The following is a 54659-nucleotide window of genomic DNA, read 5'->3' as shown; positions in this document are numbered from 1 at the left end:
GATTTTTTGACGGCCGCATTATGGCCCGTATTGTCGGGGCGTGCGCGCCGTCACTTCGCCTTCTTCGTCGTCGTGGCGCTGACGATCCTGTCGCCCGGCTTGATTCCGAATTTGCTGGCGATGCCGGCATTGAGTTCGACGACGTATTTCACCTCGCCCATCGAATCGATGATGTCGCGCGAATAAGGCACTGCCTTTTCCTTGATGTGGCGGATCGTGCCGGTGTCGTCGGCAAAAAGCATGTCGAGCGGCAGGATGGTGTTTTCCATCCACATGGTGACGCGCCGCGGTTCGTCGAAATCGAAGATCATGCCGGCATCATCGGCCATCACTTTCCGAAACATCAATCCGTAGGCGCGCTGATCGGGGGTCGAGGCGATCTCGACGGTGAAATGCAGCACCTTGCCCGCAGCGGTCTGGATGAGCAGCGGCTCCTTGTCGAAGCCTACCTGCTCCTCGGCCAGAGCCGGCAGGGCAAGCATGAAAAAAAGCGCCAGGATGGCGCTTCTGATGGCATGAAGAACGACAAGACCGCGCATATCAGTGCGACCGGCTGGCCGGGCTCGGAACGTCAGGATGGATCTCTGCAGCCATCAGGCCCTTCTCGCCGTCACCGAAGCGGACGAGCACCACCTGGCCGGGGCGCAGCTCCGTCAGGCCGAAGCGGCGAAGCGTTTCCATGTGCACGAAGATATCTTCCGTGCCCTCGCCACGCGTCAGGAAGCCGAAGCCCTTGGTGCGGTTGAACCATTTGACCAGCGCCCGCTCGAGCCCGCTCGTCGCGGTGACCTGCACATGTGTGCGCACCGGCGGCAGTTGCGAGGGGTGAACCGCGGTCGACTGGTCCATCGAAAGGATCTTGAACGCTTGGTAGCCGCGCTCGCGGCGCTGGATGAGGGCGACGATGCGCGTTCCCTCGAGGATCGTCTGGTAACCGTCGCGCCGCAGGCAGGTCACGTGCAGGAGGACATCCTGTATGCCGTTGTCGGGCACGATGAAGCCGAAACCCTTGGCGACGTCAAACCACTTGACGACGCCGGTGATTTCAACAAGATCGACCGCCTCTCCCGATAGCTCGTCGAGGTCGGAGTATTCGTTCGATGAAATCCTATCAGCCATTGTCGCCAGCCCCTCGAATACGCGTCACACTGTTACGGTTAACTGATTCTTGAAATCAAGATTAACATCTTGGTAACGGATAAGCGCAAGTCCTAGTTTTCGGTTATTCCCAACTGCACATTTTCCAAAGATGACTTGCCCGAAGCTGACCTCAGCTCGCCGAAAAAGACCAGCCCCAATAAAGGAGTAGATAGAATGCGTTATCTTCACACAATGGTACGCGTCAAAGACCTGGACGCCTCGCTCGCTTTTTACACCACGCTGTTCGGGCTGGAGGAGATTCGCCGCCACGAAAACGAGAAGGGTCGCTTCACCCTGGTTTTCCTGGCGGCTCGCGACGATCTCGACCGTGCACGCAGCGAAAAGGCTCCCTGCCTCGAGCTTACCTACAACTGGGACACGGAAGATTATAGCGGAGGACGCAATTTCGGCCACCTCGCCTATGAGGTCGACGATATTTACGCAACCTGCCAGAATCTGATGGACAACGGCATCACCATCAACCGGCCGCCGCGCGACGGGAACATGGCCTTCGTCCGCTCGCCCGACGGCATCTCGATCGAAATCCTGCAGAAGGGCAGCCCGCTTGCCGCCGCCGAACCCTGGGCCTCGATGGGCAATACCGGCGCCTGGTAAGGCTTTTCGCCGCAAGGCTTTTGCGAAGCTTGCGGCTTTTGCGATTTCGGATCCGGCCGGCGCCTTGACGCTTGCCGCGATCCGGCCCCGCAGGCAATCTCCTGATGACTCGAAGCGGAAGATGGCGGTTTTCGCCCGTTTTCCGCATCAACTGGAGACTGTCGCTTGCGTAACATTGAGATGCGGATGCCCCTGACGGGCGCTTTGCTGATCGCCACTTCGGTGCTGGCGCTGTCCGGCTGTGCGTCAGACAAGAAGGCGCTCGACTCTGCGGCAGCGGTTCCAGCGGAGCAAGCCGCGGTACCGCAGCTTGCTCAGGCAGCGCCTGCAAAAAATGCCCCACGCTCAATGTACTCGGACCCCCGGCTCGTCAACGTCTCCGGCGCCCAAGCCGCGCCGCAGGTCGTCGCTGAGGGTCCGAATGCCGCCGTCCCGCCGGCCGATCCGGCGACGGCAGCACCTGCCAATATCGGCGGGCTCGTGCTGCAATCGACCAGGATCAACGCGCAGGCGATGAGCATCTTTTCGGATCATCAGCCGGCGCCGCAGAACAACGGCACGTCCACCGTCATTCAGCCGGAGGCCTATGCGCCGGTTCAAGGTGCAGTACCCGCAAGAAGCAGCGTCTACAGCCAGCCGCCTGCATCGGCACAACCGGCGGAGCCGGTGCTGCCCCAGCAATCCTCGCAGAATGGCAGCACCCAGCCTGCACCCGGTCAAACGGCGTCGTTGGCGACAGACGGCAGTCCGGCCACGACGATGAACGCGCTCTACAGCGCGCCGAAGCAGAACCTGCTCGGCAGCCTTTCCGGCCTTTTGCACAAGGCTGCCCTGCCCGGCATGACGCGCATCGCGCCGAACGGGCTGCATCTCCAGAACGACAAGGTCGAGGTCAGCTGCTTCAAGCCCGAGCTGCTGAGTGTGATCAAGACGGTCGAAAGCCATTTCGGCCGCCCTGTTATCGTCACTTCAGGTTATCGCGACGAAGAGCATAACCGCCTGGTCGGCGGCGCCGACGAATCGATGCACAAGAGCTGCGAGGCGGCCGACATCCAGATCGACGGCGTGACGAAATCGGATATCGCCGCCTATATTCGCTCGCTGCCGAACCGCGGCGGTGTCGGCACCTATTGCCACACGGATTCGGTCCATCTCGATACCGGCAAAACCCGCGACTGGAACTGGGGCTGCGGCGGCAAACGCGCGCCGACGGCGACCGCAAGAGCGATCTGACGACCGCGCATTTTTCGCATGACGGTACGAAAGCGCCGCCTCGTCTTGTTAAAGAAACAACTGGCAGCCTATTGATTCAGCTTTAATAATCAGCTCTTCGAACGCACTCGGATTTCCTGTCATTTTTTTGAAAGAAAACCGAATTGCCGCTTGCGGGATTCAAAACGCCTGACTATAAGGGCGCCACCACGAAGGAAGCGCCCTTCGTCTATCGGTTAGGACACCAGATTTTCATTCTGGGAAGAGGGGTTCGACTCCCCTAGGGCGTACCACTTTCTCTCCATATTGAAGCCGTCGCATCCGCTTGCAGAAGTCTGCGCGCGGTCCTATTTTAACGGAGCCGGCCTGCGCCCTTCGTCTATCGGTTAGGACGACAGATTCTCATTCTGTAAAGAGGGGTTCGACTCCCCTAGGGCGTACCAACATCGGACAAAAATGCCTGCGTTTGACCAAGCACTTGTTTGTCTACCCCTGCGACTCACCGGAGAAGTTGCGGAGACGATATCTCAGGGATTGCATTTAACGGTTATCCTTGGAGCTTGATCGCGCTGTTTTGGCTGCATCGCCTCCCCCCGCCACGTTTTTCCACAGGAGCAAAAAAATCGGCGAAAACGATGATTTTTTCGCGTCTTGGCGCTTGCGGCTTTTGAAGGTGCTGACTATAAGGGCGCCACCACGAAGGAAGCGCCCTTCGTCTATCGGTTAGGACACCAGATTTTCATTCTGGGAAGAGGGGTTCGACTCCCCTAGGGCGTACCAATTTCTTCCCTCCGAATTCCTCATCATCAGCTTTTTTGCGCGGCTGTTTTATTTTGCCGGCGCAGCATCGCAGACGCGCAGCTGGATGCGGCGGGCGCCTTGATAATGCTCGGCGCCCAGCGAACCCACCACGTGCAGGCTGGCGCCGCGTGAGTTGAGGAGAAGATTACCAAGTGGCGTATCGGCGGCGCGGAAGGCGATGCCGTCGAGCCGCGATCCGTCCATTGCCTCCATCGTCACCTTTACATGTTTCTCGCCGACCAAGCGCGCGTCGCGCACACGATGTGCCGGCACGGCAAAGAGCGGTTGTGCATGGCCGGAGCCATATGGGCCGGCGGCCTCCAGGCGGTCGATGAGTTCGAGCGTGGCGCCGCTGGCGCCGATCGCACCGTCGATCTTCAGCGTCTCGTTGGCGACGAGGTTCGCCACAGTCCTTGCCGACTTCTCGGTGAAGAAGGTCCTCAGCCTGCCGAGATCGGCGCGCTCGACCGTCAACCCGGCGGCCATGGCGTGGCCTCCGCCCTTGACGAGGATCCCCTCGTCGACGGCAGCCCGCACCATCCTGCCCATGTCGAAGCCGTTGATGGAGCGGCCCGAGCCGGTGCCGCGGCCGGAAGGATCGAATGCGATTGCAAAGGCGGGGCGTTTGAACTTTTCCTTCAGCCGCGCCGCGATCAGCCCGACGATGCCGGGATGCCATTTCTCATGGGCGGTGACGATGACGGAGGCGCCCTCGCCGTCGCCATATTCGGCGAGCGCCTCGGCTTCCGCCTCCTGCAGCATGATGGTCTCCATCGCCTGGCGCTCGCCGTTGAGCTCGTCGAGGCGCTGGGCGATCACGTCAGCCTCCCCGGCGTCGTCGAGCGTCAGCAGCCGGCTTCCGAGTGCCGCATCGCCGATCCGCCCGCCGGCATTGATGCGCGGGCCGATCAGGAAGCCGAAATGATAGGGTGTCACCGGGCCTGCGAGCCCGGCCTTGCGGAAGAGGGCTGCAAGCCCGGCATTGCTCTGGTGGCGGGCAGCGACCAGCCCCTTCACCACATAGGCGCGGTTGAGGCCCTTCAGCGGTACGACATCGCAGACCGTCGCCAGTGCGACGATATCCAGCCATTGCAAGAGGTCGAGCGCGAGGATGCGCTTGTTGCCGGCGGCGCGTAGCAGCCTCAGCGTCGCGACCAGCACCATGAAGACCACACCGGCGGCGCAAAGATGCCCCTGCCCCGAGAGATCGTCCTCGCGGTTCGGATTGACGAGCGCATGGCAGGGCGGCAGCTCATGTGTCACCTGGTGGTGATCGATGACGACGACATCGATGTTGCGGGCGGCGGCGGCGGCCAGCGCCTCGTGGCTGGTCGAGCCGCAATCGACAGTGACGATCAACCGGGCGCCGTTGTCGATCAACTGGTTGATCGCCGCCGGATTGGGGCCGTAACCTTCAAAGACGCGGTCGGGAATATAGATGTTCGCCTTGACGCCGAAATGGCTGAGGAAGCGAAACATTAGCGCCGAGGAGGCCGCGCCGTCGACGTCGTAGTCGCCGAAGATCGCAACGCTCTCGCCGCGCTCGATGGCGCTCAGGAGGCGGGTTGCCGCCTTTTCGCAATCGGTCAGCCTATGGGGATCGGGCATCAGGCTGCGGATCGTCGGATCGAGGAATTCGATCGCCTCGTCCACCGTCACGCCGCGCCCGGCCAGCACGCGAGCGATCAGATCCGGCAGGCCGTGGATCTGCGACATGGCGAGCGCCCGGTTCTGCCCGGCCTGGTCGAGCCGCGCGACCCAGCGATTGTCGAGCGCGGATTTCTCCACGCCGAGAAACGCGCGCTGTACCGGATCAACGAGATCTGCCATGCCACACTCCGCTGACTTCATCTGCTCTTTCTACAGAAGCAGCGGAGATAACATAGCGATGGATTTGCAGACACGGATTTTTACCAGAACACCGCCCAGACGATCACGGCGATGCCGCCCAGCTGCACCAGCATGACCGAAAACAGCGTTAGCAGAATGGCCCAGTTGCGGCCTTCTGTCTGCTCATCGTCGCCGTCAGGCTCATCAGGAGCCTCTTGACGAATTTCACGGTAGGTCGGCTTGAGCATTTCCTCAAGCATATCAGGACGGTCCGGCGGCACCTCGCCCGGGCAGCCATACCCTTTCCCGGCGTGGCTGTCCTTGCTCATGAAATTCTCCACGCAGACGACTCACCAATCTCCGGTTTAATTATATCAATATTTCGGTATTTGTTAATATAGACTTCCGTAAGGGGAGGTTGAAAAAATTACAGAAAAACCGCCCTGTCGAGACGGGGCGGTTCAACGGGTGTCCACACGATCGGGAGGGCTCAGCCGTCCTCTTTCGGCCGCTCGATTCGAATCACCTGCGGCTCGCCGAAGAGATAACCTTCCGACTTGATCGAGGCGACGGCCTTGCGCACCGACTCTTCCATCGTCGCATGGGTGACAAGAATGATCGTCTGGTGGTGCGACGGCGCCAGATGCTGCTTCGAGCGTTGGACGATCGATTCCAGCGAGATGTTGTTTTCGGCCATTCGGGTTGCGACGCTGGCAAAGACGCCGGTGCGGTCGAGCACGGTCAGGCGGATGAAATACCCGCCCTCGTGGCTCTGCATCCGCGCCTTGCGGTAGGGTTCCAGCGCCTTTGCGGGATGGCCGAGCACCGGCACGCGCTGGGCGCCCGGCTGGCTTTTGGCGATATCGGCAATGTCACCGAGCACAGACGAGGCTGTGGCATTGCCGCCGGCGCCGGGGCCGACCATCAGCAGTTCGCCGAGCACGTCGGATTCGATCGCCACCGCATTGGTGACGCCGTCGACCTGGGCAATGACCGAATCGACCGGCACCATGGTCGGGTGAACGCGTTGCTCGATGCCGGTATCGGTGCGCTGGGCAACGCCCAGCAGCTTGATGCGATAACCGAGCTCGGCGGCAGCGTGGATATCCTCGATCGAGATGTTGGTGATGCCTTCGAGATAGATGTCATCGGCGGCGATGCGATTGCCGAAGGCAAGCGTCGTCAGGATGGACAGCTTGTGGGCGGTGTCGTTGCCCTCGATGTCGAAGGCCGGATCGGCCTCGGCATAACCGAGGCGCTGCGCTTCCTTCAGGCACTCGGCGAAGGAAAGCCCCTCCTTCTCCATCTTGGTCAGGATGTAATTGCAGGTGCCGTTCATGATGCCATAGATGCGCGAGACGGAATTCCCGGTCAGCGATTCACGCAGCGCCTTGATGACGGGGATGCCGCCGGCGACTGCCGCCTCGAAATTCAGCAACGCGCCCTTCTCCTCGGCGATCGTTGCGAGCTCGACGCCGTGATAGGCAAGCAGCGCCTTATTGGCTGTCACCACATGGAGACCACGCTGGAGTGCGGCGCGCACGGAAACGTTGGCAGCCCCTTCGGCGCCGCCCATCAGCTCGACGAAGACGTCGATATCGCCCTTTTCAGCAAGCTCTTCCGGCCGGTCGAACCAGGTGACAGTGGCAAGATCGATGCCGCGGTCCCTCGCCCTGTCACGCGCGGAAACCGCGGTAATGGTGATCGGACGCCCGCAGGTGACGGCAAGCTCGTTGCTCTTCTGCTGGATGATGCGGACTAGCGCGGCGCCGACGGTGCCCAAGCCCGCAATGCCGATTTTGAGGGCATCTGCCATAGATTTATCCTGAAATATCTGTGTGGCGGCAGCCGCGGGACGCGGCTGCCTTAGAGTTGGATTAGCGGTGCGCGTTCAGCGAAATGACGTTGTGCATCGTTTCGTCTGCCGTCGACATGAACTTCTTGATGTTGCGCGCAGCCTGGCGGATGCGGTGTTCATTCTCGACAAGCGCCAGACGAACGTAGTCGTCGCCCTGTTCGCCGAAGCCGATGCCCGGGGCAACGGCGACGTCAGCCTTCTCGACCAGCAGTTTGGAAAACTCGAGCGAACCGAGATGACGGAACTTTTCCGGGATCTTCGCCCAGGCGAACATGGTGGCAGCCGGCGGCGGTACGTCGAAGCCGGCCTTGCCGAAGCTTTCGACCATGACGTCGCGGCGACGTTTATAGACATTGCGAACCTCAGCAATGTCGGAGCCGTCGCCGTTCAGCGCATGCGTCGCCGCCACCTGGATCGGCGTGAAGGCGCCGTAATCGAGATAGGACTTGACGCGGGTGAGCGCCGCGATCAGCCGCTCGTTGCCGACGGCAAAGCCCATGCGCCAGCCGGGCATGGAGAATGTCTTCGACATCGAGGTGAACTCGACCGTCATATCCATTGCACCCGGCACTTCGAGAACCGACGGCGGTGGGGCGCCGTCGAAATAGATTTCCGAATAGGCAAGGTCGGAGAGCACGATGATGTCGTGCTTCTTGGCGAAGGCAATGACGTCTTTGTAGAAATCGAGCGTCGCGACAAGGGCCGTCGGGTTCGAGGGGTAGTTGAGGATCAGCGCCAAGGGCTTCGGGATCGAATGCCGGACCGCGCGCTCAAGCGGCGGGAAAAAGCTTTCGTCCGGCTCCACCGACATGGAGCGGATGACGCCGCCCGCCATCAGGAAGCCGAAGGCATGGATCGGATAGGTCGGGTTCGGGCAGAGGATGACGTCGCCCGGCGCGGTGATCGCCTGCGCCATGTTTGCAAAGCCTTCCTTGGAGCCCAAGGTAGCGACCACTTGCGTATCCGGGTTGAGCTTGACGCCGAAACGGCGGGCATAATAAGCGGCCTGAGCGCGGCGCAGCCCGGGAATGCCCTTGGAAGACGAATAACGGTGCGTGCGCGGATCCTGCACGACTTCGCACAGCTTGTCGACGATCGACTGAGGAGTGGGAAGGTCGGGGTTTCCCATGCCGAGATCGATGATATCGGCACCGCCCGCTCGCGCGCTTGCCTTCAAACGGTTGACCTGTTCGAAAACATAAGGCGGCAAACGCCGGACTTTGTGAAACTCTTCCATTTCATTCCCCATGGAAAGGCGGTTTTCGGGCCGCAGTCGAAGTTCGTTCCGTCTCCCGGCGGCTGCGACACGAACTTCAGAATCGCAGCGCCGCATTCATCAGACCCAAAACACGCGGCAAATCTTTGACGGAAAGGCCGCGTAACGCGCATTATCGGGAAAATCTTGTCTTCCGATCCATCCGGAAGGCTTTGCGTCCAAATTGCCTGAAAGGCAAGGTCTATTTGGAGATTTCGGAGAGCGTCTCCGGGCCGTGTTCGGCGGCGAGACGGCGCATTTCCGCGGCCTTGGCCTGATATTCGGCCTCCGAAATCGTGCCGGCCTTGCGCCGGGCGGCGAGTGCGGTCAACTGATGCTGCAGTTCGGCCGCCTGCTCGTCACTCATCTGGACGTTGGCGGCCGTCAGCGGCGCGCCGAAATTCGGATAGCCGTCCGGCGACTTTGCCAGGCCGCCTTCGACCGCATCGCCCTTGGTGGCCGGCATGACGACGGCGGTTGGCGCCGCTCGCTTGGCGGCGGCTGCGGCCTTCTGCTCAGCCGTCAGATTGCATCCGGCAAGAGCCATCGCCGCCGCGGCGCAGATCAATGCGGTGCGGTTGAAGGTTGCGATGCGCCGAATGCCGTTCTTCGTCATGCCTCAAAATCCAGTTCTGACTGCGTCGACTGTTAAATTTGTCGCAGCCACAAAGCAATAGCATGAGCCGGCGCGGGTGGAACTTGTTTTCTCGTTCAATCACGATGTACAACGATTGGATAAAAACAGTGCTGCCGCCGGAGGAAATGGTGACCGACAGCAAGCGGGAGAATGGCGGCAAAGCCGGTTTCGATGCGACCGATCTCGATCCCTATCTGTTGAAGGATCCCGAGACCATGGCGATGAATTTCGCCCGGGCGCTCGAAAATCTCGGACAGGCCGCCTCGGCCTGGCTTGCGCCGCGCGAACGCGGCGAGATCAGCCAAACCGCCGTCGATCCGATGACCGACATGGTCAAGACGCTTTCCAAGGTCACCGAATACTGGATTGCCGATCCCCGCCGCACCTTCGAGGCGCAGACGCAGCTGATGTCCTCGTTCTTCGGCATCTGGATGCGCTCGATGCAGCGGATGCAAGCTACGCACATGCAGGGCGAGCCTCTGCATGCCGAGCCGGACACCCGCAAGGACAAGCGCTTCTCCGACGAAGACTGGCAGAAGAACCCGTTTTTCGATTTTCTGCGCCAGGTCTATTTCGTTACGACCGACTGGGCGGAAAAGCTGGTGTCGGAGACCGACGGACTCGACGAGCACACCAAGCACAAGGCCGGCTTCTACGTGAAGCAGATCACGGCAGCACTTTCGCCCAGCAACTTCATCGCCACCAATCCCCAGCTCTACCGCGAGACGATCGCAACCAGCGGCGAAAACCTGGTGCGGGGGATGAAGATGCTTGCCGAGGACATCGCTGCCGGAAACGGCGATCTTCGCCTTCGCCAGACCGACATGACGAAATTCGTCGTCGGCCGCGACATGGCGCTGACACCGGGCAAGGTGATCGCCCAAAACGACATCTGCCAGATCATCCAGTACGAGGCTTCGACCGAAACGGTGCTGAAGCGGCCGCTGCTGATCTGCCCGCCCTGGATCAACAAGTTTTATATTCTCGATCTCAATCCGCAGAAATCCTTCATCAAATGGTGTGTCGACCAGGGTCAGACCGCCTTCGTCATTTCCTGGGTCAACCCGGATGCGCGCCACGCCGATAAGGACTGGACGTCCTATGCCCGCGAGGGCATCGATTTCGCGCTCGAGACGATCGAGAAGGCGACCGGCGAAAAGGACGTCAACGCCGTCGGCTACTGCGTCGGCGGCACGCTGCTAGCGGCAACGCTGGCGCTGCATGCCAAGGAGAAGAACAAGCGCATCAAGACTGCGACGCTCTTTACCACCCAGGTCGATTTCACCCATGCCGGCGATCTCAAGGTCTTCGTCGACGAGGAGCAGCTGACAGCGCTTGAGGAGCATATGCAGGCGGCCGGCTATCTCGACGGCTCGAAGATGTCGATGGCCTTCAACATGCTGCGGGCTTCCGAGCTGATCTGGCCTTATTTCGTCAACAACTACCTCAAGGGCCAGGATCCCCTGCCCTTCGACCTGTTGTTCTGGAACGCCGATTCGACCCGCATGGCGGCGGCAAACCATGCCTTCTACCTGCGCAATTGCTATTTGAGGAATGCGCTGACGCAGAACGAGATGGTCCTCGACGGCAAGCCGGTGTCGCTGAAGGACGTCAAGATCCCGATCTATAATCTCGCCACCCGCGAGGATCACATAGCGCCTGCGAAGTCCGTCTTTCTCGGCAGCCAGTTTTTCGGCGGCAAGGTGGAATTCGTCGTCACCGGCTCGGGACATATCTCCGGCGTCGTCAACCCGCCCGACAAGAAGAAATATCAATTCTGGACGGGCGGCCCCGCCAAGGGCGAGTACGAGACCTGGCTCGAGCGGGCAACCGAGACACCTGGATCGTGGTGGCCGCACTGGCAGACCTGGATCGAGACCCATGACAGCAGGCGCGTGCCAGCGCGCAAACCGGGCGGCGATGCGCTGAATGCGATCGAAGAAGCCCCGGGAAGTTATGTGATGGAACGCGCCTGAGAAGGCCCAGCGCATCTCTTTTTGAGACGTCGCGAGAAACAGCGGCGCGGCGTAAATAAATTAGAAACCATAATTCGTCATCCTTGCGAGACAGTCGGAAGTCGCGAGTGGTCTAAATTCGGCCCACTTGCGCCTATACCGGCCCCGGCGAAGTGTAGTCAGTCAGTGCCGCCGGCCTGCGTAGCGAGTTTGAAAGACGAGTGTAGTATGGCGTTTGCGGTCGGGACGTTCGATGACGTCACCCCTCTTGGCGGATCTGCCTTTCGTTTGCGCGGATCTCGCGGCTTTCTTTACGGCGTCGTCGGCGCCGGATTTCTGACCTCCACATGGTTGATCGCGACCTTGGCGACAATGCACTCGGTGGCCGTGCCCGTTTCTCCGCCCGACAGATTCACGCAGGTGGCATCGGCGCCGAAGGCCAAACCGGCGACGCCCCACGAGCGGCTGATCCATGTCGGCAAGGCTGACCGGCTGGCCGCCTTCGATGCGAAGCCGAAGATCCCGCTGACGGCGAGCCTCATTCAATCCCACGCCGAAAAGACTGCCGCCGCCGTAACGGCACTGGCGGCACTTACAAAACACAATCGGCTTGTCATGGCTGCCGAGCAGCCAGTCGTGGCGGCAATTTCGGACAGCGCCAAGTTCCGCAAGGATGATGTGATCTCGCAGGCGCCGGTCGATGTCGCCTCGGCAGCGACGGAAGAACACGACGGCGACCGGGTCATCATTCCCTCGAAGGAGGCCGTTGCTGCTGCCGAACTCCCGGCCCTTCTGGCACTTGCCGATGCCGGATCCCGGCAGATCGCACCGGCTCCGGTCGAACCATCAGCATCTCCGGTCCGCACCGCCGCAATTCCCGCCTCGGAACCCGCACCGGTGGCCGTTGCCGCCGCCGACGACGCGCCGCCTTTCGATCTGGTGCTGACGCCCGACGAAGACTCCGTGCCGCTGCCGATGGCGCGTCCCGACGGCCTTATCGGCAAGCCGGCGCCGGTCGCCAAGGGTTCGCAGCGCGCCGGCGAACCTGCACTTGCCTACGCCCAGCCAAACTCGCCGATCGAGGACGACAAGGACGATGCAGTGCCACGCTACGACAAGCCGGTCTTCTCGCCGAAGCTGCGCGCCGGTGTGGCGATCTACGACATCGAGAACAGCACCGTCTATCTGCCGAACGGCGAGAGGCTGGAAGCCCATTCCGGTCTCGGCAAGATGCGCGACAACCCGCGTTTCGTGAATAAGAAGATGCACGGGCCGACGCCGCCGCACACCTATGCCCTCACCATGCGCGAGAGCCTTTTCCATGGTGTCGAGGCGCTGCGGCTGACCCCGCTCGAAGGCGCGGACGCCATCTATGACCGTGTCGGCCTGTTGGCCCACACCTACATGCTCGGCAAAAACGGTGATTCCAACGGCTGCGTCTCCTTCAAGGACTACCGCCGTTTCCTCGCCGCCTACAAGCGCGGTGACATCAAGCAGCTCGTGGTGGTGCCACGGCTGAACAACAAGCCCGCTTCGACGCTCGCCTCGCTGTTTTCATCGCGCAGCTAAGCAATAGGAGAGCGCGCAGCCGCTGGCGTGCCCGCGGGCGCTATTTCAACCAGGTTGCGATTCGCTCCACCGCCTCGGCGATCTCGGCTTCCGAGCCCGCATAAGACAGACGCAGGGTTCGATGTCCTTCCAGCGGATCGAAGTCGAGGCCGGGTGTTGCGGCGACGTCGATTTCCGCGAGCATGCGCTTGGCAAAACCCATGCTGTCATTGGTGAAGCGGGTGACGTCGAGATAGGCGTAGAAGGCGCCGTCCATCGGTGACGCGATCGCAAGGCCGATCTCCGGCAGGCGGCGCATCAGCAAGTCGCGGTTGGCGGCATAGCTCGCCTTATAAAGATCGAGTTCGTCGCCGGCACCGAGCGCGGCCGTGGCGGCGATCTGGGAAAGTTCGGGCGGAGAGATATAAAGGCTTTGCGCCACCCGCTCGATCGGCCGCACCAGGCGCTCCGGCAGCACCATCCAGCCGATTCGCCAGCCGGTCATGCAGTAATATTTGGAGAAGGAGTTGATGACGATCGCCTCGTCGGTCAGCTCCAGCGCGCTGGCCTCCTCGCCGGCGAAGGTCAGCCCGTGATAGATTTCATCGGAGATGAAGGCGATGGAATGGGCCGCGCAGTAGTCCGCGAGCGCTTTCAGCCCATCGCGAGCGGTCACCGTGCCGGTCGGGTTGGCGGGGCTTGCGAGCAGCACGCCTTTCAGCGTCACGCCGCTTTCCTTCTGCGCCGCCTCGAGGCTCTCAGGCGTCAGGGTGAAGTGGGTCTCGGCCGTTACCGGCACTTCGACAACCTTCAAGCCAAGCGCGCCGAGGATATTGCGATATGCGGGATAACCAGGCCTTGCGATCGCCACAGCATCGCCGGCATCGAAGAGCGACAGGAAGGCGAGGTTGAAGCCGGCCGAGGAACCGGTGGTGATGGCGATCCGCTTGGGATCGATCTCCAGGCCGTGGCGATCCTTATAGTGCCGGGCAAGTGCCGATTTCAGCAGCGCCGTTCCCAGCGCATCGGTATAACCGATCCGGCCTTCGGCAAGAGCTGCGCGCGCTGCTTCAAGGGCAGCCTGAGGGGCGGGATGCGAGGGCTGACCGACCGCCATCGAGATAACGGGCTGGCCGGCCGCCCGCCTTTTCGTCGCCTCCGCCAGGACGTCCATGGCATGAAATGGCTCGACTTCGCTGCGTTTCGATATGGAAAACAAGATCGCTTCTCGCTCGGCTACTTCACTGACGGCCTGACAATTGCCGCATTAATCGGCTCATCACAATCCCGCGAGGGTCACGCTGGGATGAAAATTCCTGTTTGAGCAGAACACAACGCACCGTACCTTGACGCGACGCACTCAAGTCCATAACCCGGCGACGGTCTTTTCGACAGAGAGACGACCACATCGCCGTTGACGAGGATATCATGGCCTTTCTTCCGAAAACCTTCACCGCACTGGCACTTGCCGCATCGATCGCCCTTCCGTTTCCGGCGGCAGCGCTCGACGACCAGCAGAAGAAGGAGTTCGGCGAATTCATCAAGCAATACCTGATCGAGAATCCCGAGATCATGCTCGATGTTCAGGATGCGCTGCAGAAGAAGCAGGAAGCCCAGCGGCTGGTGAAGGCCAATATGGCGATCGACGAGAACACGGCCGCGATCTTCGATTCGAAGAACGACGTCACCCTCGGCAATCCCAAGGGCGATGTCACCGTCGTCGAATTCTTCGATTACAATTGCAGCTACTGCCGTCACGCGCTTCCCGACATGCAGGCGATGCTCAAGAAGGACAAGAACGTTCGTTTCGTGCTCAAGGAGTTTCCGATCCTCGGGCCGGATTCGGTCGCAGCCCACAAGGTGGCCGACGCCTTCCGCAAGCTGGCGCCGGAGAAATATGCCGATTTCCATGTCGCGCTTCTCGGCGCCGAAGGCCGCGCCTCCGACGAAACGGCGATCGCGGTTGCAGCTTCGCTCGGCGTCAGCGAGAACAAGATTCGCGCCGAGATGGCAAAGAGCCCGAATGATGGTGTCGTCCAGGCGACCTACCAGCTCGCCTCCAGTCTCGGCATCAGCGGCACGCCGTCCTATGTGATCGGCAACGAACTGGTGCCGGGCGCCGTCGGGCTCGACGATCTCGAAGCCAAGGTCAAGAATATGCGCAGCTGCGGCAAGACCGCCTGCTGAGCAAGTGAGCCGCCAGCCGGCCGCCCATCAAATCGCCAAAATCGAAGCGTTTCAACCATGTGGACAAATGTGGCGTGATTCCGCTGGCCAATCCGTAAGGGCTTTCATTCAGCCTTCACGGAGTCTATAGGTTGCCGTCGTACATTTTACGGAACATTCGATGACGCAAACGATTTTCGTCCTGAACGGCCCCAACCTGAACATGCTGGGCAAACGAGAGCCCGGCATTTATGGTGGCAAGACGCTGAAGGACATCGAAGCGGACTGCAAGGCCGCCGGCCGCGAACTCGGCTTCGACATCGATTTCCGTCAGAGCAATCACGAAGGTACGCTTGTGGACTGGTTCCATGAGGCCGACGAAAAGGCCGTCGGCGTTGCCATCAACGCAGGCGCCTATACGCATACTTCGGTCGCGCTGCATGATGCGATCCGCGCTATTTCCATTCCCGTCATTGAACTCCACATATCCAACGTTCATGCGCGGGAAGAATTCCGCCATAAGTCGATGATTGCGCCGGCATGCAAGGGCGTGATTTGCGGCTTCGGGCCTCATAGCTACATCCTGGCGCTTCATGCGCTGAAGAACATCACGGCATAAGAATAAGACAGGGCAACACCATGGCTGAAAAGAAATCGGGTATCGATCAGGCACTGATCCGCGATCTCGCCAATATCCTCAACGAGACGGATCTGACGGAGATCGAGGTCGAGCAGGACGACCTGCGCATTCGCGTTTCGCGTGCGGGCACGCCGCAATATGTCCAGGCGCCGATCGCAGCGCCCGCCTATGCCGCAGGCGCCGCTCCGGCAGCAGCAACTGCGCCGGCCGCCGCTCCCGCCCGCAATCCCGCCAATGTCGTCAGCGCGCCGATGGTCGGCACCGTCTACATGGCGCCGGCTCCCGGTGCGCGTGCCTTCATCGAAGTCGGCGCGACAGTCAAGGAAGGCCAGACGCTGATCATCATCGAAGCGATGAAAACGATGAACCAGATCCCCTCGCCGAAGTCGGGCAAGGTGACCGAGATCCTCGTCGATGACGGACATCCCGTCGAATACGGCCAAGCCCTCGTCGTCATCGAATAGGCCCATGCCCATGATTTCGAAAATCCTCATCGCCAATCGCGGGGAAATCGCCCTTCGCGTGCTTCGGGCCTGCAAGGAGCTCGGCATCGCCTGCGTCGTGGTTCATTCCACCGCCGACGCCGATGCCATGCATGTGCGGCTTGCCGACGAAAGTGTCTGCATCGGCCCGCCCTCCTCGCGCGAGAGCTATCTCAATATCCACCAGATCGTCGCCGCCTGCGAGATCACCGGCGCCGACGCCGTGCATCCGGGCTACGGCTTTCTGTCGGAGAATGCCAAGTTCGCCGATATTCTCGAAGCCCACGGCATCACCTTCATCGGGCCGACGGCGGATCATATCCGCATCATGGGCGACAAGATCACCGCCAAGACGACGGCGCTGGAACTCGGCATTCCCGTCGTTCCGGGCTCGGACGGCGAAGTGAAGACCGAAGAGGATGCGCTGAAGACGGCTGCTGAAATCGGCTATCCCGTGCTGATCAAGGCAACGGCCGGCGGCGGCGGACGCGGCATGAAGGTCGCCAAGAGCGAGGCCGACGTGATCGAGGCCTGGTCGACGGCGCGCACCGAAGCGGCGGCCGCCTTCGGCAACGATGCCGTCTATATGGAAAAATATCTCGGCAAGCCGCGGCACATCGAAATCCAGGTGTTCGGCGACGGCGAAGGCAATGCCATTCATCTTGGCGAGCGCGACTGCTCGCTGCAGCGGCGCCACCAGAAGGTCTGGGAAGAGGCGAATTCGCCGGCGCTCAACGTCGAGCAGCGGATGAAGATCGGCCAGGTCTGCGCCGACGCCATGAAGAAGCTGAAATATCGCGGCGCCGGCACGATCGAATTCCTCTACGAGAATGGCGAGTTCTATTTCATCGAAATGAACACCCGCCTGCAGGTGGAGCATCCGATCACGGAAGCGATCACTGGCATCGACCTCGTGCACGAGCAGATCCGCGTCGCCTCCGGCGGCGGTCTTTCGGTGACCCAGGATGAAGTGCATTTTTCCGGTCATGCCATCGAATGCCGCATCAATGCCGAGCACCCGCGCACCTTCGTGCCCTCGCCCGGCACGATCACGCATTTTCACGCCCCGGGTGGTCTCGGCGTACGCATCGATTCCGGTGCCTATCAGGGCTACAAAATCCCGCCTTATTACGACAGCCTCATCGGCAAGTTGATCGTGCACGGTCGCACGCGCGTCGAATGCATGATGCGGCTGCGCCGGGCACTCGACGAATTCGTCGTCGACGGCATCAATACGACGCTGCCGCTGTTCCAGGATCTCGTCTCCAACCAGGATATCGCCAACGGCGACTACGACATCCACTGGCTGGAAGACTACCTCGCCAACACACCGGCGGCATAGGGCGGGAATGGCAGGATCGCGCAGGAAGTCACCAGGCATCACCCCTGAAATCCTCCTGCGCGCCTATTCCATCGGCCTCTTCCCGATGGCCGAATCCGCCGACGACCCGGAAATTTTCTGGGTCGAGCCGGAATTGCGCGGCGTGCTGCCGTTCGACGATTTCCACGTGTCGAAGAGCCTTGCCAAGACGGTGCGCCGAAAACCCTTCGAGATCCGTTTCGATTACGCTTTCGATCAGGTGATAGCGGCTTGCGCGGAAGAGACCTCCGGGCGCCCAAGCACCTGGATCAACAGAACGATCAGATCCCTTTACTCGACGCTGTTCGACATGGGCCATGCCCATACCGTCGAAGCCTGGGACGGCGATGATCTGGTCGGCGGTCTCTACGGCGTCTCGCTGGGCTCGGCCTTCTTCGGCGAAAGCATGTTTTCGCGGCGAACGGATGCCTCGAAAATCTGCCTCGTGCATCTGGTCGAGCGGCTGCGGGAAAAAGGTTTCACCCTGCTCGATACACAATTCACCACCGAACACCTGAAGACGTTCGGAGCGATAGACGTTCCGAAGGCCGATTATGCCAATATGCTTGCCACGGCGATGGAGTCGCCACACCTTAAGTTTTAAGCTCCGAAAGATCAGGCGCCGGCGGTTAGCCGGATGCCGCGGCACCCGGCAGTCGAGTTTATTTGCTCGGAGCCCCGGCGCTCAACAGCGCCCGGACCAATGCCGCCTGGCTGCGGACGCCTGTTTTGTCGAAGATGCGCTGCAACTGGGTGCGTAACGTGTTGACACTGACCCCAAGCTGATCGGAGGCGGCGGCGAGGTCGTGGCCATCGACGATCAGGCGAGCAAGCCGGGTCTGCGCCGGCGAGAGGCCGAAGACCTCCCGCGCGCTCGCAATCCGACGCACCACCGTCTCGGCGTCGTCGAAGGAAACCAGCGCCTTGCCGTCCTCGAGCAGGACCCAGCAGTAGAGCGGAATCCCCGCCGCGTCCTCGCCGAGCGCCACCGACCAGGCCTGCTTCGGCGCGATGTTCAAAGGTCTCTGGCTCTGCAACTCATGGAATGCCAGGCGCACCGCCTCGCGCAGCGCGACGTCGCGATCACGCCGCCGGGCGCGCAAGCGGCCGGCAGCGCCGACGAGCCCCGGATGGCCGCGAATCCGTTCCCGCGCCAGCCGGTTCGTCCAGAGGATTTTTGCATCCGCGTCGACCTCGATCAGCGAGCATCTCGCCTCCTCGACGCTGCTCTCCATCATTACCATGCAGCCGATCTTCCAGGCGCCGCCGATCCGGTGAAGTATCCGCAGTTGGCGCTTGCGATCCTCGCCGGTGTCGCTGCCGATCTGATCGAAGGTCACCCATGCCATGTTGGCGTCAACGACGATGTTGACTTTTTCCCAGCGGACGCGCCCCTCGAAGGCGTGTTTCTCTGGGAATCGCTCCACGATCTTCTTGATCCGCGCCGCGATCGGGTCCCAACCTTCGTCCACCCGGACGCCCAGCGAGGCGAAGGCTTCCATCCGCCGGGTCTGCGGCGACTGCATCCAATGGCTCGCCAGCGCCTCGAAGTCCCGCTGCAGCCAGGCCTCGGTTTCGGCGCGGATCACCGCCATGATCGACGCCCGGTCAGCCTCGCTGTCGTCCATCTCCCGTTCCCCAGTGACAAGGGATCGCAGCATAGCATGATCGGTCTGTCTGACCATGACGACGCCTCATGCATTGATGACGCCAGCCAGAAACAGCGTCACGCCGGCGGTCGTTGCGATCAGGCCGAGTAACCGAAGCCCCAAAGGCGGCGGCAGGGTGATCTGATTTCGGTAGTATCGGTCCTCGGCCGCGGCGTCCATCTGTGAGGGGCGGCGGTGGTTCGGCATGTGAGCAGCGACAAGACTCTGAAGATCCATTTGATGCCTCCTGGTTCGGGGCTTCATCTGAAACATTCTCGCACGCATCCGAGCCGTACCCTGTCATGCGGGCGGACGACATCGGGCTCAGAAGATCACGCTTGCTGCTGGGCCCCCACTCCGCAAGAAGGTAAGGAAATCGAAGACGCCATTGCGATCGTCACGAAGCACCTGCAGTTCGACGAAGGGAAGGTCTGGCGCGTTGGCGAGACGCGTTTTAGCGGGCTGTCGCCTTGGTGCCGTCAGGAGCCGGGACGTCCGAGTTTGCCTTGCAGTCCTTCAGCCAGACGTCGTAGATCGGGTGTTCGACGGCGTTAAGGCCCGGGCTGGCGGCGAACATCCAGCCGGTGAAGATGCGGCGGATCTTGCGGTCGAGGGTGATCTCGTCGACCTCGACGAAACCGTCGATCTTCTGTGCTTCGGCCTGGTCGCGCGAATAACAGGCCTTCGGCGTCACCTGCAGCGCGCCGAACTGAACCGTCTCGTTGACATAGACGTCGAAGGTGGTGATACGGCCGGTGATCTTGTCGAGGCCGGAGAAGACGGCTACCGGATTTTCGATGCGTGCGGCATTCGCCGCAACTGGCGGAAGCAAGGCCGAGAGCGCCAGCAGCGATCCGGCGGCACGCAGCACCCTGTTCCGCGTGAAGAGCTTCATGTGTACCCGTCTCCAGACATTCTTCGTTCGCAGCCGCGGTCAAGCGCGGCCAACCTGCGGGTAAAGGTCAATTGTGGCCAAAAGCCGGGTTTGGGATTGCCCCGGTCGAGCTGTCTCAGTTGCCCGGCGTCCAGGCGTCGTAATCGCCGGTGACGCGCGGACGCTCGCCCGGAGCGGCAATGGAGCCAGGCGGACGGTAAGCCTGCGGAGAACCGGTGAAATTGGGGCGATGCGCTTTCTGCCATTCCTTGGCGACGTAGTTTTCCTTGGACGGGGGAACGTCGGTACGGTGATGCATCCAGCCATGCCAGCCCGGTGGAATGGCAGAGGCATCGGCATAACCTTTGTAGATCACCCAGCGCTTCGGCAGACCGTAGGAAGACATGCCGCCTTCGTAATAGACGTTGCCGAATTCATCCTCGCCGACGCGCTTGCCGAAACGCCAGGTCGCAAAACGCGTGCCCATCGTCTGACCGTTCCACCAGGTAAAGGTCTGAACCAGAAGATTCCACATGTCTTTTCCTTGTGCCCGCCAGATGCGAGCCAAACCAGAATTCGTTTTCTCGCTTATGCCGTTGCCAAGCCGAATTGTCCAGCGATTCCACGATAAGCACCGGTCATTTCAAAGCCATCTTGAAGCCGAGATGCGAGGGCTTGAAACCCAGTCTTTCATAGAAACGATGGGCATCCTTGCGGATCGCATTCGAGGTCAACTGCACCAATCGCACGCCGCGGCCTTTTGCCTCGGCAATGGCGAATTCGATCATCCGTGCGCCGATCCCCTGCCCGCGCATATCGGCCCGGGCCTGCACCGCCTCGATGATCATCGCCGAGGAACCGCGGCCGGTCAGCGAGGTCGTCACCATCATCTGGAAGGTGCCCACGACCTCACCGCCGCACTCCGCGACATAAAGCGCCTGGTCGGGCGAAGCCTCGATGGCTGCGAAGGCCCTGAGATAATCGGCAAAGGCGTCGGGATCGATCGTATCGCCATGACCACCGAGCGCATCGGCTGCGAATAGAGCCACCAGAGCCGGCAGATCCTGCGGCCGCGCTTGGCGAACGACAATGTCGGACAACGCGGACGCCATGGACTCAATTCCCTTCGAGCGGTTTTTCAAAAATCAGCGTGGGAATGCCGGATTGCCCGGCCCCGCCATTCTCGTTGCGTCCAACCTCGGTGAAGCCGTGCGCGTGATAGAAGGCGATCGCTGCCACGTTCTGCGGCTCGACTTCGAGACGCATGATTTCCGCATCCGGGAAGCAGCTTTCGAGTTCGGCGAAGAGATCGCGGCCGATGCCCTGGCGTTGCAGCGCCGGCCTGACATAGAGAAGATGCAGCATGACTGTCTTCGCCAGCTCAGGCGACATCGCCGCATACCCCATGCCGCCGATAGTGCGGCCATCGTCGGCAACGAGGAATTCAGCGTCCTTTCGCACCAGGCGCGTCTTCAGTGCGGCGAGAGAAAAGAGCTGGGTGGTGAGCTCATCCACCCTGGCCCTGCCATGCAGACCGTCATAGGTGGCGTGAAAGCTCTCTACCAGCAGGACGCGGACCTTTTCCAAGTCACGCTCGCCGGCCGTGCGGACGAAATACACCGCTTATTCCTCGATGCCGAGCTTCGCCTTGACGAGCGCCTGGACGGCCTGCGGATTGGCCTTGCCACCGGTCGCCTTCATCACCTGGCCGACGAACCATGCGGCCAGGGTCGGCTTCGCCTTGACCTTTTCCACCTGATCGGGATTGGCGGCAATGATCTCGTCCACGGCCTTTTCGATCGCGCCTGTATCCGTCACCTGCTTCATGCCGCGCGCTTCGACGATCTCGGCGGGATCGCCGCCCTCGCTCAGCACGATTTCGAAGAGGTCCTTGGCGATCTTGCCGGAAATGGTTCCAGCCTTGATGAGATCGATGATGGCGCCGAGCTGGACCGGCGAAACCGGTGTCTGCTCGATATCCTTGCCGGTGCGGTTCAGCGCGCCGAGCAGGTCGTTGATCACCCAGTTTGCCGCCATCTTGCCGTCACGGCCTGCAGCCACCGCCTCGAAATAATCGGCGATCGCCTTTTCGGAGACGAGCACCGAGGCGTCGTAGATCGACAGACCGAGTTCGCGCACGAAGCGCTCCTTCTTGTCGTCAGGCAATTCCGGCAGATCGGCTGCGAGCGCGGTGACGAAGGCATCGTCGAATTCGAGCGGTAGCAGGTCCGGATCGGGGAAATAGCGATAGTCGTGCGCATCCTCCTTGGAGCGCATGGAGCGCGTCTCGCCCTTGTTTGGGTCGAAGAGCCGCGTCTCCTGATCGATCTTGCCGCCATCCTCCAGAATACCGATCTGACGGCGGGCTTCGTATTCGATCGCCTGGCCAATGAAACGGATGGAGTTGACGTTCTTGATTTCGCAGCGCGTGCCGAAATCTTCGCCCGGACGGCGGACGGAGACGTTGACGTCGGCACGCATCGAACCTTCGTCCATGTTGCCGTCGCAAGTGCCGAGATAACGCACGATCGAGCGCAGCTTGGTCATATAGGCCTTGGCCTCGTCGGACGAGCGCATGTCGGGCTTGGAGACGATCTCCATCAGCGCGACGCCGGAGCGGTTCAGATCGACATAGGACATGGTCGCGTGCTGGTCGTGCATCGACTTGCCGGCATCCTGCTCCAGATGCAGGCGCTCGATGCCGATCTCGATATCCTCGAACTGGCCCTGGCGGTCCGGCCCGAGCGAAATGACGATCTTGCCCTCGCCGACGATCGGATCCTTGAACTGCGAGATCTGATAGCCCTGCGGCAGGTCGGGATAGAAATAGTTCTTGCGGTCGAAGAGCGAGCGCTTGTTGATCTGGGCTTTGAGGCCGAGACCGGTGCGCACGGCCTGCCTGACGCATTCCTCGTTGATGACCGGCAGCATGCCGGGCATGGCGGCATCGACCAGCGAGACATTCGAATTCTGCGGCTTGCCGAATTCCGTCGAGGCGCCGGAGAAGAGCTTCGAATTGGAGAGCACCTGGGCATGGACTTCCAAGCCGACGATGACTTCCCAGTCGCCGGTGGCGCCGGGGATGAAGCGTTTCGGATCAGGCGTGCGGACGTCGACAAGGGTCATCTGATACTCTTTGCAGGCTGTTCTTTTCCATTCGTGAGGTAAAGGAAATGGCGTGCCGGTGCAAGGCTTTCGCGGAATCGCATGGCAGTTGCCGCCGGCCGCTTCTGCCCGCAGAGAAAGGCCGCTTTGCACCAGGAGCGGCCATGCATTTCATGGACACGAACCGATGGACAAGAGTTTCGACCGCCCCGATTGTCGATACCATAGTGATCTCTATCTTCAGTAAAAATACCTTGGACCGAAAGCTCCCATGGGAAGACTGAAGGAAATCGTGGTTGATTGCGACGTCCCCTCACGGGTTGCTCGTTTCTGGGCGGCTGCGCTCGATGGTTATGAAGTGATGCCTTATGACGATGATGAGTTGGCCCGCCTCGCCGCGATAGGACTGACGCCCGACACGGACCCGACCGTGATGGTCGATGGTCCCGGAACACGCCTTTGCTTCCACCTTCGCCAAGGAGAACGTCCAGCCCGCAACCGTGTTCATCTCGATATCGCCGCTGACGATCGGGAGAAAGAAGTGAAACGGCTCTTATCCCTCGGCGCGACATTGGTGCGCGAGACGGATGCTTACTGCGTATTGAATGATCCCGAAGGCAATAATTTTTGCGTCACGTCCGATTATCTGCCATGGGCTTAACCGCATCCGGCGGCATTTGTCAGAATTCCTGCCCGTATCCGCCCTTACCGTCCGAAACCAGCGTTTTCGTCAGCCCGACCGAGGGCACGTCGCGGTCGAGCTTCGGATTATAGGCGACCGAGAGCCAGTGGATGCTGTAGCCGTGTTTCCGGAAGAAGCCGATCGCCTCGTTGTTGCCGGAATGGGTCTGCATCGCCGCCTTCTCGAAACCTCGATCAGCGATCTCCTTTTCGATCCGCTCAAGGAGGGCGGAGCCCAGCCCCTGGCGGGCGAAGACGGGATCGATCCAGAAATCCGAGATGGTTTCGTCCAAACCCTCGCGCGCCGCCCAGCCTGCGACCTGGCCATTCTGCTCGACGACGGTGATGGTCAGCCAGTCGTTTTCCACGAAGTTGCGAAAGGCGTTGCGGGCTGCATCGATCATCGCGTGCGATTCGCCGATCGCCGCCATCGCCTTTTGCCAGGCCCTCAGCCCGATCTCGCTCAATAGCACCGCTTCGCCGTCGCGGGCATTGCGAATGTGGATCAACGACACCTCCGCGTTATCCCGCAACTAGACCATTGAGTCGCCGAATTTACCAGTACCCCCCTGGGGGATGATGGCTGGAAACTGCGGTACTCGACCGGTTTGATCGGCAAGCACGGTCTTGACCGCCATTTCCGCGCTGAATAAAAAACCTTATCGAGGTGTTTTATGTTGAGCCTGTCACAGACCCGGTAAAGGCCCTGCCCGCAAGTCCGCTTGCGCGCAAGGGCCCGAAAAAAACGAAGCCCTGACGTTCGAAAGAGCGCCAGATCGTTTTTGTGCGCCCTGCAGGGCGCGATACCGGATCTCAACACATGGACATTTCCCGCACGGAGCAGCGCATCCTGCATCTCATGGCCCAAGGCGGCCGCATCGAAATTTCTCGCGACGACGACAGGAAGATCGAGGCAGTCAGCTGCTTCACCCGCGACGGCTGGCTCTATCCCGGCGTCGATCTCGATCTCTTTCGCAGGCTGAAGCGGCTGAGAGCGATCAAGTCCTCCAGCGGCCAGCCCTACCGGATCACCGAAAGAGGACTGAGCTTGGTCAGGGCGCAATTGAACAACAGGTAATGCACTCAGCCACCCTGACTACGCTCGAACCGGCGCGGTCAGGGTGTCGTCTCAAGCCTTTGCGGAAAGTTCCGACCGCATCGCCGACCATTCGTCGGCCATCGTGCCCGTGCCGCGCGTCTTGCCGGCTCGGCGATACCAGTAATCGGCATTCCAGTCGTCGCCCTCGATGCGATGGCAAAGCGCATGGCCCCAGTCGAACGGCTGTTGACCTTCGTGGCGCTGGCAGATTTCGTGTACCGCCTGCCAATCCGCGCCCATGGTGAAACCGGCGGCAGCAAGACTGTCGATTGCCTCGATCAATCGCGCAAGATCAATGCTCGCCATAAGCTCCTCCTGGTTCCCGTTATCGATCAGCCAGCCGCTTCTTAAGATGCACCTTTTCGAGGTCGACGCCGCTCGTGGAAGAGCCGGATCGTTGGATTCGTTACCACCACTTCGCCGGCGTAAACCGGCCGGCTGCCTGCTCGATGACGTGGGCGGTCTTGAAAAGGGTTTCCTCGTCGAACGGCTTGCCGATCAGTTGCAGCCCGAGCGGCAGGCCCTTCTGGTCGACGCCAGCGGGCACGGCGATGCCCGGCAGGCCCGCCATGTTGACCGTCACCGTGAAGATGTCGTTCAGATACATCTTCACCGGATCGGAAGCGAGGTTCTCATCGGCGACGCCGAAGGCAGACGACGGTGTTGCCGGTGTCAGGATGGCATCGACGCCGGCGTCGAAGGCGAGTTCGAAATCGCGCTTGATCAGCGTCCGGACCTTCTGGGCGCGGATGTAATAGGCATCGTAATAACCGGCCGACAACACATAGGTGCCGATCATGATGCGGCGCTTGACTTCCTTGCCGAAGCCGGCAGCCCGCGTCTTCTCGTACATGTCGACGATATCCTTGCCGTCGACGCGCAAGCCGTACCGGACGCCGTCGTAGCGCGCCAGGTTCGAGGATGCCTCGGCGGGAGCGACGATGTAATAGGCCGGAAGGGCGTATTTGGTGTGCGGCAGCGAGATGTCGACGATTTCGGCGCCGGCATCCTTCAGCCAGGCGATGCCCTGGCGCCAGAGGGTCTCGATTTCCTCAGGCATGCCATCGACACGGTATTCGTTCGGAATGCCGATCCTCATGCCCTTCAGCGACTGGCCGAGAGCTGCCTCGTAATCCGGCACCGGCAGATCGACCGAGGTCGTGTCCTTGGCGTCGACGCTTGCCATCGACTTCAAAAGGATTGCGGCGTCGCGCACGTCGCGGGCGATCGGGCCCGCCTGGTCGAGCGAGGAGGCGAAGGCGACCGTACCCCAGCGCGAGCAGCGGCCATAGGTCGGCTTGATGCCGACGGTGCCGGTGAAAGCGGCCGGCTGGCGGATCGAGCCGCCGGTATCGGTCGCGGTGGCGCCGGCGCAAAGATGCGCGGCGACGGCTGCTGCCGAGCCGCCGGAGGAGCCGCCCGGAACGAGCTGCTGGTTGGAGCCCGCAGCACGCCAGGGATTGATCACCGGGCCGTAGTGCGAGGTTTCGTTGGACGAACCCATGGCGAATTCGTCCATATTAAGCTTGCCCAGCATGACGGCGCCGTCATCCCAGAGGTTCTGCGTGACGGTCGATTCATAACGCGGCTCGAAACCGTCGAGAATGTGGCTGCAAGCTTGGGTGTGTACACCGACGGTGGCGAAAAGATCCTTGATGCCGAGCGGAATGCCCTCGAGATCGCCTGCCTTGCCGGCAGCGATACGCTCGTCGGAGTTCTTCGCCATGACCCGGGCGAGATCGGGCGTGACCTTTATATAGGCATTCAGATGAGCATTGGCCGCATCGATCGCCGAGATATAGGCCTCGGTCAATTCGAGTGCGGTGATTTCCTTTCCGCGCAGCTTCTGGCGGGCTTCGGCAATGGTCAGGTTGGTGAGTTCGCTCATGATGTTTTCGCTTCAGATCTGGAAATAGCAACAAGGTCGGAAAGAGGCGTTGAGCCTTATTCGACGACTTTCGGCACCAGGAAAAAATTGTGATCGGTGACGGGCGCATTGGCGACGATATCGGCTGCCTTGCTGCCGTCTGTCACCGCATCCGTCCGCTTCTTCATCGCCATCGGGGTCACCGACGTCATCGCCTCGACGCCGTCGACATTGACTTCGGAGAGTTGCTCGACGAAGCCGAGGATGCCGTTCAGCTCGCCGACCATGCGATTTGCCTCGTCTTCGGAGACGGCAATGCGGGCAAGGTGGGCAACGCGCTTCACGGTGGCAAGGTCGACGGACATGGCATTCTCCGGATAGGATTTTTCCTACCCGCTATAAAGGCCATGTCCGCCCGGTGCAACGGGATTTCGTCAGATCGACAGGCTCTCGGCGGGCTTCAGCGCCTTCACATCAGTCTCCGATCCTTCCATGCCGGCAACGAATTTATCGGCCGTCTGCTCGATGATCGGGAAGGTACCGTAGTGGCAAGGGATCGCGGTCTTGAAGCTGAAATAGCGCCGGCAGGCAAGGGCTGCCACGGCGCCGCCCATGGTGAAGCGGTCGCCAATCGGCACGAGGCCGATATCGGGCTGGTGCAATTCATTGATCAGCGCCATGTCGGAGAAGATGTCGGTGTCGCCCATGGCAAGGATCGAGGCTTCGTCGTCGAAATGCAGCATCAGGCCGTTGGCGTTGCCGAGCGCATGCGAGACGCCGTCCTCGGTGATATGCGCGGAGGAGTGCAGCGCATTGGTGAAGGTCGCCGAGAAGCCGCCGAGCGCGATCGTGCCGCCGGTATTGCCCATCTCGATCTTGTCGACGCCCTTGGAGCCGAGCCAGGCGGCGAGATCGGCATTGGCGAGAACGACGGCGCCGGTTTCCTTGGCAAGCGCCACGGTATCGCCGACATGGTCGCCATGGCCATGCGTCAGCAGGATATGGGTGACGCCTGCCGAAACATCCTTGATATCCTGGCCGGAAAAGGAGGCGTTATAGCTGAGGAATGGGTCGAGCAGGATTTTCGCCTTTCCAGTCTCGATGCGGAAGGCGGAATGGCCGAGCCAGGTGATCTTCATGAAATGTCTCCTTTATTACGCAATGCAAAAGCGGGTTTCGATGGGAAATCCGGATGATCTTGGCCGGATCAGCCTCAATCTCAATCCGCATCTCAATCAGGGAATTGGAGCATGACGTCGTCCGAAAACCGTTCACACTTTTCGGCATCATGCTCTAAGGACATATCTTATGCGGCCGCAAAGAAAAGCAGCGGCGACTTCAATTTCTTTTGACGGGATGAAATGGCGATGACGGTGCTGACGATCGAGGAAATGGCCGAGATGCTTGCCCCGCGGCAGGCGATTGCCGGCCTCGATCTCGGCACCAAGACGATCGGGCTTTCGATGTCCGATCTCGGGCGGCGTTTCGCCACGCCCCGCACGCTGATCCGGCGCGTTAAGTTCACCATCGATGCCCAGGCGCTGCTGGATTTCGCGGCAGCGGAAAAGGTCGCAGGCTTCGTCATCGGCCTGCCGATGAATATGGACGGATCGGTGGGTCCGCGGGTGCAGGCAACGCGCGCCTTCGTGCGTAACATGGAGCAGAAGACAGCCCTGCCCTTCGTCTATTGGGACGAACGGTTATCGACGGTGGCGGCCGAGAGGACGCTGCTTGAAATGGACGTGTCGCGCGCCAAGCGGGCCGAACGGATCGATTCGGCCGCGGCAAGCTTTATCCTTCAGGGCGCGCTCGACAGGCTTTCCTTGCTGGCAAGGTCGGAAGACGAATTCAGCTGACGCGCCTTCCACCAGGCAATGATCGATTGGCGTTTCCGGAAGCCCATGATGGCGAAGACGACAAGGCTGTCGACTGCGATCGCGCGGGCAACGAGCGGCGGGATGCTCTCCGGCGGAATTCCCAATACCTCGCCATACAGCTGGAACGTCAGGTCATGCACCTGCCGCGTCAACATGAAAATGCCGAAGCTCATGTCGTAATAAGAGAGCCAGTACCATCCGCCCAGAAAGACGATAGGGCCGGCCCAGAAGACCAGAAACCACCTCATGCGGCCTCTCCTCCATGCTTGCGCGAGACGGGCAGATCGAGGGAGACCATCCAGGTCGACAATGCCATGGCGCAAAGCACCAGCGTCGGAATTGCGATATCCAGCGCCAGCACTGCGAAAAACATCATCGCCGTTACGAAAAACAAGGCTTTGGCGATTTTGGTTCCCATGGCGTCAACTCGGGGCTCTACTCATTCCATCTCTGCTCGCCACCACACTGTCGGGTTAACTGCGGCCAGGCAACGTAAACCATTTGTTAAGGTTAACGCGGCAGCCGCCCCTGTGGATAAGACAGGTATTAGCCGTAGACGCCGCGCACGACGCGCTTCAGCGCCATCGCCGCCTTCTCCCAATCCTTTGATGTCTTCAGCGACAGACCGGCGCACTGCCCGCCGGCCGAGGCGGCAAGCACGAGGTGCTGGATCGCAGCGATGACGACGGCGTTGACGGCTGTTGCATCGACGCCCTTCGGCGGCGTCAGCGAGCCGCGCATGCGCTCCAGCCAGAGAGCCAGCGCCTTCGAACGCGCTTCCGACAGCCGCCTCACCTGCTCGGTGTTTTCCGATATTTCCCAGGCGAGGATGCGGCGCATCAGCGGATCGTTTCTCAAGGCGTCGAGAAGGAGAAGCGACAGCCGCTCCATCAGGTCGCCATAGGTGAGCAGGAACATGCCGCCGGCGTCTTCCGGAATGCGATCCTTCACCCATGTGCCAAGATCGGCGCCGATCGCCTCGACCAGTCCGTCGAGACCACCGTAATAGCGATAGATCAACTGCTTGTCGCAACCGGCGCGGCGCGCGACCGCATTGATGCCGAAATTCTGGAAGCCTTCCTCGGCCAGCAGGCCTTTGGCGCCGGCAAGGATTGCCCGCTCGGTGGCGCCGCGATCACGCACGCGTCGTTCCGGCTCGCCGCCGGGCTCGGACGAAATTTCAAATTTTGCCGCTTCATCAAGCACGACCGACCCTTCCCCGCTGTCACCAATCGGTGAGTAGCGGGGCGGCATCATCCGATCAATCCTATCCCCTTGGGAAGACTGTGGATATTCCATCCCGGCCAATGATTTGGGGAGAAAAGGATGCAGAAGACTGCATACCGGAGCGATCGGATCTGCTCAGAAATCTCGTCCGGGCGGTTGATCGCGATGGACGAACCCGGCATAGCTGCATTATGAACAATTCTAATATTCTCCGCTAAGGCCCTGCAATGGTGAACTATATCGAAGCCTCTTCCGCGCCCTCGAAGAATACGGGCGCTATTCGGCTTTACGACGCGCAAGCATTCGAGGGTATGCGTAAGGCGTGCCAGCTGACGGCGCGCTGCCTCGATGCGCTGGCCGACATCGTCAAGCCGGGGCTGGTGACCGATGACATCGACCGCTTCGTCTTCGATTTCGGGATGGATCACGGCGCCCAGCCGGCGACACTGAACTATCGCGGCTACACCAAATCGACCTGCACCTCGATCAACCATGTCGTCTGCCACGGCATTCCGAACGACAAGCCGCTGCGCGAAGGCGATATCGTCAATATCGACGTCACCTTCGTGCTCGACGGCTGGCACGGCGATTCGAGCCGGATGTACCCCGTCGGCACGATCAAGCGCGCATCCGAGCGATTGCTCGAGGTTACTTATGAAGCGCTGATGCGCGGTATTGGTGCCGTCAGACCCGGGGCCCGCACCGGCGCAATCGGCGAGGCGATCCAGACCTATGCCGAGGCCGAGCGCTGTTCGGTGGTGCGCGATTTCTGCGGCCACGGCGTCGGCCGGCTGTTCCACGATTCGCCGAATATCCTGCATTACGGCCGCGCCAACGAGGGGCCCGAGCTGCGCGAAGGCATGATCTTCACCATCGAGCCGATGATCAATCTCGGCCGGCCGCATGTGAAGGTTCTTGCCGACGGCTGGACGGCGGTAACCCGCGACCGGTCGCTTTCGGCGCAGTACGAACATACCGTCGGCGTTACCTCGGGCGGCTGCGAGATCTTCACCCTGTCGCCGGGTGGGCTCGATCGCCCCGGCCTGCCGTCGTTTGCCGGGTGACGATCCGATGGCAAAGCGGCCTGTTGCGACATCTTCCGACGACGAGCTGCCTTTCGAGACGCAGGAGCCCATTGCCGCCGACGAACGCTCGTTCTTCGGCGGACGCTCGCAACAACCGTCCGTGCCGAATGCCAAGGCCGCCCTGCCCGCCTCGCTCGCCGGCCAAGAACATTATCACGGCCATCGCGAGCGGTTGCGTGACCGCTTCCGCGAGCTGGGCGACACCGCGCTTGCCGACTACGAAATCCTCGAACTGCTGCTTTTCCGCCTGATCCCGCGGCGCGACACCAAGCCGATCGCCAAGGCGCTGATCGAACGGTTCGGCTCGCTCTCCGGCGTCTTCGGCGCGCCGGCGGCTTTGCTGACGGAGATAAAGGGCGTCGGCGAAGCAGTGGCGCTCGACCTGAAGCTGATCTCGACGATTGCCCACCGAACCCTGAAGAGCGAGCTCAGGAGCAAGCAGATTCTCTCCTCGTGGTCCTCAGTTATAGAGTACTGCCACGCCGCCATGGCGCACGAGACCCGCGAACAGTTCCGCATCCTCTTCCTCGACAAGCGCAACGTGCTGATTGCCGATGAGGTCCAGGGCCGCGGCACGGTCGACCACACGCCGGTCTATCCGCGCGAGGTGGTGAAACGCGCGCTCGAGCTTTCGGCAACGGCGATGATCCTCGTCCACAACCACCCCTCCGGCGACCCGACGCCGTCACGCGCCGACATCGACATGACGAAGGTGATCATCGAGGCGGCCAAGGCGCTCGATATCACCGTCCACGACCACATCATCATCGGCAAGGACGGCCATGTCAGCCTGAAGGGGCTGAAGCTGATCTGAAAAGCGCAGGGGCGGCTGAATCGGCGGTCGTAAAACAATCTGTAACATTGACCGGCTACCGATAGACGGGCGACATCTTTGCGTCGCAAATGATTCTTTTCCAATCCGGGGCCAGATGATGCTTCAGTACGATCTCGTTGTGGTGGGTAGCGGTCCTGCAGGGCGCCGCGGCGCGATCCAGGCTGCAAAACTCGGCAAGAAAGTGCTTGTCATTGAGCAGGGCAAACGCGTCGGCGGCGTGTCCGTGCATACCGGCACCATCCCCTCCAAAACGCTGCGCGAGACCGCGCTCAATCTTTCCGGCTGGCGCGAACGCGGCTTCTACGGCCGGTCTTACCGCGTCAAGGAAGAGATCAGTGCAGATGATCTGCGCCGACGCCTGCTGATTACGCTCAACCACGAGGTCGAGGTGCTGGAACACCAGTTCGCCCGCAACCGCGTGCAGCATATTCGCGGCAAGGCGAGCTTCATCAATCCATCGACGCTGCAGGTGATCAAGGATGACGGTGAGATTACCCAGGTCACCGGCGCCAGCGTGCTGCTTGCAGTCGGCACGAAGCCGTTCCGCCCCGATTACATACCCTTCGACGGCAAGACCGTTCTCGACAGCGACGAACTGCTCGATATCCAGGAGCTGCCGCGCTCAATGGTCGTCATCGGCGCCGGCGTCATCGGCATCGAATATGCGACGATCTTCAGTGCGCTCGACACGGCCGTCACCGTGATAGACCCGAAGGCGACGATGCTCGACTTCATCGACAAGGAAATCGTCGAGGATTTCACCTACCAGCTGCGCGACCGCAACATGAAGCTGCTGCTCGGCCAGAAGGCCGACAAGGTGGAGACGCTGGAAGGCGGCAAGGTCGAGCTGACGCTCGACAGCGGACGGCGCCTGACGACCGACATGGTGCTGTTCGCCGCTGGCCGCTTGGGGGCGACCGATGCGCTGAACCTACCAGCCATCGGCCTCGAAGCCGACAGCCGCGGCCGTCTCAAGGTCAATCCGGAAACCTTCCAGACATCGGTTGCCAACGTCTACGCCGCCGGCGACGTCGTCGGCTTTCCGAGCCTTGCCTCGACCTCGATGGAACAGGGCCGCATCGCTGCCCGCGTCGCAATCGGCGCGGTCGCCAAGGAACCGCCGAAATATTTCCCCTACGGTATCTATGCCGTGCCGGAGATTTCCACCTGCGGCCTGACCGAAGAAGAGATGAAGGAGCGCGGCATTCCCTATGAATGCGGCATCGCCCGCTTCCGCGAGACCTCGCGCGGTCATATCATGGGCCTCGACACCGGGCTTTTGAAGCTGATCTTCTCGCTGAAGACGCGGCGCCTGCTCGGCGTGCATATCGTCGGCGAAGGCGCCACCGAGCTGGTGCATATCGGCCAGGCGGTGCTCAATCTCAAAGGCACGGTCGAATATTTCGTCGAAAACACCTTCAACTATCCGACACTCGCCGAAGCCTACAAGATCGCCGGCCTCGACGCCTGGAACCGGATGGGCGACATCAAGTCGGAACTCTGAGGGTCTCTCATAGACGGCGGGCTTTCGTGTAAATCCGGCCGTCAAAACGGAGCCGAACGGCATTGCGCATCATTTCGCTGAATGCATGGGGCGGCAGGCTGCATGAGGCCCTGATCGACTATGTCGCGCAGGCCGATCCGGATGTGCTCTGCCTGCAGGAGGTGCTGCGGGCGCCGGGTGCGGATGACCGATGGTCGATCTATCGGGATGCGGGACTGGAGCTGCCCCAGCGCGCCAATCTGTTTGCAGAGATCAGCGCCGCCCTGCCCGGCCACGACGGCTTCTTCTGCCCGACATCGAGAGGCGAGCTGTTTAACGGCGATACTGCCATTACCGCCGAATTCGGGCTGGCGACCTTCGTGCGCAAATCGTATTCGGTCATTACCCAAGGGCTGGACTTCGTGCATGGCAGTTTTTCCGCCAATGGCTGGGGCGAACATCCGCGGCCACGGAACGCCCATTGCATCCGTCTCTTCAGCCATGAGCGCGCCTCTACCGTGACCATCGCCCACATGCATGGCCTGCGCGATCCCGCAGGCAAGGGCGATACGGCGGCGCGCCAGGAACAGGCCGCAGCGCTGGCGGCGCTCATCGAGCGGATCTGGCCGGGCGACGAAGGGCTCGTCGTCTGCGGTGATTTCAACGTATTGCCTGACAGCGCGACCTTTACGATTCTCGCCAGATTAGGGCTTTCGGATCTCGTCACCGGAAACGGCCTTGCAGACACGCGGACCTCCTACTATCTGAAGCAGGGCCGCTTTGCCGATTACATGCTGGTTACACCGGGGGTGAACATTGTCAAGTTCGAGGTGGTCGAGGCGCCCGAGGTCTCCGACCACCGCGCATTGCTGCTCGATGTCGGGTAGTATATTGAAGAAGTTGCCGTGCGAAACGTTTTGCATGCAACGCGCGTTTTTACGCCTTAGTTTGACCTCTTGAATCGCATTGATACGTCATGCCTGATATATGGCTTCAACACTATTTTGCTCCGGCAAAAGCTTCTGAAGAAAGATAGATACTCTTGTCCCATGTCTTGGAAGCTGCGCGTCGACGTTTTCAGCTGATCCTGATCAAGCCGTCGCATTATGACGATGACGGCTACGTCATCCGCTGGTGGCGGGCGATGATTCCCTCCAATTCGCTCGCGGCGCTCTACGGCATCGCCGCCGAATGTGCCGAGCGTCAGGTGCTCGGGCCCGACACCGCGATCGATATCACCGTGATCGACGAGACCAATACGCGGATCGATGTCGCCGGGCTGCTCGCACAGTTCAAGCGCCACGACAATTTCGGCATGATCTCGCTGGTCGGCGTTCAGACCAATCAGTATCCGCGCGCGCTTGATATCGCCCGGCCGTTCCGCGAGGCCGGCCTGCCGGTTTCCATCGGTGGTTTCCATGTTTCCGGCTGCCTGTCGATGCTGGATGGCCAGGCGGTGGGGCTCGACGCCTGCCGTGACATGGGCATCTCGATGTTCGCCGGTGAAGCCGAAGGGCGGCTGGAGATGGTGCTGCGTGATGCGGCCGCCGGCGAGCTGAAGCCGCTTTACAATTTCATGAACGACCTTCCCGGCATCGGCGGCACGCCGGTTCCGTTCCTGCCGAAGGACAATATCCAGCGCACGCTCGGGCTCAGCACCAGCTTCGATGCCGGACGCGGCTGTCCCTACCAGTGCTCGTTCTGCACCATCATCAACGTGCAGGGACGCAAGTCGCGCTTCCGCTCGGCTGACGACGTCGAAAAGCTGGTGCGGATGAACTGGGCGCAGGGCATCCACAAATTCTTCATCACCGACGACAATTTCGCCCGCAACAAGGATTGGGAGGCGATTTTCGACAGGCTGATCGAACTCAAGGAGCGGGACGGCATTCCGCTCGGCCTGATGATCCAGGTCGACACGCTCTGCCACAAGATTCCCAATTTCATCGAGAAATCCCGGCGCGCTGGCGTTACCCGCGTCTTCATCGGCCTCGAAAACGTCAATCCGGACAATCTGACAGCGGCCAAGAAGAACCAGAACAAGATTACCGAATACCGCAAAATGCTGCTCGCCTGGAAGGCGCAGGGCATCATGACGCTGGCCGGTTATATCCTGGGCTTCCCCGCCGACACGCCGGAATCGATCCGCCGCGACATCGCGATCATCCAGGACGAACTGCCGCTCGACGTCATCGAATTCTTCATCCTGACGCCGCTGCCCGGTTCCGAGGACCATCAGGTGTTGTGGAAGAAGGGCATCGAGATGGATGCGGATCTCAACATCTACGATGTCGAGCACGTCTGCACGGCACATCCGAAGATGAGCAAGCAGGAGTGGGAAGACATCTATCACGAGGCCTGGGCGCTCTATTATTCGCCGAAGCACATGAAGACCCTGCTGCGCCGTGCTGTGGCGACCGGGGTACCGCTCGCAAGGCTCGTCAAGGTTCTCGTCTCCTTCGCAACCACCGTGCCGCTGGAAAATGTGCATCCGTTGCAAAGCGGCTTGCTGCGCCTGAAGACGCCGGCGGAGCGGCGCCCGGACCTGCCGCGCGAAAATCCGCTGGTGTTCTGGCCGCGCTTTGCCTGGGAAACCTTCCGAAAACATGCTTCGCTTGCCGGTACGATCATCGGCCTGACGATTTCGGCATTCCTGATCTCACGGGATGCCAAGTCGAAGACCTATATGGATCAGGCCTTGACGCCGGTCGCCGACGATGAGGAAGAGACACTCAGCCTCTTCACCAAGACCGCTGGCGGCACCGCGGCGGTCAACCATATTCGCAAGGTGGCGGAACTGACCCACGGCCGATCTGCCGCGCATTGACCGGCATCTCTTGCAGCGGCGGCTCATACGCTGTCAGCCGGAATCATTGACGACAACGGAGTCGAAGCCTGGAGCTCCGACTTCCGTTACGCTAAGCGACCTGGATTATCTGACTTGTCTCGGCCACTTGCAGTGTGTCGACGAATTCGACGATCTTGACCGGTTTCCCGTCCCTGAAATGGATCTTGTCGACGAATTCCGTATAGAAGCTCGCACCCGATGGGATGTGCCTGACCTCACCCTCGCGATGGGCGAAGACCATATGCTCGTCCTCGTCCACATAGATGCCGACTGTCTTGATATTGGATAGATCCCACACAGTGATGAGTTGCTCTATCACTTGGCGAAAGGCATGCCCGCCGGATTCAGTTGAAAAAGGCGCCAACCGTGTATTGCCGGCCATCCGGAAGGTGCAATCCTCGCCGATCAGCGCCAGCGTGCCCTCGATATCGCCGCGGTCGCGCACAGCGTAGATTTCTTCCACGCATTTCTTCATGTCATGTTTTGCGGTCATTTTCCGGTCCTCCCACCGTCAGCGAAATCTGCATCGAATTATACTTTAACGCAACTATCTGTTGCCGGGAATACAACTCGATAGTGGGAGACCCTCGAGACTGAACGGCCCCGGATAATAGAAAAAGGCCCCGCACGATGGCGAGGCCTTGCAGACTTCAGAACTGAAAAGCGATTATTCGGCGCTTTCGTCAGCCGCCTTCTTCTTCGGAGCAGCCTTCTTCTTCGGAGCGGCTTCCTCGCCTTCGCCGGCGTCGGCAGCTTCGGCCTTGGCGGCAGCCTTCTTCTTCGGGGCGGCCTTTTTGGTCTCAGTCTTAGCCTCGCCTTCTTCCTCGGCGAGCAGCTCTTCCTTGGTCACCTTCTTGTCGGTGACGTCGATTTCGGTCAGCAGGTGATCGATGACCTTCTCTTCGAAGATCGGCGCGCGGATCGACGCGGCGGCACCCGGCTGGCTGCGGAAGAATTCGAGGATCTGCTTTTCCTGGCCCGGATACTGGCGCAGCTGTTCGTAGATCGCACGCTGCATTTCGTCTTCGCTGACTTCGACGCCGGCCTTTTCGCCGATTTCGGAGAGAACGAGGCCGAGGCGGACACGACGCTCGGCGAGCGTCTTGTATTCCTCACGTGCCTTCTCTTCGGTCGTGTCTTCGTCCTCGAAGGTCTTGCCGGACTGGGCGAGGTCGTTGTTCACCTGGCTCCAGATGCCGTTGTATTCGGCATCGACGAGCGAGTTCGGGGTCTCGAACTTGTACATCTCGTCGAGCTGGTCGAGGATCTGGCGCTTCAGCTTCTGGCGGGTCAGCGAGCCGTACTGCGATTCGATCTGGCCGCGAACGATTTCCTTCAGGCGGTCGGCGGATTCGATGCCGAGCTTCGAGGCGAGTTCGTCGTTGATCTCGACAGCGGCAGGTGCTGCAACATCCTTGACCGATACGTCGAAGGTCGCTTCCTTGCCGGCGAGGTTCTTGGCCGGATAGTCAGCCGGGAAGGTCACGGTGATGGTCTTCTCGTCGCCAGCCTTGGCGCCGACGAGCTGGTCTTCGAAGCCAGGAATGAAGCGGCCGGAGCCGAGCACCAGTTCGGCGCCCTGGTCGGTGCCGCCTTCGAAGGCTTCGCCGTCGACCTTGCCGACGTAGTCCATGGTGATGCGGTCGCCGTTCGCGGCCTTGCCGGTCTTGGTCTCGTAGGCGCGAGCGCTTTCGGCGACCTTCAGGACCTGCTCGTTGACTTCGTCGTCCGAGATGTCGATGACTTCGCGTGTGACCTTGATGCCCTTGACCGACTTCAGTTCGATCGGCGGCAGCACTTCATAGGAGAGCGTGAATTCGAAATCCTGCTCGGCGGCGAGGATCTTGTCAGCTTCATCCTTGTCTTCGGTCATGGCGATTTCCGGCTGCGTGGCCGATTTTTCGCCGCGGCTGGACAGGATGGCGGACGGCTGCTCGCGGACGATCTCGTTGACGAGGTCGGCCATGATCGACTTGCCGTAGACCTTCTTCAGGTGAGCAGCGGGTACCTTGCCCGGACGGAAGCCGTTGATGCGAACCTTGTCCTTCACATCGGCAAGACGCTCATTCATCTTGTCTTGCATGTCCTTGGCCGGGATAACGACCTTGATTTCGCGCTTCAGCCCTTCAGCGAGCGTTTCGATAACCTGCATGTCTTCCTACCTTCATTTCGTGGCGGCCGTGCCCAGACGCCGTTCGTTTCAATGAGCACGACGCCGGCCGAGTGCCGCGCGTGGCTTTTCCCAATTCCTGTATCATTCCGCCCAAGGGGGAACGGCACTCGCGGGCTATTCGGGATAACTCTCGGCTGCCCTGCGGCAACCGATTTTAGTCTCCCGCCTGCAAACAGCTTGGTGCGGGTAGAGAGACTTGAACTCCCACGCCTTGCGGCACCAGAACCTAAATCTGGCGTGTCTACCAATTTCACCATACCCGCGTTCACAAAACCGCATGCTTATGCCTGCACATGAGGCCTTCCGGAGCGCGGCGTCTCTATATCACCCGATTTGGTCGAGGCAAAGGAAAAATGAACGGCAAATGACAGGGATTTCCCGCCCGGAAGCCGTCTTCTTCCGAACTGCCGCCGGATCAGTAAAGCGGCTCGTCGTAAACCGGCTTGCCGTCAACGAGAAGACTGCGGATTTGTGCGCCTCCCGCTGGCGAAACGCGCACCGCGATTGCGACATTGCCGTCAGTGCGAACCTCCTCGATCGGCTTGCCCTCGCCTTCGGGAACGTAGTAGCGCTCGATACCGTATTCGACGCGGATGCTGTCGGCCGCGGCCAGTCCGCCACTGTAGAATGGCTGGCTGCGCAGAATCACCGTCTCCGGTAGCGGTGGCAGTCCGTGAAAGGACGATTCGGTCACCGTCCAGAAACCATCCTCCTGCTTCTTCAACCGGACCCATAAAGTCCGCTCGCCGGGCTCGACCGGAATACCGCCGGAAACCGTCTGCACCGGCACCGAGGAAATGTCGTAGTTCAAGACGACATAGTCGCCGCGCAGGAAATCGCGCGGATCGACCGGCGCCGTTTTCAGCAGCACCTCGGCGCCATCGGCGAGGATTGACGCCCGGCTCTGGATGATCGTGCCGAGGATAAGGGTCTGCAGGCCGGCGACGACGATCGCCGAAAGCAGATAGCCCTTTCCGGATTGCAGCCTTGCCATGAACGAGCTCATACGCGCTCCCCCTGTGCATTCGCCGAAAAACGCCGCTCGAGACGGATGACGATCCAGGCAACCAGTGCGACCACGAGACCGGAGAACAGGAAGAGGCTCGACGTGCCGAGGATCGAGCCGACCGTGACGGAAGCGAGATAAAGCATTTCGGCGGCAAACGTGGTGTAGGCGAGATAACGCACCGCACCGTTGTCCCTGCCATGCAGGGCAATCGCCAGCACTGAAGCGGCAAGCGTCGCCAGGCCGAGCACCACCAGCCGCCAGCCGTCCTCGATTTCGAAATGCAGCAGCAGCAAGCCGATCGCAGCGACAAGGAAGCTGTAGAAGGCCGGGGCCGCACCGGCGCTCCTGAGCAGGGAGGTAATCCGCGGGAGCGGCAATGCCGTCAGGACGAAGGCCGCCATGCCGCCGATCGCGAAGGCGAGCGCCACGGCGATTTCCTCATAAAGCGTATAGAGCCAGGCAAGCCAACCGATCAAAAGCAGATAGGCCAGATGGCGGGCCCGCTCGGCGCCGGTATACCGCACCAGCCCGATAATGATCACCGCCATAACCGGCGCCATCCAGGGATCGAGTCCTATCCAATGTGTGTCGTGATTCTCGAGATAGACGGCGAAAGACGCCCAGGAGAGGAAGCCGGCGACGACGGCCACTGCGCCCGAACGGAACAGGATCGCGGAAATCGTCGCAATCGCGAACCAGAGATACATCACCGTCTGCTCATCGCCGGAGAGATGATACATCTGCCCGACCAGCGAGATGGCGCCGCCGAAACTCATCGCGCCGATGATCAGCAAGCCGCTTGCCGCCGCTGTCGCACCGCGGGCGAGCATCCGAGCGGCGGCAATATGCACCACCCAGATCAGGGCAAGGATGACGCCGACGCGGACGAGGCGCGGAATAGCCTCCCAGTTGGAGGCGACGACCAGCAGGATGGCGGCTGCAAGCAGTACCGCCGCCAGCGCCATCAGCACCCGCCCGAGGCTGAAGCTTGCCGGGCGGCTGTCATATTCGGCGAGAAGCGCGCCTGCCGTTTCCTGCCCCAGCAGGCCCTTGCCTACCCAGAGTGAGAGATCCCGCTCCAATCTGCCGCGATACATGCTCCACCCCTCATTTCCGCAACGCCGCTGCGGCGCTACGGCGCTACGGCTCACGCCGTTATAGACGCAGCACGGGTGTTCGCAAACGCTCTTGCGCAAATATACAACTTCCTCATTGGTCTAACTTGTACCGAGCATTAACCGGCCGCTAACCTCAGAAGCGCTAATATCAGCATATGGACGGAGAGGTATGCGCCGATCGCATATCACTCATGAGTTTATTGCACTGCAAAATAATCATTAGTCATACTATTTATGGAACCATAGAAGCACGGGGATGGCGCCCCGGCCCGGCTTCAGCCGGACGCCCGCGGATCGCTTGGTCCGTGACGATATTCGCAGCCGCGCACTCCTCCTCCCAGCGCGCTGCGATAGGCTGGCAACACTCCTCCTCCCAGTTGCCGGTCACCATAACGCGCCCGCCGGATCCTCCCCCGGCGGGCGTTTTTGTTCGGCAAAAACTGAATTAAAGCATTGGCGGTCCGAGGATTTCCGCCGTTTGGCGCCGGCCTGCCGCATTGCCGTCACACCGCACCGGCAACGCTGCGGACAGATGGGCAACTTCGATCCGGCGGCGGAATGCGTTCTTATAGCGGATATATGGGCGGAACCGCCGGAAGCAGCGGCGTTTTTGAGCAATGGCACCGGTTCGGTCCTCCAAACGGGATTGCTTTCCTGAAAACCATTCTGCCTATTCGTTGACCAAAAAACGGAAAATCTGCGTCAAACACCCCTAGAGCATTGCATGCATCGCATAGGTGATCTGAAAACTTGGCTGTTTTAGTCTTTCGCGCCGCAACATATATTCTGGTCATCAAATAGAGGTCAGCGCCGATCGGCGGCTGCTGGCAGATGAAACCCTCAGAAAGGGGCTTAACATGAACTTCTCTCGCTCTTTCAATAACTGGCGCAAGTATCGTCAGACGATCACGGAACTTGGCCGCATGACCAACCGCGAATTGCACGATCTCGGCATCGACCGTTCGGACATTAATCGCGTTGCCCGTGAGGCTTCTTCCCGCTAATCCAGGCGATCCGCTGCTCCTCCCAAGCAGGATCGTTCTGATTGAAACGCCCGCTGTACCCACAGCGGGCGTTTTCGTTTGTCTGCATGCGGCTGCTGCGGCGGTTGCATTGTTTTGCCGCTTTCGTTAGCCCGCACAAAAAATATCCACCGCCTAATTGACGAGCATCACACTGCACAATTGCATGGCAGACGCCTTTTATTTGCACTGCACAATAGGACGGTTCTCGCCTATATAAACATCAACCGCAGAGAGATAGGCGATCCCGCCATCCAGCGGACATATGTTAGAGGAAAAAGACAATGAACCCGATCCGCATTGCAAGAAGCTGGCTCAGCTACCGCCGTACGCTCAATGAACTCGGCGGCCTTTCGAACCAGACCCTGTCCGATATCGGCGTCAGCCGCTACGACATCCGCAATATCGCATCCCGCTCGTTCCGCTAATAGCCGGCCGTTAATAACGGCCGCTAATAGCGAGCGTGATGCTCCCAAGACGGCGCCCCAGGGCGCCGTTTTTGATTCCGGGGTGTTGGATCGCACCTGCCGACATGATATCAGCCCGGAATGAACACGATCTCCTCCTATTCCCCCATCCATGTCGTCGGCGGCGGGCTTGCCGGTTCGGAAGCCGCCTGGCAGATCGCCAGCTCCGGCATCCCCGTCATCCTGCATGAAATGCGCGGGGTGCGCGGCACGGATGCGCATAAAACCGACGGCCTTGCCGAACTCGTCTGCTCCAATTCCTTCCGCTCCGACGATGCGACCAGCAATGCCGTCGGCGTCATCCATGCCGAGATGCGCATGGCGGGCTCACTGATCATGGCCACTGCCGATCGGCACCAGGTTCCGGCAGGTGGCGCGCTCGCCGTCGATCGCGATGGCTTCTCCGAGGCGGTGACGAGGGCGATCCATGACCACCCGCTGATCACGGTCGTGCGGGAAGAGGTCACCGGCCTGCCGCCAAGGGACTGGGATCTTGCCATCGTCGCCACCGGGCCGCTGACGGCGCCGTCACTCGCAAGCGCCATCCAGGCAGAAACCGGCAAGGATTCGCTCGCCTTCTTCGACGCCATCGCGCCGATCATGTACCGCGAGAGCATCGACATGGATATCTGCTGGTATCAGTCGCGCTACGACAAGGTCGGCCCCGGCGGCACCGGCAAGGATTACATCAATTGCCCGATGGACGAGGCGCAGTACAATGCCTTCGTCGACGCGCTGATATCAGGCGACACGGTCGGTTTCAAAGAATGGGAAGGCACGCCTTATTTCGACGGTTGCCTGCCGATCGAGGTGATGGCCGAACGCGGCCGCGAGACCCTGCGCCACGGGCCAATGAAGCCGATGGGGCTGACGAACGCGCATAACCCGACGGTCAAGGCCTATGCCGTCGTGCAGCTGCGGCAGGACAATGCGCTCGGCACGCTTTACAACATGGTCGGCTTCCAGACGAAGCTGAAATATGGCGCGCAAGCGGAAATTTTTCGGATGATCCCCGGCCTGGAAAATGCGGAATTTGCCCGTCTCGGCGGTCTTCACCGGAACACCTATATCAATTCCCCCACCCTGCTCGACCCGTCGCTGACGCTGAAATCGCGGCCCGGCCTGCGTTTCGCCGGCCAGATCACCGGCTGCGAAGGTTATGTGGAAAGCGCCAGCGTCGGGCTGATGGCCGGCCGTTTCGCCGCCGCCGAACGCAAAGGCGAGGCGATCTCGCTGCCGCCGGCGACGACGGCGCTGGGCTCGCTGCTCGGTCATATCACCGGTGGGCATATCGTCACCGACGAGGAGCCGGGTAAACGATCATTCCAGCCGATGAACATCAATTTCGGGCTGTTTCCGGAGCTCCAGCCGGGTTCGATCGTCAAGCCCGAGGGCGTCAAACGTTTCCGCGGCAAGGACAAGACGATCATGAAACGGCAGTTGATCGCACGCCGCGCGCTTGCAGACTGCGCCGCCTGGCTCGGCTAAAGCACTTCTACTGCTTGTTCGCCGCCGAGATATGGCTCGGCGGCAGGTCCTTATCCGGCTCGGCGATATAGTTGCCGAGCAGCCAGAGCGCCACTTCCGAGGATTCTTTAGCGGAAGCAAATTCGAAATCGCCGTTGTGATGGGGTGCATCGAGGAAGTCGATCACCAGGCCCCTGCCCGTTTGCGAGCTGACGACGCGCACGCGGCCTGGCTCGATCAGATGGCAGGCGAAGTGGCGTGACATATTGCGCATGAAGCCCGCTTTGTTGTCGTGCAGACGCACGAAGATGGCCTGGCCGTTTTCCGTTGCCTGCAACTGGCGGATCGCCTCGGTCGGAAAAGCGCGGCCGAACTCGATGATGGCGAGGCCTGTATCGTGCAGGCCGTCTTCCTTGTTTTGCGCAGCCATGCGCGTTGCCACAAAAGCAAAGAAGATAACGATGGTGAAAAGAACGCACCAGACGATAATGCCCACGCCGAGTCTCCGTTCAATGGGGTAGCGGTTCAAGCTTTCTAACGCGCGAGACTTGCGCGAATTTGACCCGATGTCAGATTTTGCGGCGCGCCGCGGCCAGCCCCATCTGCAACTGGCGGCGCCATTGCGGCGACTGCAGCGGCCGGTCAAATATCAAAGCGCCGCGTTTCTGCGCGTTGACGAGTACCGGTTCGGCAAGGGTCGCCGGCAGAAAGGCCGGAAAGACCGCCGGCGCAATCGGCCCCGCCGCCCGCGCCTTTACCAGATGCTCGCGACCGAGGCCGGCGAAGGCCTCGATGGCGGCTGCGATGCGTGGCCTGTCTTCGCCGGCAAGGAAGGAATCGCGGTCGAGCCCGGTGGCGAAAAGGATCTGCAGCGGAATATAGACCTGACCACGGCGGCGATGCAGCGGCATCAGCAGCAACAGGCCAGCGACAGCCTGGGCGACGCCGGCGTGGCCGGCAGCATTCGCCGATCGTGCGGCCTCCTCAGGCGACAGCACGAGGCTTGCAAGCTGAATGAGGGCTGATGCCGTCTCGCCGGCATAACCTTCGAGTGAAAGACGCGTTTCCATCGGATCATCATAGAGATCGAAGGTGCGGGCCTCGATCATGTCGATCAGCGTCTTGCGCGGAAGGCGATGGGTTTCGATCGCCGCCAGAAGTGCGGCGGCGACGGGATTGGCTGCCGTCGACCCGTGTGCGCTGCCTTCCAGCAGATCCCGCCAATATTGCAGCCGCACCTCGCCGGGCAAAGTCTCGTGCACGAGATCACGGATGCGGGCAAGCTCGGCATTGAAGGCATAGAGAGCTGCAAGCGCGCCGCGCTTTTCCTCCGGCGACAAAAGACAGGCAAGATAACGGTCGCGGTCGCTGTCACGGAGCATCGCCAGGCAGATCTCCTGGTTCGTCGCACTATTGGCTTCAGCCATCGTCAGACCGCGATCAATGCCGCAGCGACGGCGCGCTGCTCGGCGAGCATGATATTGAAGGTGCGTACCGCCGCGCCGGTGCTCATCGGATCGGAGGAGATGCCACGCGATTTCAGCGCCAGTTTCAATTCCTCGGGCAGACGGCGAAGCTCGGTTCCGGTGCCGACAAGCAGAACCTCGATCTCGTCAGCCTCATCGAGCACACGCCGAAAATTTTCAGGCGACAGCGGTTTCGACATATCCATGTCCCAACCGTGAATGCCGGAGGGAAGACAAAGGATCGAGCCGCGATGAGACATATCGGCAAAGCGGAACCCGCCATTGCCGTAGCTATCGATCGGCGCGCGCCCGGGGAAATGCGCGGCGCGGATTTCTATGCCTTTTGCCATGTTTTCAAACCACCGTGCCGGATTTTACACCAACATCCGTCTTGTTGCTCTCTTCCCCGTCGGGAGCCTCCGGGCGTAGCCGAAAGACGATCAACACGGGAGCGGCGATATAGATTGAAGAGAAGGTGCCGAGAGCGACGCCGAAGAGCATCATAAAGGTGAAGGAGCGGATGACATCGCCCCCGAAAAGATAGAGCGCGAGCAAGGCGAGCAGCGTCGTCGCGGCGGTCAGAATGGTGCGCGACAGCGTCTGATTGATCGAAGCATCGATCAGGATCGGCAGCGGCATCTTCCTGTATCGCTTCAGATTCTCGCGCATTCGGTCATAGACCACGACCGTGTCGTTCAGGGAGTAACCGACGATGGTCAGCACCGCGGCAATGCTCGTCAGGTTGAATTCTATGCCGGTAAGGACGAAGAGACCGAGCATGATGATGACATCGTGCAGCGTTGCGACTATGGCGCCGACCGCAAACTGCCATTCGAAGCGGATCCAGATGTAGATGAGGATCGCCGCAAGCGCTGCAAGCACGCCGAGCGTCGCCATCATCGTCAATTCGCCGGAGATGGCGGGGCCGACGACCTCGACGCGGCGAAAGTCATAATCCTCCTGGAGCTCGCCGCGCACCAGCGTCGCCGCGGATTGTTCGGCATTTTCGCCGCCGCCTTGGGACGCGATGCTGATCCGCGCATTCGACGGCCCGCCCGTGCGCTCCACACGCACCTCGCCTAGATTGAGATCGTTGAGGCGTGATTGAAGATCGGCGAGGTCGGCATTGCCCTGCTTCGCCGTCGCCTCGATGAGCGAGCCACCGGTGAAATCGATGCCGAGACGCAGGCCGGCGGTAGCAAAGGCGGCCATGGCAATCAGCGAGATGACCGCTGACGCCGTAAAGACATAACGGCGGATTCCCATGAAACGGATATTGGCGTGTTCGAAGAGATCGGTCAGAACGCTCTTCGGCAGATGCCGGGGATGGCGGCCTTTCAGCCAGCCGGCGACGATCGAGCGCGTCAGCGTGAAGGCCGTGAAGACTGTCGTCAGGATGCCGACCGCCAGCGTCACCGCGAAACCGCGGATGGATTCGCTGCCGAGGTAAAAAAGGATGATCGCGGCGATAAAGATCGTGACATTTGCGTCGACGATCGTTGCGAATGCGCGCGTGAAACCGCGGCCGACGGCCTCTGCGAAGGAATGGGTGGTTTTCTCCTCTTCACGGATGCGCTCGTAGATCAGAACGTTCGAGTCGACCGCCATGCCGACGATGAGCACGATGCCGGCAATCCCGGGCAAGGTGAGCGTCGCGCCGGCAAGGCTCAGCACCGCAACGATGAGAATCAGGTTGAAAAACAGCGAGACGACGGCGATGACGCCGAGAATGCGGTAGAGCGCGATCATCAGTGCTGCGACCAGCACGACGGCGACGAGGCCGGCAACAAGGCCACTGAAGATCGAATCAGCGCCAAATCTTGGGCTGACGCTGCGTTCCTCGACGCTCGTCAGCGTCGCCGGCAGGGCGCCGGCGCGCAGCATGATCGCAAGATCGCGGACGCCATCCTCGGAGAAGTTCGCCGAAATCGCGCCCTCGCCGCCAGTGATCGCCGCATCGATAACCGGTGACGACATCACCTGGTCGTCGAAGACGATGGCAAGGTGCTTGCCGATATTCTGCCCCGTCACCTCCGCCAGCCGCTGCGTGCCTTCGGCATCGAGGCGGTAAGTAATCGAGGTATCCTGCGTCTGTGGATCGACGACAGGCTCGATATCGACCATATTGCTGCCGGAGACGAAAGCCGTGCGGTCGACGAGATATGGGATCGGCGGATCATCAAGCGAATAGAGCACTTGCGATGTCGCGGGCCAACGGCCGTTCAGCGCCTCCTGCCCCGACATGCTTGCATCGATCAGATGAAAGGAAAGCTTGGCCGGCTGGTTGAGCAGGTTTTTCAGCCGTTCCGCATCGACCGATCCCAGCACCTGCACGACGATCCGGTCGGCGCCATCGGGGTGAACAAGGAAATTCGCATGGCCGAATCCAGCGATACGGCGGGCAACGATATCGAGCGATCGAGTCCGGGCGGAAGCGACGTCAGCTGTGATGCCGGCGTCGGAAATCTGCAGCGAGAGCTGTCCCTCCTCGCCCCGCTGCAGCGCCACCTCCGGCCCTAAACTGCCGGCAGTCGCCGTCAAAGGTGTCAGGAGATCAACCGCCTTCTGCGTCTCGGCCGGATCGGTGATGCGGACAGTAACGGTCTGGTCATTGCCGGTCAGCCCGGTATAGCGGATGCCGGCGCCACGCAGCGCATTGCGCACATTGGCGACCGCCTCTTCCAGGCGGTCCTTGACGACATCGGAACGCTCGACCTTCAGAACGATATGCGAGCCGCCCTGCAGATCGAGACCGAGCGTCACGCGGTCGTGACGCAACCAGCCCGGCAGAGCGGAACGGTGCTCCTCGCTCAGCAGATTGGGCGCAGCGATGACGATGGCCGCAAACGCGGCCAGCCAAATCAGAAGTGTTTTCCAGCGGGAAAAATGCAACATTCTCTCGACGATCTTCCGATCCGGCGGTCCTGCCGTTATCGCTCGTTACGCTGCGTCGGCCTTGACGGGTTCACCCTTGACCCGCACTTCAGAGATGCCGCTGCGGACGATGCGTACGCGAACGCCGTCGGCAATCTCGACTTCGACTTCCTTGTCGTCGACGACCTTGGTAACCTTGCCGACAAGACCGCCACCGGTGACGACCTGGTCGCCGCGACGGATCGCCTTCAGGGTCTCGTCACGCTTTTTTGCCTGCGCGCGCTGCGGCCTGATCAGCAGGAAGTACCAGACGACCATCAGCGGCACGAACAGGATGATCATTTCGAAACCGGAGCCACCGAAACCGGTTGCGGTGTCGGTCGCACTCTGGGCGAATGCCGGGGTGATGAACATGCTAAACTCCTCAGGCTTCACGGCGGAACACCGCCTCTTTTTTCAGGTTGCCGGACTATAGTTACGGCTTCGGTGAATGCAACAGAAACAGCCGGAAACAGTACCGATTCCGCTGCCTCATAACCTTTCCGGCGTCAAAACGCCATGCTACCCCGCAGCGAAAGATCAAAGCGGATTGCCGCAGCGAAAAACAGGAGGCCTGCGATGACCGAGGAAATCAACAATGCCCTGCTTGCCGAACTGAAACGGCTCGCCGATGCCCTCCAGCGTCTTGCCGGGCCGGCGCCTGCCCTCAACGACTGGGATGCTGCCGACTGTTTCGTCTGGGCGCCTCTGCGCCAGCATCTGCAGCCTGTGAAGAAGCCGAACCGGGTGGCGTTGAAGCTCATCCGCGGCGTCGATCATGTGCGCGACATTCTGCATGAGAATACGGTGCGTTTCGCCGAGGGTTATGCCGCCAACAATGTGCTGCTGTGGGGCGCACGCGGCATGGGAAAATCCTCGCTGGTCAAAGCCGTGCACGAGGATGTCAGCCGCGAAAGTGGTGTCTCGCTGAAACTGGTCGAAGTCCATCGCGAGGATATCTCCAGCCTTCCCAATCTGCTCGACCTCTTGAAGGACACGTCGTACCGCGTGATCGTCTTCTGCGACGATCTGTCCTTCGATCATGACGACACCGCCTACAAATCGCTGAAGGCAGCACTCGACGGCGGCGTCGAGGGGCGGCCGGACAATGTACTCTTCTATGCCACATCGAACCGGCGCCATCTCCTGCCGCGCCACATGATGGAAAACGAGCAGTCGACGGCGATCAATCCGTCGGAGACGGTGGAAGAGAAGGTTTCGCTGTCCGACCGCTTCGGCCTCTGGCTCGGCTTCCACAAATGCAGCCAGGAAGACTATCTCGGCATGATCGACGGCTATGCCGATCACTTCAAGCTCGGGCTCGAACGCGGCAAGATGCATGCCGAAGCGCTGGAATGGGCAACGACGCGCGGGGCGCGCTCCGGCCGTGTCGCCTGGCAGTATATTCAGGACTTGGCCGGACGCATGCGCGTTCACATCGACCGGGTCTAATTTAGAATGATATGCATTGAATGACAAAAGCCCGGCTGTTGCCGGGCTTTTCTCGTTTCCTGGTACGCTATACCTATTCCAGGAAAGTCATCGGGTTGACCGGGGATGCGTCCTTGCGCACCTCGAAATGGACCTGCGGCTGCTTGACGTCGCCGCTCATGCCGGAGACGGCGACGGTTTGGCCACGCTGGATCTTCTGGCCGCGAGCGACGCTCAAAGTATCGGCATTACCGTAGACGGTGACGGTGCCGTCGTCGTGACGGACGAGAACCGTGTTGCCGAGTTCCTTCAGGCCGTTGCCGGCATAAATGACGACGCCATTTTCGGCGGCCTTGATCGGCGTTCCCTGCGGAACCGAGATGTCGATGCCGTCATTGCGGTTGCCGTTGACGTTAGCGCCGTATGAAGCAATGACCTGACCGCGGACCGGCCAACGGTACTTGCCGATGCCGGTCGATTCCGGTGCGGCGGAGCTGACGTCAGATTTCTTTTCGACATCGTCGACCGTCTGGGTGGCGGCCGGCGCCTTGTAGGGCGCTGGCTGAACGGAGGCCGTCTGCTGGGCCGGCGCTGTCTGAGCCGGCTTCGGATCGACCTTCTCGGGCTGGATCGACGCCGTCTTGATATTGTCGGCAGTGCCGTTCGGGATCTTCAGGGCCTGGCCGATCCGGAGCGAGTTGGCCGAAAGTTTGTTGGCGGCCTTCAGATCGTCGATATTGCTACCGGTCGCCTTGGCGATCTTTGCCAGCGAATCGCCTTGCTTGACGACGTAGCTGCCGGCAGGCGCTTTCGGATCCTTGCCGGCGCCGGCCGGAAGCTTGCCGGTAGAATCGGCGCTCGCCATGGTCTTGTCGCGGGCGGAATTGGCGCCGGGAATGACGGCGACGTTCTGCTCAGGAGCCTTCACCGGTTCCGGCATCTTGCCGGGCCTGGAAAGATCGGCCGCCTGCGACGCCGCCTTGGCGGCATTGCCGCCATTGAAGGTCGGGATCAGGATCGCCTGGCCGGGCGCAGCGGCGGAAGCCGTCTTCAGGTTGTTGACCCGCAGGATTTCCTTTTCCGGAACACCGAAGCGCCTGGACAGCGTGGCAACACTTTCGCCCGGACGTAGCGTTACGGAAGGGGCATTGGTCCCGGACCAGCCTGAAACCTTCGGCGTCGTGCCCGTCGTCAGAGTATCGGGCGTCAGCTTCGGCGCAGCCGGGGCCACCAATCGGTTTTTTTCGGCCTGGGGCGCTGAAGGGAAAGGCTGGGCGAGCGCGACTTCCTTTTCCCGCTGGCGGGAAGGCGCAACAGCCGTCGGCGCAGCAAGCTCGGAACGCTGCACCGAGACCGGTGCGGAAGCCATGCGGGCGCTCGACGTGCGGACCGGATCATAACTGGGGCTCGACGGATAAGGCTGGCTCAGCGCACCATTGCCGCCGCCGTAGCCCGACTGGCTGGCAACGGCGGAGCCGCCGAGATCGGCGCGCGGCACCGGATCGCCCTGAGCACCACCCCTGCGCGGAATGGAACTGGTGGTGATCTGATCCTGCCCTGAGGAGGAAAACAAGCCGCCAAACCGTGTCACATCGGAACTGCAGCCTGTTGCGGCACTCGCCAACAGACCCACAACCAGAAGATTACCGGCCGACTTCCCGAACTTCGGCGAAAGACTGAAACGCATTGACTCGACCCACTGAGAACGCAACCATTTGTGAGTCTATTAAAACGCGTTAGTATTACCACGCGGTTAAGATGCTGGAATCAGTGCGGTATTTTTGAGAAGTTGATAACCATAGCTTACGGGTGAAAAATCGTAGAGCTTACAGCAGCGAGGCAAGGCGCGGAACGATCGGCAGATACGGGGCTTCGAACAGTTCTTCGCGTTCGAACCGGCTGCCGGTTTTCGTCAACCGCACCATGCGGCATTCGGTTTCGGAGATCATCAACGGCGCGATCATCGAGCCGCCGGAAACAAGCTGGTCGGTATAAAAGCGCGGCATCGCATTGAAGGCCGCCGTCACCAGGATGCGGTCGAAGGTGCCCTCTCCCTGCATGCCGGCACTACCGTCGGCGTGGCGGATGATAACGTTGCGCAGGCCAAGCGATTCCATGCGCCGCTGTGCCGCCGATGTCAGCGTCTTGTAGCGGTCGATGGACAGAACACGCTCAGCCATTCTGCCGATGACGGCGGCGGTAAAGCCGCTGCCGGTGCCGATTTCGAGGACGCGCTGTCCTGGTTTGACTTTGAGGTGATGCAGGATGCGGACGACAAAATCGATGCCTTCAAGGAAGGAGCCGCATTCGATCGGTATCGTCCGGCTCGAATAGGCATCATCGGAAAATTGCGGCGGCACGAAGAGCGAGCGCTGCGTCTGCTCGACCGCCGTCAGCAGATCGAGGTCGGAGATGCCTTCGGCACGCAATCTAAGGACGAGCGCCGCAAAGCCCTCTTTCTCGGCCAGTCTTGCCGTCAAACCTGTGCTCCGTATCCCAAGGCCCGCGCCACGCGGTCCGTCACGGAATAATCGGTCAGATCCAGTTTCAAAGGCGTTACCGAAATCTTGTTATGCTTCAGGGCATGAATATCCGTGCCTTCGATGAAGGCGCCGGCGCGTTCGCCGAACTTCAGCCAGTAATAGGGAAAGCCCCGGCCATCGGAGCGGGCGTCGACCTGCAGGTTGAAGGCGAGCTTGCCCTGCATGGTCACCTCGGCGCCATCGACCTCGTCGGGACCGCAGTTCGGGAAGTTGAGATTGAGAAACGTGCCCTGCGGCAGGTCCAGAACCATCAGCTTTTCCAGAAGGGCCGGCGCATGTGTCTCGCAGACCTCCCAAGGAACGATGCGCGCGCCGTCCTCATAGAGGTAGGCCTGGCTCAGCGCGAAGGAACGCACACCCTGCATCGTGCCTTCGATGGCGCCGGCGATAGTGCCGGAATAGGTTACGTCGTCTGCGACGTTCGAGCCCGAATTGACGCCGGAGAGAACGAGATCGGGCTTGATGTCCATCACCTGCCGGATGCCCATGATGACGCAATCGGTCGGCGTGCCGCGCAAGGCGAAATGCTTGTCGGAAATCTTGCGTAGCCGCAAAGGTTCCGACAGGCTCAACGAATGGGCAAGGCCGCTCTGATCAGTCTCGGGCGCCACGATCCAGACGTCGTCGGACAGCGTGCGGGCGATCCGCTCCAGCGCGGCCAAGCCTTCCGCGTGAATTCCGTCGTCATTCGTCAGCAGGATGCGCATCGCCTTCAGGCCGCCCGTTCGATTTTGGTCAATCCGCCCATATAGGGAAGCAAAACGTCCGGAATCGTGACGGACCCATCTTCGTTCAAATAATTTTCGAGAACGGCGATCAGGCAGCGGCCGACAGCGGTGCCGGAGCCGTTCAGCGTGTGGACGAACCTGTTGCTCTTGTCGTCCTTGTCGCGGTAGCGCGCGTTCATCCGGCGGGCCTGAAAATCGCCACAGACAGAGCAGGAGGAGATTTCGCGGAAGGCGTTCTGTCCCGGCAGCCAAACTTCGAGATCGTAGGTCTTGCGCGAGCCGAAGCCCATGTCGCCGGTGCAAAGCGTCATCGTGCGGAAATGCAGACCTAGGCGCTTCAGAACTTCTTCGGCGCAGGCCGTCATGCGCTCATGCTCGGCGATGGCGTTTTCGGCGTCGGTGATCGAGACGAGTTCGCATTTCCAGAACTGGTGCTGACGCAGCATGCCGCGCGTATCGCGGCCGGCCGAGCCCGCTTCCGAACGGAAGGACGGCGTCAAGGCGGTGAAGCGGAGCGGCAGCTTTTCCTGATCGAGGATTTCCTCGCGCACCAGATTGGTCAGCGTCACTTCGGCTGTCGGAATGAGATAACGACCGTCCGTCGTCTTGAAGAGATCCTCTTCGAACTTCGGCAGGTTGCCGGTGCCGAACAGGGCTTCAGCGCGCACCATTAGCGGCGAGCTGACTTCGGTATAACCGTGCTCACGGGTGTGGAGATCGATCATGAACTGGCCGAGCGCACGCTCGAGCCTGGCGAGCGACCCGGTCAGAACCGTGAAGCGCGAGCCGGAGAGCTTGGCGGCGCGCTCGAAATCCATATAGCCGAGCCCCTCGCCGATTTCGAAGTGCTCCTTCGGCGTATGGTTCCAGCGCGGCTTTTCGCCGACGACGCGGGTGACGACATTGTCGTGCTCGTCCTTGCCGACCGGAACATCGTCGAAAGGTATGTTGGGGATGCGAGAGAGCGCGTCGGCGAGTTCGGCCGTCAGTAGCCGGTCCTCCTCCTCGATCGCCGGCAGCAGGGTCTTCAATTCGGCGACCTCGGCCTTCAGCTTCTCGGCAAGCTCGCCATTCTTCTGGGACAGCGCCGCGCCGATCTCCTTGGAGGCGAGATTGCGGCGAGACAGCAAGTCCTGCGCTTTCTGCACGGCAGAGCGGCGCTTTTCATCGAGGGCGACGAGGCTTTGGGCCAGAGGCTCCGCGCCGCGCTTGGCAAGAGCGGCATTGAGCGCTTCGGGATTCTCACGGATCCATTTGATATCGAGCATCGTCGTTCCAGATCGTTTGCAACAGAAGTGACCCGGCCAAAGCCTGAGCGGGCTTCGACCGGATGAGACGGCGTTCATGAAAGGATTTCCGGATTGCCGCTCAGACGCTGTCCGTCTTGGCAACGTCCGCGGATTCGGTGTCCTTTTCGACCGCCTGCCGGGCACGCTGGCGCTCTACGAGTCGCGCCGCATGGATGGAAATCTCGTAGAGAAGGATCGTCGGTATCGCAAGGCCGATCTGGGACATCGGATCCGGTGGCGTCAACACGGCGGCGACGATGAAGGCAAGCACGATGGCGAACTTGCGCTTTTCGGCGAGCCATTGCGACGTCAGAAGTCCGACGCGGGCGAGCAGCGTGGTGACGACGGGAAGCTGGAAGACGAGGCCAAAGGAGAAGACAAGCGTCATGATCAGGCTCAGATATTCCGAGACCTTCGGCATCAGCGAGATCGCCACCTCGTCATGACCCGGCGCCTGCTGCATAGACAGGAAGAACCACATGACCATCGGCGTGAAGAAGAAATAGACGAGCGCGCCGCCCATCAGGAACAGGACCGGCGAGGCGATCAGGAACGGCAGGAAGGCCTGACGTTCGTTCTTGTAGAGGCCGGGCGCTACGAACTTGTAGACCTGGGCGGCAATGATCGGGAAAGCGACCACCAGTCCGCCGAACATCGCCACTTTGACCTGCGTGAAGAAGAATTCCTGTGGCGCGGTGTAGATCAGCTGGGCCTTCTCGACGTCGAGATGCGCCCATATTACGGCTGTCTTGTAGGGAATGACTAAGTAGTTGAAGAGATGCTTGGCAAAAAAGAAGCAGGCGATGAAGGCGATAAAAAACGCGCCGATCGACCAGATCAGCCGCGTGCGCAACTCCATCAGGTGCTCGATCAACGGCTGCGGCTTATCTTCGGACTCACCGCT

The 54659-nt window shown here is 60.9% G+C and carries 60 protein-coding genes and 4 tRNA genes (2 of these 64 running past the window's edge); 25 read left to right on the top strand and 39 right to left on the bottom strand.

Annotated elements, in window-relative coordinates:
- Positions 1–50: 50 nt before the first annotated feature.
- Together HJB89_RS17660 and HJB89_RS17655 are read right to left on the bottom strand one after the other, a co-directional pair.
- Complete coding sequence (locus HJB89_RS17660) at positions 51–539, bottom strand: DUF192 domain-containing protein (protein ID WP_221150291.1); 489 nt, start codon at positions 537–539, stop codon at positions 51–53.
- A 1-nt stretch (position 540) separates the two neighbouring features.
- A complete protein-coding gene (locus HJB89_RS17655; RefSeq protein ID WP_207584015.1) occupies positions 541–1119 on the bottom strand; it encodes a cold-shock protein in 579 nt (192 codons plus the stop codon).
- A gap of 195 nt (positions 1120–1314) precedes the next feature.
- On the opposite strand from HJB89_RS17655, the gene gloA reads away from it, so the two are divergent.
- The 5 genes from gloA to HJB89_RS17630 all read left to right on the top strand — a co-directional run bounded on the left by gloA (position 1315) and on the right by HJB89_RS17630 (position 3747).
- Positions 1315–1755, top strand: a complete 441-nt coding sequence (gloA, locus tag HJB89_RS17650; protein ID WP_003573436.1) for a lactoylglutathione lyase — start codon at positions 1315–1317, stop codon at positions 1753–1755.
- Positions 1756–1920: 165 nt separating this feature from the next.
- Complete coding sequence (locus HJB89_RS17645; RefSeq protein WP_221116339.1) at positions 1921–2988, top strand: D-Ala-D-Ala carboxypeptidase family metallohydrolase; 1068 nt, start codon at positions 1921–1923, stop codon at positions 2986–2988.
- A 197-nt stretch (positions 2989–3185) separates the two neighbouring features.
- Positions 3186–3260 (top strand) — tRNA-Glu (locus HJB89_RS17640).
- A 75-nt stretch (positions 3261–3335) separates the two neighbouring features.
- Positions 3336–3410, top strand: a tRNA-Glu gene (locus HJB89_RS17635).
- 262 nt (positions 3411–3672) lie between these two features.
- Positions 3673–3747: transfer RNA gene (locus tag HJB89_RS17630), tRNA-Glu, on the top strand.
- A 48-nt stretch (positions 3748–3795) separates the two neighbouring features.
- On the opposite strand, the gene recJ is transcribed toward HJB89_RS17630, so the two are convergent.
- The 5 genes from recJ to HJB89_RS17605 all read right to left on the bottom strand — a co-directional run bounded on the left by recJ (position 3796) and on the right by HJB89_RS17605 (position 9327).
- Positions 3796–5598 (bottom strand): single-stranded-DNA-specific exonuclease RecJ, encoded by a 1803-nt coding sequence (recJ, locus tag HJB89_RS17625; protein WP_207584013.1) that lies wholly within the window; start codon positions 5596–5598, stop codon positions 3796–3798.
- 80 nt (positions 5599–5678) lie between these two features.
- On the bottom strand, positions 5679–5927 hold the full coding sequence (locus HJB89_RS17620; RefSeq protein WP_207584012.1) for a hypothetical protein: 249 nt from the start codon (positions 5925–5927) through the stop codon (positions 5679–5681).
- 161 nt (positions 5928–6088) lie between these two features.
- Positions 6089–7414: a homoserine dehydrogenase gene (locus HJB89_RS17615; protein WP_221150290.1), complete on the bottom strand. Its 1326-nt coding sequence runs from the start codon at positions 7412–7414 to the stop codon at positions 6089–6091.
- Between the two features lie 61 nt (positions 7415–7475).
- Positions 7476–8693, bottom strand: coding sequence for an LL-diaminopimelate aminotransferase (locus tag HJB89_RS17610; protein ID WP_207584010.1), 1218 nt, complete (start codon positions 8691–8693; stop codon positions 7476–7478).
- Positions 8694–8913: 220 nt separating this feature from the next.
- On the bottom strand, positions 8914–9327 hold the full coding sequence (locus tag HJB89_RS17605; RefSeq protein ID WP_207584009.1) for a hypothetical protein: 414 nt from the start codon (positions 9325–9327) through the stop codon (positions 8914–8916).
- 149 nt (positions 9328–9476) lie between these two features.
- Here HJB89_RS17605 and HJB89_RS17600 point away from each other — a divergent pair, with 149 nt between their 5' ends.
- Positions 9477–11324: a PHA/PHB synthase family protein gene (locus HJB89_RS17600; protein ID WP_409201827.1), complete on the top strand. Its 1848-nt coding sequence runs from the start codon at positions 9477–9479 to the stop codon at positions 11322–11324.
- Positions 11325–11531: 207 nt separating this feature from the next.
- A complete protein-coding gene (locus tag HJB89_RS17595) occupies positions 11532–12872 on the top strand; it encodes a DUF2778 domain-containing protein (RefSeq protein WP_221150289.1) in 1341 nt (446 codons plus the stop codon).
- Positions 12873–12912: 40 nt separating this feature from the next.
- Here HJB89_RS17595 and HJB89_RS17590 read toward each other — a convergent pair whose 3' ends face one another.
- Positions 12913–14070, bottom strand: coding sequence for a pyridoxal phosphate-dependent aminotransferase (locus HJB89_RS17590; protein WP_207584007.1), 1158 nt, complete (start codon positions 14068–14070; stop codon positions 12913–12915).
- On the opposite strand from HJB89_RS17590, the gene HJB89_RS17585 reads away from it, so the two are divergent.
- The 6 genes from HJB89_RS17585 (at position 14029) to aat (ending at position 18103) form a co-directional block, all read left to right on the top strand.
- The gene (locus tag HJB89_RS17585; protein WP_207584409.1) at positions 14029–14175 is read left to right on the top strand and encodes a hypothetical protein; all 147 of its coding nucleotides are present in this window, start codon (positions 14029–14031) and stop codon (positions 14173–14175) included. The two genes, HJB89_RS17590 and HJB89_RS17585, sit on opposite strands and share 42 nt — an antisense overlap.
- Before the next feature lie 104 nt (positions 14176–14279).
- Positions 14280–15038 carry a DsbA family protein gene (locus HJB89_RS17580; RefSeq protein WP_207584006.1) on the top strand — a complete coding sequence of 253 codons (759 nt, stop codon included), beginning with the start codon at positions 14280–14282 and terminating at the stop codon, positions 15036–15038.
- Between the two features lie 160 nt (positions 15039–15198).
- Positions 15199–15636 carry a type II 3-dehydroquinate dehydratase gene (gene aroQ, locus HJB89_RS17575; RefSeq protein WP_007825196.1) on the top strand — a complete coding sequence of 146 codons (438 nt, stop codon included), beginning with the start codon at positions 15199–15201 and terminating at the stop codon, positions 15634–15636.
- Between the two features lie 20 nt (positions 15637–15656).
- Positions 15657–16121, top strand: coding sequence for an acetyl-CoA carboxylase biotin carboxyl carrier protein (gene accB, locus HJB89_RS17570; RefSeq protein WP_221150288.1), 465 nt, complete (start codon positions 15657–15659; stop codon positions 16119–16121).
- Positions 16122–16125: 4 nt separating this feature from the next.
- A complete protein-coding gene (gene accC, locus HJB89_RS17565) occupies positions 16126–17481 on the top strand; it encodes an acetyl-CoA carboxylase biotin carboxylase subunit (RefSeq protein ID WP_207584004.1) in 1356 nt (451 codons plus the stop codon).
- Between the two features lie 7 nt (positions 17482–17488).
- Positions 17489–18103, top strand: coding sequence for a leucyl/phenylalanyl-tRNA--protein transferase (gene aat, locus HJB89_RS17560; RefSeq protein ID WP_221116335.1), 615 nt, complete (start codon positions 17489–17491; stop codon positions 18101–18103).
- A 58-nt stretch (positions 18104–18161) separates the two neighbouring features.
- On the opposite strand, the gene HJB89_RS17555 is transcribed toward aat, so the two are convergent.
- The 7 genes from HJB89_RS17555 to gatB all read right to left on the bottom strand — a co-directional run bounded on the left by HJB89_RS17555 (position 18162) and on the right by gatB (position 23148).
- Complete coding sequence (locus HJB89_RS17555; protein ID WP_221150287.1) at positions 18162–19184, bottom strand: helix-turn-helix transcriptional regulator; 1023 nt, start codon at positions 19182–19184, stop codon at positions 18162–18164.
- 9 nt (positions 19185–19193) lie between these two features.
- Positions 19194–19385: a hypothetical protein gene (locus HJB89_RS17550; protein ID WP_221150286.1), complete on the bottom strand. Its 192-nt coding sequence runs from the start codon at positions 19383–19385 to the stop codon at positions 19194–19196.
- A 217-nt stretch (positions 19386–19602) separates the two neighbouring features.
- The gene (locus HJB89_RS17545) at positions 19603–20043 is read right to left on the bottom strand and encodes a DUF2155 domain-containing protein (protein ID WP_164009333.1); all 441 of its coding nucleotides are present in this window, start codon (positions 20041–20043) and stop codon (positions 19603–19605) included.
- A gap of 115 nt (positions 20044–20158) precedes the next feature.
- Positions 20159–20557 (bottom strand): NADH:ubiquinone oxidoreductase subunit NDUFA12, encoded by a 399-nt coding sequence (locus HJB89_RS17540; protein WP_085737106.1) that lies wholly within the window; start codon positions 20555–20557, stop codon positions 20159–20161.
- A gap of 103 nt (positions 20558–20660) precedes the next feature.
- Positions 20661–21134 carry a GNAT family N-acetyltransferase gene (locus tag HJB89_RS17535; RefSeq protein ID WP_207583999.1) on the bottom strand — a complete coding sequence of 158 codons (474 nt, stop codon included), beginning with the start codon at positions 21132–21134 and terminating at the stop codon, positions 20661–20663.
- Positions 21135–21138: 4 nt separating this feature from the next.
- Positions 21139–21642 carry a GNAT family N-acetyltransferase gene (locus HJB89_RS17530; RefSeq protein ID WP_207583998.1) on the bottom strand — a complete coding sequence of 168 codons (504 nt, stop codon included), beginning with the start codon at positions 21640–21642 and terminating at the stop codon, positions 21139–21141.
- A 3-nt stretch (positions 21643–21645) separates the two neighbouring features.
- Positions 21646–23148, bottom strand: coding sequence for an Asp-tRNA(Asn)/Glu-tRNA(Gln) amidotransferase subunit GatB (gatB, locus tag HJB89_RS17525; protein ID WP_221116332.1), 1503 nt, complete (start codon positions 23146–23148; stop codon positions 21646–21648).
- A gap of 250 nt (positions 23149–23398) precedes the next feature.
- On the opposite strand from gatB, the gene HJB89_RS17520 reads away from it, so the two are divergent.
- Positions 23399–23788 (top strand): VOC family protein, encoded by a 390-nt coding sequence (locus HJB89_RS17520; RefSeq protein ID WP_221150285.1) that lies wholly within the window; start codon positions 23399–23401, stop codon positions 23786–23788.
- A 19-nt stretch (positions 23789–23807) separates the two neighbouring features.
- Here the strand turns inward: HJB89_RS17520 and HJB89_RS17515 are convergent, their stop codons facing one another.
- Positions 23808–24317, bottom strand: coding sequence for a GNAT family N-acetyltransferase (locus tag HJB89_RS17515; RefSeq protein WP_221116330.1), 510 nt, complete (start codon positions 24315–24317; stop codon positions 23808–23810).
- 311 nt (positions 24318–24628) lie between these two features.
- Here HJB89_RS17515 and HJB89_RS17510 point away from each other — a divergent pair, with 311 nt between their 5' ends.
- Complete coding sequence (locus tag HJB89_RS17510; protein WP_207583994.1) at positions 24629–24886, top strand: YjhX family toxin; 258 nt, start codon at positions 24629–24631, stop codon at positions 24884–24886.
- A gap of 51 nt (positions 24887–24937) precedes the next feature.
- Here HJB89_RS17510 and HJB89_RS17505 read toward each other — a convergent pair whose 3' ends face one another.
- From HJB89_RS17505 to HJB89_RS17490, 4 genes are all read right to left on the bottom strand, one after another.
- On the bottom strand, positions 24938–25213 hold the full coding sequence (locus tag HJB89_RS17505) for a hypothetical protein (RefSeq protein WP_207583993.1): 276 nt from the start codon (positions 25211–25213) through the stop codon (positions 24938–24940).
- A gap of 100 nt (positions 25214–25313) precedes the next feature.
- Positions 25314–26795 (bottom strand): Asp-tRNA(Asn)/Glu-tRNA(Gln) amidotransferase subunit GatA, encoded by a 1482-nt coding sequence (gene gatA / locus HJB89_RS17500; RefSeq protein ID WP_221150284.1) that lies wholly within the window; start codon positions 26793–26795, stop codon positions 25314–25316.
- Between the two features lie 56 nt (positions 26796–26851).
- Entirely contained in the window at positions 26852–27139 is a 288-nt protein-coding gene (gatC, locus tag HJB89_RS17495; protein WP_049734290.1) for an Asp-tRNA(Asn)/Glu-tRNA(Gln) amidotransferase subunit GatC, read from the bottom strand.
- Positions 27140–27208: 69 nt separating this feature from the next.
- Positions 27209–27913: a metal-dependent hydrolase gene (locus HJB89_RS17490; RefSeq protein WP_221150282.1), complete on the bottom strand. Its 705-nt coding sequence runs from the start codon at positions 27911–27913 to the stop codon at positions 27209–27211.
- A gap of 228 nt (positions 27914–28141) precedes the next feature.
- Between HJB89_RS17490 and ruvX the strand changes: the two genes are divergently transcribed.
- Positions 28142–28630: a Holliday junction resolvase RuvX gene (ruvX, locus tag HJB89_RS17485; protein WP_221150281.1), complete on the top strand. Its 489-nt coding sequence runs from the start codon at positions 28142–28144 to the stop codon at positions 28628–28630.
- Here ruvX and HJB89_RS17480 read toward each other — a convergent pair.
- The 3 genes from HJB89_RS17480 to HJB89_RS17470 form a co-directional block, all read right to left on the bottom strand.
- Positions 28573–28899, bottom strand: coding sequence for a DUF6105 family protein (locus HJB89_RS17480; RefSeq protein WP_207583989.1), 327 nt, complete (start codon positions 28897–28899; stop codon positions 28573–28575). The two genes, ruvX and HJB89_RS17480, sit on opposite strands and share 58 nt — an antisense overlap.
- The gene (locus HJB89_RS17475; RefSeq protein WP_221150278.1) at positions 28896–29069 is read right to left on the bottom strand and encodes a hypothetical protein; all 174 of its coding nucleotides are present in this window, start codon (positions 29067–29069) and stop codon (positions 28896–28898) included. Before HJB89_RS17475 ends, HJB89_RS17480 begins: the two co-directional genes overlap by 4 nt.
- 128 nt (positions 29070–29197) lie before the next feature.
- On the bottom strand, positions 29198–29857 hold the full coding sequence (locus tag HJB89_RS17470) for a TetR/AcrR family transcriptional regulator (RefSeq protein WP_207584299.1): 660 nt from the start codon (positions 29855–29857) through the stop codon (positions 29198–29200).
- 248 nt (positions 29858–30105) lie between these two features.
- Here HJB89_RS17470 and map point away from each other — a divergent pair, with 248 nt between their 5' ends.
- The 5 genes from map to HJB89_RS17445 all read left to right on the top strand — a co-directional run bounded on the left by map (position 30106) and on the right by HJB89_RS17445 (position 36108).
- A complete protein-coding gene (gene map, locus HJB89_RS17465; protein ID WP_207583987.1) occupies positions 30106–30942 on the top strand; it encodes a type I methionyl aminopeptidase in 837 nt (278 codons plus the stop codon).
- A 7-nt stretch (positions 30943–30949) separates the two neighbouring features.
- Complete coding sequence (radC, locus tag HJB89_RS17460) at positions 30950–31777, top strand: RadC family protein (RefSeq protein ID WP_207583986.1); 828 nt, start codon at positions 30950–30952, stop codon at positions 31775–31777.
- Positions 31778–31895: 118 nt separating this feature from the next.
- Positions 31896–33302, top strand: coding sequence for a Si-specific NAD(P)(+) transhydrogenase (sthA, locus tag HJB89_RS17455; protein ID WP_207583985.1), 1407 nt, complete (start codon positions 31896–31898; stop codon positions 33300–33302).
- Between the two features lie 62 nt (positions 33303–33364).
- Positions 33365–34168 carry an endonuclease/exonuclease/phosphatase family protein gene (locus HJB89_RS17450; RefSeq protein ID WP_207583984.1) on the top strand — a complete coding sequence of 268 codons (804 nt, stop codon included), beginning with the start codon at positions 33365–33367 and terminating at the stop codon, positions 34166–34168.
- 155 nt (positions 34169–34323) lie between these two features.
- Positions 34324–36108, top strand: a complete 1785-nt coding sequence (locus HJB89_RS17445) for a radical SAM protein (RefSeq protein ID WP_207583983.1) — start codon at positions 34324–34326, stop codon at positions 36106–36108.
- A gap of 91 nt (positions 36109–36199) precedes the next feature.
- Here the strand turns inward: HJB89_RS17445 and HJB89_RS17440 are convergent, their stop codons facing one another.
- The 5 genes from HJB89_RS17440 to HJB89_RS17420 form a co-directional block, all read right to left on the bottom strand.
- On the bottom strand, positions 36200–36622 hold the full coding sequence (locus HJB89_RS17440; protein WP_207583982.1) for a nuclear transport factor 2 family protein: 423 nt from the start codon (positions 36620–36622) through the stop codon (positions 36200–36202).
- A gap of 174 nt (positions 36623–36796) precedes the next feature.
- On the bottom strand, positions 36797–38281 hold the full coding sequence (gene tig / locus HJB89_RS17435; RefSeq protein WP_207583981.1) for a trigger factor: 1485 nt from the start codon (positions 38279–38281) through the stop codon (positions 36797–36799).
- A gap of 199 nt (positions 38282–38480) precedes the next feature.
- Positions 38481–38565: transfer RNA gene (locus HJB89_RS17430), tRNA-Leu, on the bottom strand.
- Between the two features lie 152 nt (positions 38566–38717).
- Entirely contained in the window at positions 38718–39308 is a 591-nt protein-coding gene (locus tag HJB89_RS17425; protein WP_207583980.1) for a GDYXXLXY domain-containing protein, read from the bottom strand.
- Complete coding sequence (locus HJB89_RS17420; protein WP_207583979.1) at positions 39305–40408, bottom strand: DUF2157 domain-containing protein; 1104 nt, start codon at positions 40406–40408, stop codon at positions 39305–39307. Before HJB89_RS17420 ends, HJB89_RS17425 begins: the two co-directional genes overlap by 4 nt.
- 878 nt (positions 40409–41286) lie before the next feature.
- Between HJB89_RS17420 and HJB89_RS17415 the strand changes: the two genes are divergently transcribed.
- The 3 genes from HJB89_RS17415 to trmFO all read left to right on the top strand — a co-directional run bounded on the left by HJB89_RS17415 (position 41287) and on the right by trmFO (position 43406).
- The gene (locus tag HJB89_RS17415) at positions 41287–41433 is read left to right on the top strand and encodes a DUF1127 domain-containing protein (protein WP_007628510.1); all 147 of its coding nucleotides are present in this window, start codon (positions 41287–41289) and stop codon (positions 41431–41433) included.
- 302 nt (positions 41434–41735) lie between these two features.
- Positions 41736–41879, top strand: a complete 144-nt coding sequence (locus HJB89_RS33765) for a DUF1127 domain-containing protein (protein ID WP_003539017.1) — start codon at positions 41736–41738, stop codon at positions 41877–41879.
- A 120-nt stretch (positions 41880–41999) separates the two neighbouring features.
- Positions 42000–43406: a methylenetetrahydrofolate--tRNA-(uracil(54)-C(5))-methyltransferase (FADH(2)-oxidizing) TrmFO gene (gene trmFO, locus HJB89_RS17405; RefSeq protein ID WP_221132661.1), complete on the top strand. Its 1407-nt coding sequence runs from the start codon at positions 42000–42002 to the stop codon at positions 43404–43406.
- Positions 43407–43413: 7 nt separating this feature from the next.
- Here the strand turns inward: trmFO and HJB89_RS17400 are convergent, their stop codons facing one another.
- The 5 genes from HJB89_RS17400 to yajC all read right to left on the bottom strand — a co-directional run bounded on the left by HJB89_RS17400 (position 43414) and on the right by yajC (position 48139).
- On the bottom strand, positions 43414–43881 hold the full coding sequence (locus tag HJB89_RS17400) for a hypothetical protein (RefSeq protein ID WP_207583977.1): 468 nt from the start codon (positions 43879–43881) through the stop codon (positions 43414–43416).
- 73 nt (positions 43882–43954) lie between these two features.
- Positions 43955–44812 (bottom strand): phytoene/squalene synthase family protein, encoded by an 858-nt coding sequence (locus HJB89_RS17395; RefSeq protein WP_207583976.1) that lies wholly within the window; start codon positions 44810–44812, stop codon positions 43955–43957.
- A gap of 2 nt (positions 44813–44814) precedes the next feature.
- Positions 44815–45201 (bottom strand): Mth938-like domain-containing protein, encoded by a 387-nt coding sequence (locus HJB89_RS17390; protein ID WP_207583975.1) that lies wholly within the window; start codon positions 45199–45201, stop codon positions 44815–44817.
- A 4-nt stretch (positions 45202–45205) separates the two neighbouring features.
- Positions 45206–47746 (bottom strand): protein translocase subunit SecDF, encoded by a 2541-nt coding sequence (gene secDF / locus HJB89_RS17385; RefSeq protein ID WP_221150277.1) that lies wholly within the window; start codon positions 47744–47746, stop codon positions 45206–45208.
- A gap of 45 nt (positions 47747–47791) precedes the next feature.
- Complete coding sequence (yajC, locus tag HJB89_RS17380; RefSeq protein ID WP_007628493.1) at positions 47792–48139, bottom strand: preprotein translocase subunit YajC; 348 nt, start codon at positions 48137–48139, stop codon at positions 47792–47794.
- Between the two features lie 204 nt (positions 48140–48343).
- Here yajC and HJB89_RS17375 point away from each other — a divergent pair, with 204 nt between their 5' ends.
- Entirely contained in the window at positions 48344–49216 is an 873-nt protein-coding gene (locus HJB89_RS17375; protein WP_207583973.1) for an ATP-binding protein, read from the top strand.
- 73 nt (positions 49217–49289) lie between these two features.
- Here HJB89_RS17375 and HJB89_RS17370 read toward each other — a convergent pair whose 3' ends face one another.
- Positions 49290–50882, bottom strand: coding sequence for a peptidoglycan DD-metalloendopeptidase family protein (locus HJB89_RS17370; protein ID WP_207583972.1), 1593 nt, complete (start codon positions 50880–50882; stop codon positions 49290–49292).
- 139 nt (positions 50883–51021) lie between these two features.
- Positions 51022–51675 carry a protein-L-isoaspartate(D-aspartate) O-methyltransferase gene (locus HJB89_RS17365; RefSeq protein WP_007628476.1) on the bottom strand — a complete coding sequence of 218 codons (654 nt, stop codon included), beginning with the start codon at positions 51673–51675 and terminating at the stop codon, positions 51022–51024.
- On the bottom strand, positions 51672–52445 hold the full coding sequence (gene surE, locus HJB89_RS17360) for a 5'/3'-nucleotidase SurE (protein WP_207583971.1): 774 nt from the start codon (positions 52443–52445) through the stop codon (positions 51672–51674). Before surE ends, HJB89_RS17365 begins: the two co-directional genes overlap by 4 nt.
- Positions 52446–52450: 5 nt before the next feature.
- On the bottom strand, positions 52451–53734 hold the full coding sequence (gene serS, locus HJB89_RS17355) for a serine--tRNA ligase (RefSeq protein ID WP_207583970.1): 1284 nt from the start codon (positions 53732–53734) through the stop codon (positions 52451–52453).
- Between the two features lie 100 nt (positions 53735–53834).
- On the bottom strand, positions 53835–54659 hold the 3' portion of the coding sequence (gene tatC / locus HJB89_RS17350) for a twin-arginine translocase subunit TatC (protein WP_207583969.1). 3 nt of this gene lie beyond the right edge of the window; 825 of the gene's 828 nt are visible here — the last part of the coding sequence; the start codon falls outside the window, past its right edge; it ends in the stop codon at positions 53835–53837.
- Position 54659 carries a 1-nt sliver of a Sec-independent protein translocase protein TatB gene (gene tatB / locus HJB89_RS17345; protein ID WP_207583968.1) on the bottom strand. 608 nt of this gene lie beyond the right edge of the window, so a 1-nt sliver of its 609-nt coding sequence is all that appears in the window; its start codon lies beyond the right edge, outside the window — the gene reads right to left on this strand; the stop codon is cut by the window's right edge — 1 of its three bases falls inside, at position 54659. The genes tatC and tatB overlap by 4 nt, the downstream gene beginning before the upstream one ends.

The sequence above is a fragment of the Rhizobium sp. NZLR8 genome (assembly GCF_019685025.1).
Classification (GTDB): Bacteria; Pseudomonadota; Alphaproteobacteria; order Rhizobiales; family Rhizobiaceae; genus Rhizobium.
The sequence above is the reverse complement of the archived record's forward strand: the minus strand, read 5'-3'. Positions and strand labels throughout refer to the sequence as shown.

What these genes read in the sequence shown, in the direction of transcription:
- HJB89_RS17375 (WP_207583973.1), top strand. Translation starts at nt 48,344, where the DNA reads ATGACCGAGGAAATCAACAATGCCCTGCTTGCCGAACTGAAACGGCTC.
- HJB89_RS17390 (WP_207583975.1), bottom strand. Translation starts at nt 45,201, where the DNA reads ATGGCAAAAGGCATAGAAATCCGCGCCGCGCATTTCCCCGGGCGCGCG.
- sthA (WP_207583985.1), top strand. Translation starts at nt 31,896, where the DNA reads ATGCTTCAGTACGATCTCGTTGTGGTGGGTAGCGGTCCTGCAGGGCGC.
- accC (WP_207584004.1), top strand. Translation starts at nt 16,126, where the DNA reads ATGCCCATGATTTCGAAAATCCTCATCGCCAATCGCGGGGAAATCGCC.
- yajC (WP_007628493.1), bottom strand. Translation starts at nt 48,139, where the DNA reads ATGTTCATCACCCCGGCATTCGCCCAGAGTGCGACCGACACCGCAACC.
- HJB89_RS17605 (WP_207584009.1), bottom strand. Translation starts at nt 9,327, where the DNA reads ATGACGAAGAACGGCATTCGGCGCATCGCAACCTTCAACCGCACCGCA.
- HJB89_RS17660 (WP_221150291.1), bottom strand. Translation starts at nt 539, where the DNA reads ATGCGCGGTCTTGTCGTTCTTCATGCCATCAGAAGCGCCATCCTGGCG.
- map (WP_207583987.1), top strand. Translation starts at nt 30,106, where the DNA reads ATGGTGAACTATATCGAAGCCTCTTCCGCGCCCTCGAAGAATACGGGC.
- secDF (WP_221150277.1), bottom strand. Translation starts at nt 47,746, where the DNA reads ATGTTGCATTTTTCCCGCTGGAAAACACTTCTGATTTGGCTGGCCGCG.
- HJB89_RS17595 (WP_221150289.1), top strand. Translation starts at nt 11,532, where the DNA reads ATGGCGTTTGCGGTCGGGACGTTCGATGACGTCACCCCTCTTGGCGGA.
- gatC (WP_049734290.1), bottom strand. Translation starts at nt 27,139, where the DNA reads ATGTCCGTCGACCTTGCCACCGTGAAGCGCGTTGCCCACCTTGCCCGC.
- HJB89_RS17415 (WP_007628510.1), top strand. Translation starts at nt 41,287, where the DNA reads ATGAACTTCTCTCGCTCTTTCAATAACTGGCGCAAGTATCGTCAGACG.
- HJB89_RS17615 (WP_221150290.1), bottom strand. Translation starts at nt 7,414, where the DNA reads ATGGCAGATGCCCTCAAAATCGGCATTGCGGGCTTGGGCACCGTCGGC.
- ruvX (WP_221150281.1), top strand. Translation starts at nt 28,142, where the DNA reads ATGACGGTGCTGACGATCGAGGAAATGGCCGAGATGCTTGCCCCGCGG.
- HJB89_RS17370 (WP_207583972.1), bottom strand. Translation starts at nt 50,882, where the DNA reads ATGCGTTTCAGTCTTTCGCCGAAGTTCGGGAAGTCGGCCGGTAATCTT.
- HJB89_RS17540 (WP_085737106.1), bottom strand. Translation starts at nt 20,557, where the DNA reads ATGTGGAATCTTCTGGTTCAGACCTTTACCTGGTGGAACGGTCAGACG.
- aat (WP_221116335.1), top strand. Translation starts at nt 17,489, where the DNA reads ATGGCAGGATCGCGCAGGAAGTCACCAGGCATCACCCCTGAAATCCTC.
- HJB89_RS17555 (WP_221150287.1), bottom strand. Translation starts at nt 19,184, where the DNA reads ATGGTCAGACAGACCGATCATGCTATGCTGCGATCCCTTGTCACTGGG.
- gatB (WP_221116332.1), bottom strand. Translation starts at nt 23,148, where the DNA reads ATGACCCTTGTCGACGTCCGCACGCCTGATCCGAAACGCTTCATCCCC.
- tig (WP_207583981.1), bottom strand. Translation starts at nt 38,281, where the DNA reads ATGCAGGTTATCGAAACGCTCGCTGAAGGGCTGAAGCGCGAAATCAAG.
- recJ (WP_207584013.1), bottom strand. Translation starts at nt 5,598, where the DNA reads ATGGCAGATCTCGTTGATCCGGTACAGCGCGCGTTTCTCGGCGTGGAG.
- HJB89_RS17425 (WP_207583980.1), bottom strand. Translation starts at nt 39,308, where the DNA reads ATGAGCTCGTTCATGGCAAGGCTGCAATCCGGAAAGGGCTATCTGCTT.
- HJB89_RS17490 (WP_221150282.1), bottom strand. Translation starts at nt 27,913, where the DNA reads ATGAAGATCACCTGGCTCGGCCATTCCGCCTTCCGCATCGAGACTGGA.
- radC (WP_207583986.1), top strand. Translation starts at nt 30,950, where the DNA reads ATGGCAAAGCGGCCTGTTGCGACATCTTCCGACGACGAGCTGCCTTTC.
- HJB89_RS17395 (WP_207583976.1), bottom strand. Translation starts at nt 44,812, where the DNA reads ATGGCTGAAGCCAATAGTGCGACGAACCAGGAGATCTGCCTGGCGATG.
- serS (WP_207583970.1), bottom strand. Translation starts at nt 53,734, where the DNA reads ATGCTCGATATCAAATGGATCCGTGAGAATCCCGAAGCGCTCAATGCC.
- aroQ (WP_007825196.1), top strand. Translation starts at nt 15,199, where the DNA reads ATGACGCAAACGATTTTCGTCCTGAACGGCCCCAACCTGAACATGCTG.
- HJB89_RS17550 (WP_221150286.1), bottom strand. Translation starts at nt 19,385, where the DNA reads ATGGATCTTCAGAGTCTTGTCGCTGCTCACATGCCGAACCACCGCCGC.
- HJB89_RS17440 (WP_207583982.1), bottom strand. Translation starts at nt 36,622, where the DNA reads ATGACCGCAAAACATGACATGAAGAAATGCGTGGAAGAAATCTACGCT.
- HJB89_RS17580 (WP_207584006.1), top strand. Translation starts at nt 14,280, where the DNA reads ATGGCCTTTCTTCCGAAAACCTTCACCGCACTGGCACTTGCCGCATCG.
- HJB89_RS17610 (WP_207584010.1), bottom strand. Translation starts at nt 8,693, where the DNA reads ATGGAAGAGTTTCACAAAGTCCGGCGTTTGCCGCCTTATGTTTTCGAA.
- surE (WP_207583971.1), bottom strand. Translation starts at nt 52,445, where the DNA reads ATGCGCATCCTGCTGACGAATGACGACGGAATTCACGCGGAAGGCTTG.
- HJB89_RS17520 (WP_221150285.1), top strand. Translation starts at nt 23,399, where the DNA reads ATGGGAAGACTGAAGGAAATCGTGGTTGATTGCGACGTCCCCTCACGG.
- HJB89_RS17510 (WP_207583994.1), top strand. Translation starts at nt 24,629, where the DNA reads ATGGACATTTCCCGCACGGAGCAGCGCATCCTGCATCTCATGGCCCAA.
- HJB89_RS33765 (WP_003539017.1), top strand. Translation starts at nt 41,736, where the DNA reads ATGAACCCGATCCGCATTGCAAGAAGCTGGCTCAGCTACCGCCGTACG.
- accB (WP_221150288.1), top strand. Translation starts at nt 15,657, where the DNA reads ATGGCTGAAAAGAAATCGGGTATCGATCAGGCACTGATCCGCGATCTC.
- HJB89_RS17620 (WP_207584012.1), bottom strand. Translation starts at nt 5,927, where the DNA reads ATGAGCAAGGACAGCCACGCCGGGAAAGGGTATGGCTGCCCGGGCGAG.
- gloA (WP_003573436.1), top strand. Translation starts at nt 1,315, where the DNA reads ATGCGTTATCTTCACACAATGGTACGCGTCAAAGACCTGGACGCCTCG.
- HJB89_RS17420 (WP_207583979.1), bottom strand. Translation starts at nt 40,408, where the DNA reads ATGTATCGCGGCAGATTGGAGCGGGATCTCTCACTCTGGGTAGGCAAG.
- gatA (WP_221150284.1), bottom strand. Translation starts at nt 26,795, where the DNA reads ATGAGCGAACTCACCAACCTGACCATTGCCGAAGCCCGCCAGAAGCTG.
- HJB89_RS17655 (WP_207584015.1), bottom strand. Translation starts at nt 1,119, where the DNA reads ATGGCTGATAGGATTTCATCGAACGAATACTCCGACCTCGACGAGCTA.
- HJB89_RS17585 (WP_207584409.1), top strand. Translation starts at nt 14,029, where the DNA reads ATGAAATGGCTCGACTTCGCTGCGTTTCGATATGGAAAACAAGATCGC.
- HJB89_RS17475 (WP_221150278.1), bottom strand. Translation starts at nt 29,069, where the DNA reads ATGGGAACCAAAATCGCCAAAGCCTTGTTTTTCGTAACGGCGATGATG.
- HJB89_RS17480 (WP_207583989.1), bottom strand. Translation starts at nt 28,899, where the DNA reads ATGAGGTGGTTTCTGGTCTTCTGGGCCGGCCCTATCGTCTTTCTGGGC.
- HJB89_RS17545 (WP_164009333.1), bottom strand. Translation starts at nt 20,043, where the DNA reads ATGAAGCTCTTCACGCGGAACAGGGTGCTGCGTGCCGCCGGATCGCTG.
- HJB89_RS17535 (WP_207583999.1), bottom strand. Translation starts at nt 21,134, where the DNA reads ATGGCGTCCGCGTTGTCCGACATTGTCGTTCGCCAAGCGCGGCCGCAG.
- HJB89_RS17505 (WP_207583993.1), bottom strand. Translation starts at nt 25,213, where the DNA reads ATGGCGAGCATTGATCTTGCGCGATTGATCGAGGCAATCGACAGTCTT.
- trmFO (WP_221132661.1), top strand. Translation starts at nt 42,000, where the DNA reads ATGAACACGATCTCCTCCTATTCCCCCATCCATGTCGTCGGCGGCGGG.